This window comes from Actinomadura sp., assembly GCF_044508335.1.
GTDB lineage: Bacteria > Actinomycetota > Actinomycetes > Streptosporangiales > Streptosporangiaceae > Spirillospora.
Map to the genome: position 1 here is coordinate 74,871 of NZ_JBIQHY010000006.1, position 48,362 is coordinate 123,232.

The 48,362-nt window shown below is 73.1% G+C and carries 48 protein-coding genes and 2 riboswitches; of the genes, 16 read left to right on the forward strand and 32 right to left on the reverse strand.

Annotated features, from left to right (window positions below):
• The 11 genes from ACIWVC_RS04220 to ACIWVC_RS04270 all read right to left on the reverse strand — a co-directional run.
• A partial coding sequence (locus ACIWVC_RS04220; protein ID WP_396453820.1) for a hypothetical protein occupies positions 1-243 on the reverse strand: 243 nt, incomplete at its 3' end.
• 36 nt (positions 244-279) lie between these two features.
• Entirely contained in the window at positions 280-912 is a 633-nt protein-coding gene (locus ACIWVC_RS04225; protein WP_396447197.1) for a DUF4142 domain-containing protein, read from the reverse strand.
• A gap of 128 nt (positions 913-1,040) precedes the next feature.
• On the reverse strand, positions 1,041-2,552 hold the full coding sequence (locus ACIWVC_RS04230; protein ID WP_396447198.1) for a ferredoxin: 1,512 nt from the start codon (positions 2,550-2,552) through the stop codon (positions 1,041-1,043).
• Complete coding sequence (locus ACIWVC_RS04235; RefSeq protein WP_396447199.1) at positions 2,549-3,409, reverse strand: hypothetical protein; 861 nt, start codon at positions 3,407-3,409, stop codon at positions 2,549-2,551. Before ACIWVC_RS04235 ends, ACIWVC_RS04230 begins: the two co-directional genes overlap by 4 nt.
• 47 nt (positions 3,410-3,456) lie before the next feature.
• Positions 3,457-5,568, reverse strand: a complete 2,112-nt coding sequence (locus ACIWVC_RS04240) for a hypothetical protein (protein WP_396453821.1) — start codon at positions 5,566-5,568, stop codon at positions 3,457-3,459.
• A gap of 852 nt (positions 5,569-6,420) precedes the next feature.
• Positions 6,421-7,197, reverse strand: a complete 777-nt coding sequence (locus ACIWVC_RS04245) for a hypothetical protein (RefSeq protein WP_396447201.1) — start codon at positions 7,195-7,197, stop codon at positions 6,421-6,423.
• A gap of 17 nt (positions 7,198-7,214) precedes the next feature.
• The gene (locus ACIWVC_RS04250; protein WP_396447202.1) at positions 7,215-8,342 is read right to left on the reverse strand and encodes a glycosyltransferase family 4 protein; all 1,128 of its coding nucleotides are present in this window, start codon (positions 8,340-8,342) and stop codon (positions 7,215-7,217) included.
• An 81-nt stretch (positions 8,343-8,423) separates the two neighbouring features.
• On the reverse strand, positions 8,424-10,058 hold the full coding sequence (locus ACIWVC_RS04255) for a cytochrome bc complex cytochrome b subunit (RefSeq protein ID WP_396447203.1): 1,635 nt from the start codon (positions 10,056-10,058) through the stop codon (positions 8,424-8,426).
• Positions 10,055-11,170 carry a Rieske 2Fe-2S domain-containing protein gene (locus ACIWVC_RS04260; protein WP_396447205.1) on the reverse strand — a complete coding sequence of 372 codons (1,116 nt, stop codon included), beginning with the start codon at positions 11,168-11,170 and terminating at the stop codon, positions 10,055-10,057. Before ACIWVC_RS04260 ends, ACIWVC_RS04255 begins: the two co-directional genes overlap by 4 nt.
• Complete coding sequence (locus tag ACIWVC_RS04265) at positions 11,167-12,078, reverse strand: c-type cytochrome (protein ID WP_396447206.1); 912 nt, start codon at positions 12,076-12,078, stop codon at positions 11,167-11,169. Before ACIWVC_RS04265 ends, ACIWVC_RS04260 begins: the two co-directional genes overlap by 4 nt.
• A 37-nt stretch (positions 12,079-12,115) precedes the next feature.
• Positions 12,116-12,772: a heme-copper oxidase subunit III gene (locus ACIWVC_RS04270; RefSeq protein ID WP_396447207.1), complete on the reverse strand. Its 657-nt coding sequence runs from the start codon at positions 12,770-12,772 to the stop codon at positions 12,116-12,118.
• Positions 12,773-12,865: 93 nt separating this feature from the next.
• On the opposite strand from ACIWVC_RS04270, the gene ACIWVC_RS04275 reads away from it, so the two are divergent.
• Both ACIWVC_RS04275 and trpD read left to right on the forward strand, forming a co-directional pair.
• The gene (locus ACIWVC_RS04275) at positions 12,866-13,288 is read left to right on the forward strand and encodes a hypothetical protein (RefSeq protein WP_396447208.1); all 423 of its coding nucleotides are present in this window, start codon (positions 12,866-12,868) and stop codon (positions 13,286-13,288) included.
• Between the two features lie 108 nt (positions 13,289-13,396).
• Positions 13,397-14,446, forward strand: a complete 1,050-nt coding sequence (trpD, locus tag ACIWVC_RS04280) for an anthranilate phosphoribosyltransferase (protein ID WP_396447209.1) — start codon at positions 13,397-13,399, stop codon at positions 14,444-14,446.
• A 48-nt stretch (positions 14,447-14,494) separates the two neighbouring features.
• On the opposite strand, the gene ACIWVC_RS04285 is transcribed toward trpD, so the two are convergent.
• Genes ACIWVC_RS04285 through ACIWVC_RS04300 form a run of 4 tightly spaced genes read right to left on the reverse strand, consistent with a single transcriptional unit; the run spans position 14,495 to position 18,507 of the window.
• Positions 14,495-15,304 (reverse strand): ABC transporter permease, encoded by an 810-nt coding sequence (locus ACIWVC_RS04285; RefSeq protein ID WP_396447210.1) that lies wholly within the window; start codon positions 15,302-15,304, stop codon positions 14,495-14,497.
• Positions 15,304-16,218: an ABC transporter permease gene (locus ACIWVC_RS04290; RefSeq protein ID WP_396447211.1), complete on the reverse strand. Its 915-nt coding sequence runs from the start codon at positions 16,216-16,218 to the stop codon at positions 15,304-15,306. Before ACIWVC_RS04290 ends, ACIWVC_RS04285 begins: the two co-directional genes overlap by 1 nt.
• Positions 16,215-17,426, reverse strand: a complete 1,212-nt coding sequence (locus ACIWVC_RS04295) for an ABC transporter substrate-binding protein (protein ID WP_396447213.1) — start codon at positions 17,424-17,426, stop codon at positions 16,215-16,217. Before ACIWVC_RS04295 ends, ACIWVC_RS04290 begins: the two co-directional genes overlap by 4 nt.
• Positions 17,427-17,460: 34 nt before the next feature.
• Complete coding sequence (locus ACIWVC_RS04300; RefSeq protein ID WP_396447214.1) at positions 17,461-18,507, reverse strand: ABC transporter ATP-binding protein; 1,047 nt, start codon at positions 18,505-18,507, stop codon at positions 17,461-17,463.
• A gap of 79 nt (positions 18,508-18,586) precedes the next feature.
• Between ACIWVC_RS04300 and ACIWVC_RS04305 the strand changes: the two genes are divergently transcribed.
• Positions 18,587-19,303, forward strand: a complete 717-nt coding sequence (locus ACIWVC_RS04305; RefSeq protein ID WP_396447215.1) for a FadR/GntR family transcriptional regulator — start codon at positions 18,587-18,589, stop codon at positions 19,301-19,303.
• A 10-nt stretch (positions 19,304-19,313) separates the two neighbouring features.
• On the forward strand, positions 19,314-20,009 hold the full coding sequence (locus ACIWVC_RS04310) for a hypothetical protein (protein WP_396447216.1): 696 nt from the start codon (positions 19,314-19,316) through the stop codon (positions 20,007-20,009).
• Between the two features lie 42 nt (positions 20,010-20,051).
• Here the strand turns inward: ACIWVC_RS04310 and ACIWVC_RS04315 are convergent, their stop codons facing one another.
• From ACIWVC_RS04315 to ACIWVC_RS04325, 3 genes are read right to left on the reverse strand one after another with little or no spacing between them, the layout of a single operon-like run.
• Positions 20,052-20,339, reverse strand: a complete 288-nt coding sequence (locus ACIWVC_RS04315; protein ID WP_396447217.1) for an Lrp/AsnC family transcriptional regulator — start codon at positions 20,337-20,339, stop codon at positions 20,052-20,054.
• A 49-nt stretch (positions 20,340-20,388) separates the two neighbouring features.
• The gene (locus ACIWVC_RS04320; RefSeq protein WP_396447218.1) at positions 20,389-21,138 is read right to left on the reverse strand and encodes a rhomboid family intramembrane serine protease; all 750 of its coding nucleotides are present in this window, start codon (positions 21,136-21,138) and stop codon (positions 20,389-20,391) included.
• Positions 21,139-21,142: 4 nt separating this feature from the next.
• On the reverse strand, positions 21,143-22,948 hold the full coding sequence (locus ACIWVC_RS04325; protein WP_396453822.1) for a DEDD exonuclease domain-containing protein: 1,806 nt from the start codon (positions 22,946-22,948) through the stop codon (positions 21,143-21,145).
• 339 nt (positions 22,949-23,287) lie between these two features.
• Between ACIWVC_RS04325 and ACIWVC_RS04330 the strand changes: the two genes are divergently transcribed.
• The 5 genes from ACIWVC_RS04330 to ACIWVC_RS04350 all read left to right on the forward strand — a co-directional run bounded on the left by ACIWVC_RS04330 (position 23,288) and on the right by ACIWVC_RS04350 (position 30,410).
• A complete protein-coding gene (locus ACIWVC_RS04330; protein ID WP_396447220.1) occupies positions 23,288-24,550 on the forward strand; it encodes an NYN domain-containing protein in 1,263 nt (420 codons plus the stop codon).
• A 267-nt stretch (positions 24,551-24,817) separates the two neighbouring features.
• On the forward strand, positions 24,818-25,783 hold the full coding sequence (locus tag ACIWVC_RS04335; RefSeq protein WP_396447221.1) for an NlpC/P60 family protein: 966 nt from the start codon (positions 24,818-24,820) through the stop codon (positions 25,781-25,783).
• A gap of 497 nt (positions 25,784-26,280) precedes the next feature.
• Positions 26,281-26,480, forward strand: a riboswitch (cyclic di-AMP (ydaO/yuaA leader).
• 152 nt (positions 26,481-26,632) lie between these two features.
• Positions 26,633-26,776, forward strand: a riboswitch (cyclic di-AMP (ydaO/yuaA leader).
• An 11-nt stretch (positions 26,777-26,787) separates the two neighbouring features.
• A complete protein-coding gene (locus tag ACIWVC_RS04340) occupies positions 26,788-27,636 on the forward strand; it encodes a CHAP domain-containing protein (protein WP_396447222.1) in 849 nt (282 codons plus the stop codon).
• A 39-nt stretch (positions 27,637-27,675) separates the two neighbouring features.
• On the forward strand, positions 27,676-28,956 hold the full coding sequence (locus ACIWVC_RS04345) for a hypothetical protein (RefSeq protein WP_396447223.1): 1,281 nt from the start codon (positions 27,676-27,678) through the stop codon (positions 28,954-28,956).
• Positions 28,953-30,410, forward strand: coding sequence for a M48 family metallopeptidase (locus ACIWVC_RS04350; protein WP_396447224.1), 1,458 nt, complete (start codon positions 28,953-28,955; stop codon positions 30,408-30,410). The genes ACIWVC_RS04345 and ACIWVC_RS04350 overlap by 4 nt, the downstream gene beginning before the upstream one ends.
• A gap of 28 nt (positions 30,411-30,438) precedes the next feature.
• On the opposite strand, the gene ACIWVC_RS04355 is transcribed toward ACIWVC_RS04350, so the two are convergent.
• The 4 genes from ACIWVC_RS04355 to coxB all read right to left on the reverse strand — a co-directional run bounded on the left by ACIWVC_RS04355 (position 30,439) and on the right by coxB (position 34,587).
• Positions 30,439-31,647 carry an Ig-like domain-containing protein gene (locus tag ACIWVC_RS04355; protein ID WP_396447225.1) on the reverse strand — a complete coding sequence of 403 codons (1,209 nt, stop codon included), beginning with the start codon at positions 31,645-31,647 and terminating at the stop codon, positions 30,439-30,441.
• Between the two features lie 205 nt (positions 31,648-31,852).
• Positions 31,853-32,263, reverse strand: coding sequence for a cytochrome c oxidase subunit 4 (locus tag ACIWVC_RS04360; RefSeq protein ID WP_396447226.1), 411 nt, complete (start codon positions 32,261-32,263; stop codon positions 31,853-31,855).
• Positions 32,264-32,266: 3 nt separating this feature from the next.
• A complete protein-coding gene (gene ctaD / locus ACIWVC_RS04365; RefSeq protein WP_396447227.1) occupies positions 32,267-33,934 on the reverse strand; it encodes a cytochrome c oxidase subunit I in 1,668 nt (555 codons plus the stop codon).
• Positions 33,931-34,587 carry a cytochrome c oxidase subunit II gene (coxB, locus tag ACIWVC_RS04370; RefSeq protein ID WP_396447228.1) on the reverse strand — a complete coding sequence of 219 codons (657 nt, stop codon included), beginning with the start codon at positions 34,585-34,587 and terminating at the stop codon, positions 33,931-33,933. Before coxB ends, ctaD begins: the two co-directional genes overlap by 4 nt.
• A gap of 282 nt (positions 34,588-34,869) precedes the next feature.
• On the opposite strand from coxB, the gene ACIWVC_RS04375 reads away from it, so the two are divergent.
• Together ACIWVC_RS04375 and ACIWVC_RS04380 are read left to right on the forward strand one after the other, a co-directional pair.
• The gene (locus ACIWVC_RS04375; RefSeq protein ID WP_396447229.1) at positions 34,870-36,057 is read left to right on the forward strand and encodes a cysteine desulfurase family protein; all 1,188 of its coding nucleotides are present in this window, start codon (positions 34,870-34,872) and stop codon (positions 36,055-36,057) included.
• 31 nt (positions 36,058-36,088) lie between these two features.
• The gene (locus tag ACIWVC_RS04380; protein ID WP_396453823.1) at positions 36,089-36,403 is read left to right on the forward strand and encodes a sulfurtransferase TusA family protein; all 315 of its coding nucleotides are present in this window, start codon (positions 36,089-36,091) and stop codon (positions 36,401-36,403) included.
• A gap of 47 nt (positions 36,404-36,450) precedes the next feature.
• Here ACIWVC_RS04380 and ACIWVC_RS04385 read toward each other — a convergent pair whose 3' ends face one another.
• Together ACIWVC_RS04385 and ACIWVC_RS04390 are read right to left on the reverse strand one after the other, a co-directional pair.
• Positions 36,451-37,437 (reverse strand): carbohydrate kinase family protein, encoded by a 987-nt coding sequence (locus ACIWVC_RS04385; RefSeq protein WP_396447231.1) that lies wholly within the window; start codon positions 37,435-37,437, stop codon positions 36,451-36,453.
• 181 nt (positions 37,438-37,618) lie between these two features.
• A complete protein-coding gene (locus ACIWVC_RS04390) occupies positions 37,619-37,981 on the reverse strand; it encodes a HesB/IscA family protein (RefSeq protein WP_396447232.1) in 363 nt (120 codons plus the stop codon).
• Between the two features lie 234 nt (positions 37,982-38,215).
• Between ACIWVC_RS04390 and nadA the strand changes: the two genes are divergently transcribed.
• Entirely contained in the window at positions 38,216-39,370 is a 1,155-nt protein-coding gene (gene nadA / locus ACIWVC_RS04395; RefSeq protein WP_396447233.1) for a quinolinate synthase NadA, read from the forward strand.
• Between the two features lie 25 nt (positions 39,371-39,395).
• On the opposite strand, the gene ACIWVC_RS04400 is transcribed toward nadA, so the two are convergent.
• The 6 genes from ACIWVC_RS04400 to ACIWVC_RS04425 all read right to left on the reverse strand — a co-directional run bounded on the left by ACIWVC_RS04400 (position 39,396) and on the right by ACIWVC_RS04425 (position 43,740).
• A complete protein-coding gene (locus ACIWVC_RS04400) occupies positions 39,396-39,995 on the reverse strand; it encodes a hypothetical protein (protein WP_396453824.1) in 600 nt (199 codons plus the stop codon).
• 2 nt (positions 39,996-39,997) lie between these two features.
• Entirely contained in the window at positions 39,998-40,915 is a 918-nt protein-coding gene (locus ACIWVC_RS04405) for a M48 family metalloprotease (protein ID WP_396453825.1), read from the reverse strand.
• A gap of 99 nt (positions 40,916-41,014) precedes the next feature.
• Positions 41,015-41,584: a hypothetical protein gene (locus ACIWVC_RS04410; protein ID WP_396447237.1), complete on the reverse strand. Its 570-nt coding sequence runs from the start codon at positions 41,582-41,584 to the stop codon at positions 41,015-41,017.
• 4 nt (positions 41,585-41,588) lie between these two features.
• A complete protein-coding gene (gene htpX, locus ACIWVC_RS04415; RefSeq protein WP_396447238.1) occupies positions 41,589-42,506 on the reverse strand; it encodes a zinc metalloprotease HtpX in 918 nt (305 codons plus the stop codon).
• Between the two features lie 149 nt (positions 42,507-42,655).
• Positions 42,656-42,934, reverse strand: coding sequence for a hypothetical protein (locus ACIWVC_RS04420; RefSeq protein WP_396447239.1), 279 nt, complete (start codon positions 42,932-42,934; stop codon positions 42,656-42,658).
• Positions 42,931-43,740 (reverse strand): PspA/IM30 family protein, encoded by an 810-nt coding sequence (locus ACIWVC_RS04425; protein ID WP_396447240.1) that lies wholly within the window; start codon positions 43,738-43,740, stop codon positions 42,931-42,933. Before ACIWVC_RS04425 ends, ACIWVC_RS04420 begins: the two co-directional genes overlap by 4 nt.
• Before the next feature lie 132 nt (positions 43,741-43,872).
• Between ACIWVC_RS04425 and ACIWVC_RS04430 the strand changes: the two genes are divergently transcribed.
• Positions 43,873-44,448, forward strand: a complete 576-nt coding sequence (locus ACIWVC_RS04430) for a DUF3043 domain-containing protein (protein WP_396447241.1) — start codon at positions 43,873-43,875, stop codon at positions 44,446-44,448.
• A gap of 114 nt (positions 44,449-44,562) precedes the next feature.
• Positions 44,563-45,564, forward strand: coding sequence for an aldo/keto reductase family protein (locus ACIWVC_RS04435; protein WP_396447242.1), 1,002 nt, complete (start codon positions 44,563-44,565; stop codon positions 45,562-45,564).
• 73 nt (positions 45,565-45,637) lie between these two features.
• Here the strand turns inward: ACIWVC_RS04435 and ACIWVC_RS04440 are convergent, their stop codons facing one another.
• Together ACIWVC_RS04440 and ACIWVC_RS04445 are read right to left on the reverse strand one after the other, a co-directional pair.
• The gene (locus ACIWVC_RS04440; protein WP_396447243.1) at positions 45,638-45,835 is read right to left on the reverse strand and encodes a hypothetical protein; all 198 of its coding nucleotides are present in this window, start codon (positions 45,833-45,835) and stop codon (positions 45,638-45,640) included.
• A gap of 48 nt (positions 45,836-45,883) precedes the next feature.
• Positions 45,884-46,585 (reverse strand): DsbA family protein, encoded by a 702-nt coding sequence (locus tag ACIWVC_RS04445; protein ID WP_396447244.1) that lies wholly within the window; start codon positions 46,583-46,585, stop codon positions 45,884-45,886.
• Between the two features lie 242 nt (positions 46,586-46,827).
• On the opposite strand from ACIWVC_RS04445, the gene ACIWVC_RS04450 reads away from it, so the two are divergent.
• On the forward strand, positions 46,828-47,772 hold the full coding sequence (locus ACIWVC_RS04450) for a bifunctional adenosylcobinamide kinase/adenosylcobinamide-phosphate guanylyltransferase (protein WP_396453826.1): 945 nt from the start codon (positions 46,828-46,830) through the stop codon (positions 47,770-47,772).
• Positions 47,769-48,362, forward strand: a 594-nt coding sequence (locus ACIWVC_RS04455; protein WP_396453827.1) for an adenosylcobinamide-GDP ribazoletransferase, incomplete at its 3' end; no start/stop codon positions are given. The genes ACIWVC_RS04450 and ACIWVC_RS04455, both read left to right, overlap by 4 nt.

The following is a 48,362-nucleotide window of genomic DNA, read 5'->3' on the forward strand; positions in this document are numbered from 1 at the left end:
GCCGCCGTTCTGCTGGCCGCCGTTCTGCTGGCCGCCGTTCTGCTGGCCGCCGCCCTGCAGGTTCGGGATGCCGGAGCCGTCATTGCCCCCGGCGGGTTGTTCGGGGTAGGCGGCCGGATTCGCCGCCTTACTCGTCTGCGGGCCGTTCGGCTGGGCCACGGCGCCGGGGGTCTCCTGGCAGGCCGTCGCGACCAGGGCGAGCGCCGGGATCATCACGGCGATGGCCTTCTTCTTTCGTCCCATGGAAAAGGTCTCCCTTTGCGGGGTGGGATGTGTACGTCAGTGCAGGGCGCGCCGGGGAACCAGCCCGGTACTCTCCAGCAGCGAAATATGCGTGTTCACGAATTTCATTCCGCTTTCGATGAACTGCCGCATCACGGTGTTCTCGGTCTGCGCGCGAGCCTTCGCGAGGAGCTGGAAGACCTGCCCGTGCGCGGCGCGCAGCCGCAGCACGAAGGTCTTGTCGTAATCGGCGCCGAACTTGCCCGACAGTTCTCTGAGCCAGCTCTTCTGCGCCCCGTTGGGCTCGACGGGGAGGAGTACGCCCAACTGCTCCGCGGTGGAGCGGGTGGCGGCGTCCAGTTGCATGTGCTGCGCCGAGATGATCCCGGCGACCTCCCGCACCCTGGGGGACGCGGCACGCTGCTGGGCCTGCTGGCCTGCGGGAGTCTCCCACAGGTTGGCTTGCCTGACCTTGACGAGCACCGTTCTGTCGAGGGCGCTCAGCCGTCCCCACTTGGTGTTCACGGTGCCGCCGAGCTGAGCCGCGCCGCTGGCGGGGACGCCGACCGGATTCATGACGACCACGTAGGCGGCCACCGCGGCGGCGACCACCGCCAGTATCAGCAGCGGACGCCCTCCGCGAAGGCGCGGGAGCCTGCGCATCTCTGCCATTCCGTACGCCTTCCCCATGATCACTCTCCTCCTCTCCGGATCGCTTCTGCGGACACGACGCGGGTCTCACCATGAATACGCACCGCACTAGCGGGATGGTTCAACGATGTCCACTTTTCGTCGTCTTTTTTTTCTGCACCCGGATTTCATCGCCTGGACGGCGCTCCCGGCACGCCGTCGACGACGCGCAGCGCCAATGCCGGGCACATCGCGACCGCTTTCTGCACGTCCTTCTCCAGCCATGCGGGAATGTCCGTGCCGAGCACCACGGGGAAGCCGTACCGGTCGAGCTGGATCAGCTCGGGGACGAGGTAGGCGCACAGGCCGTGCCCGTCGCACCGGCTCCAGTCGATCGCCACCCTCCCCTCCGAGCCGTCCGGCACCGGCAGCGGCAGCACGCCGTAGGTCGACAGGCCGCAGCCGCCGCCCCAGCGGTGCGCGTCGATGTCGGCGGTGAACGCCTCCATCGCCGACAGCACGAACTTGGCGGTCCCGTCCGGGTGGGTGCAGGCGCCGCGCCCGCGGCCCACGCCGGCGGCGCGGCGGACGTCCTCCACCGTCCCGGCGCCCTCGGTGAGCGCGTTCAGCGACCGGACGACGTCGGGCAGCCCGAGCCGGCACGGCCCGCACTGCCCGGCGGACTGCGCCGCGAGGTAGGAGGCGATCCGGGTGACCTCGCCGAGCGGGCAGGTGCCCTGGGTGAGCGGCAGGATGATGCCGGCGCCGACCGTCCCGCCGACGCGCCGCATCCCGGCGCGCGACAGCACGGCCCGCGACACCCCGGCCGGGTCGAGCCACATGCCGTGGTACCCGCCGACGAGCACGCCCGGCGACGGCGGCACCTGGCAGTGGTCGAGGACGGTCTGCAGCGGCGTCCCGTAGGGCGCCTCCACGACCTGCAGGCCGCCGATCGTGAGCAGCGTGGTGCCCGGTTCGTCCTCCGTCCCGGCCGAGGCGTACAGGTCGGGGCCGAGCGACACCAGCACCGCGAGCTGCGCGAACGTCTCGGTGTTGGACAGCAGCGTCGGGAACCCGTCCACCCCGGAGTCGGACGCGCGGACCTTGACGCCCGGCGGGATCGGCACCTCCCCGTTGATGGCGCGGATCACCGCGCCGCTCTCCCCGGAGATGAACCGCTCGGTCAGCCGGACGACGCGGGCCGGCATCCGCCGCTCGCTGATCGCGGCGCGCACGGAGCGGGCGGCCTCGTCGTCCTCGACGGCCACCACGATCCGCTGCGTGCCGAGCGCGGACGCGGCGATCTGCGCGCCGTCCAGGACGAGGTGCGGGGCCCGGCAGAGCAGCACCTTGTCCTTGGCGCTGCCGGGCTCGCCCTCGGCGCCGTTCACCACCACGACGACGTTCTCGCTGGAGCCGCGCTCGTCCGCGCGCTCGCCGGGCAGCAGCGCCGTCTGGTCGGCGGTCGGGTGCTTGATCCGCGCCGCGACGGCCATCAGCTTGCGTGCGAACGGGAAGCCGGCGCCGCCCCGCCCCCGCATGTCGACCTGCTCGGCCATGCGGACGAGCTCGTCCAGCCCCGGCGCGCGGAGCTTGCCGTGCACGGCCAGGTGCCGGTCGATGTCCAGCCGGTCGAACCGGTCGAACCCGAGCGTCAGGCGGGGGCCGCCGATGCCCGAGACGGTGACCGTCGAGGTCATCGCATGACCTCGGTGTCACGGCCCGGCCCGGTCACCGGTATGCCGCGCGTGTCGGAGACGGTCCGGCGCGGGTCGTCGGCGAAGTCCCGGTCGGGGAAGTCGCGGTCGGGAAAGTCGCGGTCGGCGAGGTCGCGGGCCGCCGCGCGGGCGCGTCCCTCGGCGTGCTCGCGCGCGGCCATCTCGCGCCGGTACCGGGCGCGCCCGGCGCCGTCCGGCAGCGAGAACGAGTCGATCTCGTCCCCGGCGCGGGGCAGCTCGCGCGGCTTGATCACCACGATCATGCGGGTGACCAGGGCGAGCACGACGAGCACGACGCTCATCACGTAGCTGAGCACCACCCAGTTCGCCGCGGACCGGCCGGTGATGAGGCCGTGCACGATCGCCGTCGGCCAGGCGATGTAGGCGAGCACGTGCATCGACCGCCACACCCAGGTCTTGCCGCGGATCGCGAACTTCGCCCGCACCATCCCGGTGATCAGCACGAGGAACATCAGCTCGGCCGCGATGGTGCCGAGCCCGATGGCGCCGCCGTCCGGGATGATGATGTTGCTCGGCAGGGCGAGCCCGTTCATCACCTTCACCGAGATGTGCGCGACCAGCATCGCCGTGGCGACGACGGCCGCGGCGCGGTGCACGGCCTGCGCGAGCACCCGGTGCCGGATCTTCAGGATCAGCCGCTCGGTGGCGAGCAGCCCGAACATCACGGCCGTGGTGTAGGAGACGAGGGCGAAGACGCCCGCGTAGAAGTTGAGGAAGTACTGCACGTTCGCGACCGCGACCGCTCCCGGCGGGGTCGCCGCGCCGACGAGCACCAGCACCGCGCCGGCGAGTACGACGCGCAGTACCCAGGTGGGCACCGCGGGATCATCACTGCTGCGAGTTCGCACCGTTCGGACTCCTCTTCCTAGGTGGCGGCCGGCGCCGGAGCGGCGGCCGATCCTGTGCCGTCCTCCGGCTCGGGGCTGGGGGACGGTGATGACGGCGGCTCCTCGTCCGCCGCGGGGACCGGGCCGAGGTTGGCCATCAGGCCCCCGGGAAGCACTTGCAGGGCGCCGCGCTCGGCGAACCCGAGGAGCGGCTTGGCCCGCTCCCGGAACGTCCAGCCGCCGATCTCGGCGCCGTCCAGCGGGACCGCGCCCGCGCCGGCGCGCAGGGCGAACCCGACCTCGGGGCGCGGCGCGGCCGCGCCGCCGCAGGGCCGGGCGGTGCCGGTGCGGCCGAGCGCGGCGCCCTGCTCGACGACGCTGCCGTCGCGCAGCTTCGGCACCCCGCTCAGCCCGTAGTAGGTGGTGGCGAGGCCGCTCGCGTGCACGAGCATCACCAGCGCGTTGCCGGACGAGTTGCCGCAGAAGCGGTAGAGGCGGCCGTCGCCTGCGGCGACGACGCGGCCGTCGCCGCCGGAGAACGCCAGCGAGGCCAGCGGGCGCGGGGACGTGGAGCCGTCCGAGGTCGTCATCGCCCAGACCTGGCCGATCTTCCACGGCAGCATGAGCCGGTCGCCGGCCCGGGTCCCGTTGACGAGGGCGGCGGCCTGCGCGGCGGAGACCGCCCCGTACTTGCTCAGCAGCCGCACCTCGGACGCCGATATGACGGCCGCGGGCACGTCGCCGAGCAGGGCGGCGAACGCCTTCCCGCCGGACAGCCCGACCTGCCACTCCTTGCCCGTCCAGTGGGCGGCGTAGAACGCGACCTCCGGGTTGGCGGTGCTGGACTCGGGGACGGGGATCGCGGTCGTGCCGAACACCCAGGTGCGGTCGGCGCTCGTCCGGGTCGCGCCCACGATCGGCGCCTGCGTCGGCGCGGCGCCGTAGGCCTGCCGGGCGGCGGCGCCGCGCTCGTCCAGGGTCAGCTTCCGCACCTGCGCGGCGAGCGCCCGCAGGCTGGGGCCGTTCGGCTCGGCGCCCGGGGCGCCGCCGGCGGGCTGCTGCGCCCCCGGCTGCCGCGGCTGCGCGGGCGTGTCCGTGCCCGGCTTCGGCGGCTGGATCGCGCGCTCGGAGCCGACGGGGCCGGACGCTCCGCCGAGGGGGCCGCCGTCCAGCAGCGCCCGCTCGGCGATGCCGAGCAGCGACAGGCCGACGGCGGTGGACAGCACGATCGCGCCGATGCTCATCTTGTCGGTGGGGCGGCGGCCGCGGCGCGGCTTGGCCTTCGGGCCGGGGCGCGGCGGGGCCAGGTTCCGGGACGCGGCGCGGGCCGGCCGCCGGTTCTCCGGCCGCCGCTCGGGCCGCGGCCGCTCCGGGCGGCGCGGCGGCGGCGTGAACTCGCGGGACCGGTCGCGCTCCCGGCCGAGCCCCTCGCCGCGCGCGTCGAACGACGCGGTCCGCGCGTCGGGCCGGGCCGTGCGGGCGTCGGTCCGGGCGCCGGTGAGGGATTCGAACGACGCGGTCCGCGCGTCGAACGGGGCGGTCCGGGCGTCGGTCCGGGCGCCGATGAGAGATTCGAAGGATGCGGTCCGCGCGTCGGTGCGCGCCGCCGGCGGCGTCGTCGGCAGGTCTTTCCGCGTGGCGCGGGAGTCCGACTGCGCGGCGCGCATGTCGGGGCGGCGCGGCTCCGGCCGCTCCGCGCGCACGTCGCGCTCCGGGCGCGCCTGACGCTCGGGGCGCGCCTCGCGCTCCGAGCGCGGGTCGCGCTCCGCGCGCGGGTCGAGGCGCGCGGCGGGCCGCCGGTTCCTGGCCTCGAAGGGGTCCTCCCGGCCGGAACCGCGGTTGCGCACGTCGAACGGGTCGCCGCGCTGCTTGCGCCGCTTGGCGGGCGGCTCCTGCCGCTCCCGCGGCGCGCGGGAACCGCTCTCGCGCCGCTTCACCTCGCGCCGGCTCGGCTCCCGCCGGGACGACTTGCGCCCGCGCTCGGACCAGTCCGGCTGCTCCGACCACCAGGACCCTTCGGGCCACTGGGGCTCCTCGGACCAGCGGCCCTGCCCGGTCGCCGGTCTCGATGAGGGGCGCGCGGGCGTCTCCGCCCACGATGAAACATGCGTGTTGCTCCGGGACGCATGCCCGTTATCGCGTCGCGCCATGCCCTCTCCTGTGGAGGAGGCGGAGGGCTCGGCGAACGCCGGTGGTTCCGTGCCGCCGGGCTCATCGCCCGGCGGCGGTTCCGCTGAGACATCACGGGACCGCGGTGTCGGAGCCCGCTCGCTCCCACCGCGTTCCCCGAACGGATTCTCGGCGAACCCGCCCGATCACTCCGGGAGCATACGCCCCAGGAGCCACTCTGGCGCAATCGCCGCCGAAAAGTCCGTGAGCCCCTGTCCCGCAGGCGTTTGCGCTCTCCGGACGAGTACGCACGAACAGCGCACCGGGTTCAGTACCTCCGGCGGCCACCGCGGAAATTTTCGCGCCGGCGGCGCGGCCACCGCGCGGCGCGCCCCTACCGGCCGGACGGCGCGGTTCGCGGCCGAAGCTGGAAGGGGGCTTAGCGACGACTGATCCGCCCCTTAAGCGCGCTTTAACGGTGCTGCCGCCGGCCGCGGGCCGCCCTAGCTTCGGGAACGTCAGCGGCCGCGGACGCGAGCGAGGCAGGAGGTGGCCCCAATGAAACGATCACCGCGACACGGGATCGGCCCGAAGGCCGCCGCCCCGCCTCCCGTGCGCCCGCGGCCGGGCACCGACGCGGGACCGAGCCCCGCGGTGCCGGATGCCGGGGCCGCGCCCCGTGCTCCCGTTCACGCGGACCCGATCCCGCCCCGCGGACCGGCCCACCCGGCGCGCCCCACCTCCAGGTTCTCCCCACGAGGGCGCCGGGCCGGCCGCGGCGGATCACACCCACCCCACCTCGGCAGGGGCGGTCCGCGGGAATCGGTCTCCGGAGCACGGGGCGCGATCCCTAACGCTCGGCCCGGCGCTCGGCCCGGCGCTCAACTCGGCGCTCAACTCGTCCAGGGGAGGCGGACCGCCTCCAGGGACGGGTCCGTCAGCACCGCCTCGACGAGCGGCGCCGGGCCCACGATCTTCGTGCCCCACAGGTCCCAGTCGCAGTAGACGACCCAGGACCGGTCCTCGGGCCACAGATTGGACGGGCAGCTGCTCAGGCCGGGATGGTCGTACAGGGCGGCCGCGTCGCCCAGCCGGCCGGCGAGGACGGTGTCGTCGTCCCAGTCGGCGGTGACCAGCGGGCAGTAGTACGCCAGGCAGCGGGTGCCCGCGCCGGACGGGCTGTACCGCAGCAGGATCCCCATCAGCCGGTACCAGCTCTCCCGGTCCAGGCAGCCCTCCGCGGGCGGCCGGACCGCGGCGGACCAGCTCCCCGCCGGATGGCCCTGGCGCAGGCAGCGGCTGCCCGGCAGCGCCCCCTCCGGGACGACCGGCTCACCGAAGCCCCGCGCCAGCTCCCGCCAGCGCAGCCGCCGCCACCCCGCGCCCGGGTCGCCGCTGCGGCCGAGGTCGACGCCGGTGACGATGGCGCCCTCCAGCAGGTCGCCCATGTCGGACGGCCCGGTCAGCCCCGCCGCCGCCACCGTCTGGTGGACATCGTCGTGGGTCGTGGTGACCAGGCCCTCCTCCCACACGTACATCGCGTGCAGGAGCCAGGCGGCGTCGGGGCGGCGCGGCGGCTCGAACCCCGAGTGGCCGTGGCCCGGATCCAGCTCGCGCAGCCACCGGGCGGCCTCCCCCGGAACGCGGGCCCATGCGTCCTCGATGTCCATAGCCGCATCCTGCCATCTCAGGGGGCCAGCAGGGCGCCCAGCCGGGCGGCCTGGACCTCCCACCGCCATTCGCGCTCCACCCAGGCGCGGCCCCGCTCCCCCATCGCGCGGGCGCGGGACGGATCCGACAGCAGGGCGGTGAGCGCGGCGGCGATCTCCGGGACGGACCGGCCCGGCACGACGAGGCCCGTCTCGCCGTCCAGGACGGCGTCCGGGGCGCCGCCGGAGTCGCCGGCGACCACCGGCAGGCCGGTCGCGGACGCCTCCAGGTAGACGATGCCGAGGCCCTCCACGTCCAGGCCGCGGCGGCGGGTCCGGCACGGCATCGCGAACACGTCGCCGGCGTCGTAGTGGGCGGGCAGCTCCTCCCAGGCCACGCCGCCGGTGAACACCACGGAGCCCCGCACGCCGAGGGACGCGGCGAGGCGCTCCAGGTCGCCCCGGTAGGGGCCGCCGCCGACGAGCAGGAGCGCGGCGTCCGGCTCGCTCCGCAGGACGCGCGGCCACGCGCGGATCAGCGCGTCCTGGCCCTTGCGCGGCACCAGCCGGGACACGCAGACCGCGACCGGGCGGTCCGCCAGGCCGTACCGGGCGCGGATCTCCTCGCCGCCGGTGTTCCGGTGGAAGACCTTCTCGTCGACGCCGGGCGCGAGCCGGGACATCCGCGCGGCGGCCCCCGGCGCCAGCGCCCGCGCCAGCCGGGCGCGGGTGTACTCGCCCAGGTAGGTCAGCACGTCCACGTCGTCCCCGATGCGGCGGAGCAGGCGCCGCGCCACCGGCAGCGCCGCCCAGCCGGCCTCGTGCCCGTGCGTGATCCCGACGAGCCGGGCGGCGCCGCGCCGGCGCAGCGCCGGGGCCAGCAGGCCGAGCGGCGCCGCCGCGCCGAACACCACCGAGTCGCAGCCCTCCGCGCGCAGCACGTCCGCGGCCCGGCGCAGCACCCCCGGCTCCGGCAGCATCAGCGAACCCGGATGCCGCACGACCGGGAACGGCTGCCGCGCGTCGAACTCGGCGGCGCCCTTCCACGCCGGCGCGTACACCACCACCGAGCCGGCCGGGCGGCGGGCCGCGAGGCCGTGCACGAACGCCTGGATGCCGCCGGGGCGGGGCGGGAAGTCGTTGGTGACGAACAGGGTCTTGGTCATCGCCCGGTCAGGATACGGACCGCCGGGAACGCGGCGAGGCCCGCCGCCGCGGAACGCGGCGGCGGGCCCCTGCGCGTGCGATCAGTGGCTGATCTCCTCCGACTTGCGGCCGCCCTCGATCTGCTCCTGCTCGTGCTCGCCGTGCGCGTGCTCCTCGACGGGGATGTCGTCGTAGGTCCACGCGCGGTTGAGCCGCGAGCGCAGGTGGCCGAGCGGGCCCTTGGCGCCGGGCGCCGGGATGCCGCGGGCGTCCCGGTCCGGCGGCTGCAGCCGCGCGTTCTCCTTGGACAGCAGGACGTGCCGCTCCTCGTCGCGGGCCGGCTCGTGCCGCTCGGAGAACTTGCCGTCCGGCGACATCATGACCACGCCGCTCTCCACGCCGTGCGCCACCACGTCGGCGTCCTTGCGCTGGAGGCCCAGGCAGATCCGCTTGGTGGCGATGAACGCGATGATCGGACCGAGGAAGAACGTGACCCGGAAGAACCACGTCGTGGCGAACAGCGACAGGTGGAACTTGTCCGCCAGGACGTCGTTCGCGCCGGCGAGCCACAGCAGCCCGTAGAAGGTGACGGCGGCGACGCCGGTCGCGGTGCGGACCGGGGCGTTGCGCGGCCGGGTGTTGACGTGGTGGTGCCGCTTGTCGCCGGTCACCCACGCCTCGACCCACGGCCAGACCGCCGCGCCGCCGAACACGATGCCGAGCGGCAGCGCCGCCGGGATGAGCACGCTCAGAGTGAGCGTGTGCCCGAGGAAGTCGTACTCCCAGCCCGGCATGATGCGCAGCGAGCCCTCCAGGACGCCCATGTACCAGTCGGGCTGGGAGCCCGAGGAGATGGCGCCCGGATCGTACGGGCCGAACAGCCAGATCGGGTTGATCTGCGCGAACGCCCCGAGCAGCGCCAGGACGCCGAAGGTGAACAGGAAGTAGGCGCCCGTCTTGGCCATGAACACCGGGTAGAACGGGTAGCCGTACACCTGCTTCTCGGTCTGGTGCTTGACCGGCATCGCGGTGTGCTTCTGCACCCACATGATCATCATGTGCGCGGTGACCAGGCCGAGCAGCAGCGCCGGGATGAGCAGGATGTGGATCATGTACAGCCGGGGCACGATGTCCTGGCCGGGGAACTCGCCGCCGAACAGGAACATGTACGCGTACGTGCCGACGATCGGGATGCCCTCGGCCACGCCCTGGGTGATGCGCAGGCCGGTGCCGGACAGCAGGTCGTCCGGCAGCGAGTAGCCGGCGAGGCCCTCCAGCATGCCGAGCGTGAACATGCCGATGCCGATCAGCCAGTTCAGCTCGCGCGGCTTGCGGTAGGCGCCGGTGAAGAACACCCGCAGCATGTGCGCCAGGATCGACGCCATGAACAGCAGCGCCGCCCAGTGGTGGACCTGCCGCATCAGCAGGCCGCCGCGGATGTCGAAGCTGATGTGCAGCGTCGACGCGTACGCCTCGGACATCCTCACGCCGTTCAGCGGCGCGTACGAGCCGTCGTACACCACCTCGCCCATGCTGGGCTTGAACCAGAACGTCAGGAACACTCCGGTCAGCAGCAGGATGACGAAGGAGTACAGGGCGATCTCGCCCAGCATGAAGGACCAGTGGTCCGGAAAGACCTTCTTCATGTTGCGCTTGAAGAAGGTGGTGGAGCCGAGGCGGTCGTCGAGGAACGTCAGCGGGGCCTCGACCGCCTTCGGTGCTGTCGCCTCGCTCATCCGCGCTCCCAGAAGCTCGGGCCGACGGGTTCTTGGTAGTCGCTCGTCGCGATGATGTAGCCGTCCTCGACCGACAGCGGCAGCTGCGGAAGCGGCCGCGCCGCCGGGCCGAAGATGACCTTCGCCGCGTCGGTGGCGTCGAAGGTGGACTGGTGGCACGGGCACAGGATGTGGTGCGTGGTCTGCTCGTACAGGGCCGCCGGGCAGCCGACGTGCGTGCAGACCTTGGAGTACGCGACGATCCCGTTGACGTGCCAGTTCTCGCGTCCCTTGGCGGGCTTGAACTCGTCCGCGGGGACGTTGATGAGGATCGTGACGGCCTTCGCGACCTGCGTGAGGGCCTGGTCCTCGGGGACGTGCTCCTCCAGCCCCTCCGGCAGGACGGTGATCATCGAGCCGGGGGTGGCGAAGTCGCTGACCCGCAGCGGCTTGTTGGTGCCGTCCACCACCAGGCGGACGCCCTTCTTGCCCTCGGCCTGCGCCCGCTTGACCGCCTCGCCCCAGAAGGTGTGCCGGAGCTTCTTCTCCGGCAGCGGGCCGAGGTCGCGCAGCAGCACCAGCGGCGCGAGGCCGAGCGGCGCGGCGGCCAGCAGCAGCGTGCGGCGCAGCAGCGGGCGCTTGGTGACGCCGCTGTCCTCCGCGCCCTCCAGGAAGTCCCGGGTGAAGGCCGCCCGGGTCTCCTCGTCGGCCGCCAGCTCGTGCCGCTCCTGGACGATCGGCTTGCTGGTCATCAGCCGGCGCACCCAGATCGTGACGCCGATCGCCATCGACAGGAACGCGACGGCCATCGTCCCGCCGAGCCAGAAGTTGACCTCGCGGGCGTCCCAGATGCCGTGCATGCCGCCGTCGCGGCCGCTCCAGCCGATGAAGTAGGCGATGAACGTCACGCTCGACAGGAACGCGAGCAGGAAGAACGCCGCCACGATCCGCTCGGCGCGCTTGGCCGACCGCTCGTCCAGCTGCTCCCCGACGCCCGCGGGCGCCGAGATGTCGTCCTCGGCGAGGAGGGCCTTCTCCCTCGCCGGGGACGGCGTGCCGATCACGCGCTCGCGGCGGCCGCCGTCCTCGCGCGGGCCGGTCGAGCCCGCGGTCTCCTTGTTGTCGTCGCTCATGACTTCTTCAGCTTCTTCGGCTTCTTCGCGGTGATCCACATGGCCGCCATCACCATCAGGCCGACGCCGACCAGCCAGGCGACCAGGCCCTCGCTCACCGGGCCGATGCGGCCGAGGCCGTTACCGCCCGGGTTGGGCTCCTCGCGCGTCTGCACGAGGTAGGAGATGATCGCCCGCTTGTCCTCGGGCGTGAGCGTGGTGTCGTTGAACACCGGCATCGCCTGCGGGCCGGTCAGCATGGCCTCGTACATCTGCGTGGGCGTGACGTCGCTCTTGGAGAGCGGGGGCGCGTACTTGCCGCCGGTCAGCGCGCCGCCCTGGCCGGTGAAGTTGTGGCACTGCGCGCAGTTGGTGCGGAACAGCTTCCCGCCGAGCGCGACGTCGCCCTTGGCCGGGTCGACGGCCGCGGCGGACGGAACCTCGGGGCCGCCGCCGAGGGAGGCGATGTAGGCGCGCAGGTCGGCCAGGTTCTTCTCGGCCTGGGCCTTCTGCTTCTCGGCGGCCTCGCGCTTCTCCTTCTCCTCGTAGTCCGTCTTGATCTGCGTGTTGAAGGCGGGGATCGGCTTCTTGCGCGGCACCTGCGCGTCCGGGTTCATCGCGGGCATGCGGCCCGTGCTGACCTGGAAGTCGACGGAGGCGGCGCCCACCCCGATGAGGCTGGGCGCGATCCAGTTGCCCTTGGCGTCCTTCGTGCCCTCGGCGTTCAGCCCGTGGCAGCTCGCGCAGTTCTGGTTGAAGAGCGCCTGCCCGTGCTTCAAGTCCTCCGCGGCCTGCGCGGTGCTCTGCGCCTCGGCGCGGTCGGTCTGCGGCGAGAAGCCGGCGTAGATCACGCCGATCGCCGCCAGGGCCGCCAGCACGACGGCGTAGCCCGCCCACGGGCGCCGTCGCCATGCGGTGATCCTTTTCACGGAAATCCCCGTTCGGGTCATGTCGTCGGGATGGGGGTCAGAGGTCGAGCAGGTAAACGACCGAGAACAGGCCGATCCACACCACGTCGACGAAGTGCCAGTAGTAGGACACGACGATCGCGCTCGTCGCCTGCTCGTGCGTCCACCGCTTGGCGGCGTAGGTGCGCCCGAGCAGGAACAGGAACGCGACGAGGCCGCCGATCACGTGCAGCCCGTGGAAACCGGTCGCCAGGTAGAACACCGAGCCGTAGGCCGAGGACGCGAAGGTCAGCCCGTCGTGGGTGACGAGGTTGAAGTACTCGTAGCCCTGGCCGGCGACGAAGTAGGCGCCCATCAGGAAGGAGAGGACGTACCACTCGCGCAGCCCCCAGCTCGCCGGGTTCCACACGCTGCCGTCGCGCCCGACCTTGCCCGCCTCCGCCTTGAACACGCCCATCTGGCACGTCACCGAGGACAGCACCAGGATGGTCGTGTTGACCGCCGACAGCGGCAGGTCCAGCGGGGCGCCCGGCCACGCGTCTTCACCGGACTGGCCGATCGTCACGGAGCGGATCGTGAAGAACATCGCGAACAGCGCCGCGAAGAACATCAGCTCGGACGACAGCCAAACGATCGTCCCCACGCTGACCAGATTGGGACGGTTCGCCCGTGCGTGAGGTGTTGTCTCTATCGCGGATGCTGTCACGGGCAGCATTATTGCGCCCCCATCCCGTGAGTGGCGCATGACCCCCCTCCTACCGTTCCCCGAGCGTGTTGCGGGGGTCGGCGACCCGGTACCCTCACGTGCATGAGCACCGCCCCGGAGAGCCCGATGAAGGTCCTCGTCTACAGCGACGACGCGAACGTCCGCGCCCAGATCCGCATGGCCGTCGGGCGCCGTCCCGCCGCCGACCTGCCGAAGGTCGAGTTCGTGGAGGTCGCGACCCAGCCCGCCGCCGTGGCGCGGCTGGACCAGGGCGACATCGACGCCGCGATCGTCGACGGCGAGGCGCAGCCCGCCGGCGGGCTGGGCGTGTGCCGGCAGGCCAAGGACGAGGTGTACGACTGCCCGCCGTTCCTCGCGCTCATCGGCCGCCGCGACGACGGCTGGCTCGCCACCTGGTCGCGCGCCGACGCCGTCGCGAGCCTGCCGATCGACCCGATGGCGCTGGCCGACGCGCTCGCCGGGCTGCTGCGGCAGCGCCGCGAGAGCCGCCTCCCGGCCCTGTAGCACCTCCCGGGCCCGTAGCATCTCCCGGCCCGGGAAGCACCGGCCCGGCCCTTGGAAGCAGCCCTGTAGAAGCAGCCCTGTAGAAGCGGCAGAGACCCGGTAGGGGACATGGACGCGCGCACCAGCTGGCCCGCACTGCTCAACGCCCTGCTCTCGGGCGACTCGCTGTCCAGCGAGGAGACCGCCTGGGCCATGAACAGCATCATGGCCGGGGAGGCCACGGACGTGCAGATCGCGGGCTTCGCGGTCGCGCTGCGCGCCAAGGGCGAGACGGTCGAGGAGGTCACCGGCCTCGCCGAAGGGATGATGGACAACGCCACCCGCATCGAGGTGCCGGGGCCCATCGCCGACCTCGTCGGGACGGGCGGCGACCGCGCCCACACCGTCAACGTCTCCACGATGGCCGCGGTGGTCGCCGCCGCGTCCGGCGTCCGGGTCGTCAAGCACGGCAACCGGGCCGCGTCGTCCTCGTGCGGCGCCGCCGACCTGCTGGAGCACCTCGGCGTCGCCATCGACCTGCCGCCGGAGGCCACCGCGCGGATCGCCGGGGAGCTCGGCATCACGTTCTGCTTCGCGCCGCTCTACCACCCGGCGCTGCGGCACGCGTCCCGGACGCGCAGCGAGCTCGGCACGCCGACGGTGTTCAACTTCCTCGGCCCGCTGACCAACCCGGCGCGTCCCGCCGCCCAGGCGGTCGGCGTGTTCCACCCGCGGATGGCGGGCGTCATCGCGGGCGTGTTCGCCGGGCGGGGCTGCTCCTCGCTGGTGTTCCGCGGCGACGACGGGCTGGACGAGCTGACCACCACCGGCACCTCCACGGTGTGGGTGGTCCGCGAGGGGACGGCGACGGAGACGACGTTCGACCCGTCCGACCTCGGCATCCCGCCCGCGCGGCCGGAGGACCTGCGCGGCGCCGACGCGGCGTTCAACGGCCGGGTGGCGCGCGAGACGTTCGCGGGCGCGAAGGGGCCGGTCCGCGACATGGTGCTGCTGAACGCGGCCGCGCTCATCACCGCCTACGAGGGCGCGCCGCCCGCCGCCGAGCTGACCGCCGCGCTGGGCGACGCCTACGGCCGCGCCGCGCGGGCCGTCGACTCGGGCGCGGCGAGCGACCTGCTCGACCGCTGGATCGAGACCTCCCAGGCGCTGCGCGGCTGACCTAGCGGCCGCCCCGCGGCCGGCCTCGGCCGCCCCGCGGCAGCGCCCTCAGGCCACGCTCCGGGCGCCGCTGGAGATGCGCTGGGCGATGTAGATCGGGACGACCGACAGCACGATCAGCGCCGCGGCGAGGACGTTCACCACCGGTGCCTGGTTGGGGCGGAACAGGTTGTTGAAGATCCAGATCGGCAGCGTTGTGGCGCCCGGGCCGGCGGTGAACGTGGTGACGATGATCTCGTCGAAGGACAGCGCGAACGACAGCAGGCCGCCCGCGAGGAACGCCGAGCGCAGCGCGGGCAGCGTCACGAGGCGGAACGTCTGGAAGGTGTCGGCGCCGAGGTCGGCGGACGCCTCCTCCAGGCTCGTGCCGGTGCGGCGGAGCCGGGCCAGCACGTTGTTGTAGATGGTGACGACGCAGAACGTCGCGTGCCCGACGATGACGGTGAACAGGCCGAGCCCGATCCCGAGCGGCTTCAGCACCACCTGGAAGGCGTTGCTGAGCGCGATGCCGGTGACGATGCCGGGCAGCGCGATCGGCAGGATGACGACGAGCGACACCGTCTCGCGTCCGAAGAACCTGTACCGCGACACGGCGAACGCGGCCATCGTGCCGAGGACGAGCGCGATGGCCGTCGCGCCGAGCCCCGCCTTGACGCTGGTGAGGACGGCCTGCCGGGCGCCCTCGTTGTCCAGCGCCTGCGACCACCAGCGGCCGGTGAAGCCGGGCGGCGGCCAGCCGAACGTCTTGTCGGCGTTCACCGAGTTGACCAGCACGACGAGCAGCGGCACGTAGATGACCGCGAGGCCGAGGACCATGAGGACGCGCAGCGCGATCCGCGCGGCGGGCGGGAAGGTCATCACAGCTCCCTGAGCGCGCCGGTGCGGCGGGCGGCGGCGAGGTACCCGAGCATCACCACGACCGGGATCGTGGCGACGGCCGCGGCGAACGGCAGATTGTTGGCGGCGCCGATGTTGTCGTAGACGACGTTGCCGAGCAGCTGCTGCGAGCCGCCGACGATCTTCACGGTGATGTAGTCGCCGAGCGACAGCGAGAACGTGAAGATGGACCCGGCCACCAGGGACGGGAACACCAGCGGCAGCATCACCGTGCGGAACGTGCGCAGCGGCCGGGCGCCGAGGTCGCCGGCCGCGTCCAGCAGCGAGTCCGGGAGCCGCTCCAGCCCGGTGTAGACGGGCAGGATCATGTACGGCAGCCACAGGTAGGACAGGACCAGCACGGTCGCGGTGAGGCCGTAGCCGGGGCTGCCGAGCCCGAGCGGCTTCAGCGCCTCGTCGAGCAGGCCGCCCTGCTGCAGCATCACCCGCCACGCGTACGCCTTGACGAGGTAGGCGGCCCACAGCGGCGCCAGGATCGCGATCATCAGGTAGGGCCGGTGCCGCGGCCTGGCGACCTTGGCCATGTACAGCGCCATGGGGAAGCCGATGGCGGTGTCGATCAGGGTGACGGCGACCGCGACGCCGAGGCTGCGCAGCGCGACCGTGCGGTAGACGGGCTCGTCCAGCAGCGTGCGGAAGTTGGCGAGGGTGAACCGCCGGACGACCTCGCCGGTGAAGACGTCGGTCGACCAGAACGCGGTGAGGAAGATGGCGGCGAGTGCGCCGAGGTAGACGACGACCAGCCAGGCGAGCGGCGCCGAGAGCAGCAGCGACAGCCGCAGCCGGGGGCGGCGGTGCAGCAGGGCCGCCGCCCGGCGCCGGACCCCCGGCGCCGGGCGGGCGCCCTCACCGCCGGTGAGGGCGGGGGCGGTCATCCCTTGATCGTGGTCCACGCCTGGGTCCACTTGGAGTAGTCGACGCACTTGACGTCGGTGCGCCCGTCGAGGCACTGCGCGATCGGCGTCGTCCAGAAGTGCACCTTGGAGAAGTAGTTCTCGTCGGTGGCGTGGAAGGTGTCGCAGAAGTGCTCGTCCGCGGTCTCCCCGCACGCCTTGGCGTTGGCCGGCGCCTCACCGAACCATTCGGCGACCTGCGCGTTCACCTTGGGCGACACGATCCAGTCGAGCCACTTGTAGGCGCAGTTCGGGTGCTTCGCCTTCGCCGCGACCATCCAGGTGTCCGACCAGCCGGTCGAGCCCTCCTTGGGCAGGGTCACCTTCACCGGCGCCTTCTCCGCCTCGGCGAGGTTCGCGATGACCTGCCACGTCGTCCCGAGGACGGAGTCGCCGCTCTTGAACGCCTGGACCTCCTTGGTGTAGTCGGACCAGTACTCGCCGATCAGCCCGCGCTGCGTCTTCAGCAGCTCGACGGCAGCGTCGAACTGCTTCTGGTCGAGCGCGTACGGGTCCTTGATGCCGAGCTCGGGCTTGGCCGACATGAGGTAGAGGGCGGCGTCGGCGATGTAGATCGGCGAGTCGTAGGCGGTGATCGCGCCCTTGTAGGGCGAGTTCGCGTCGAACACCGCGCCCCACGAGTCGGGGGCGGGCTTCACCTTGTCGCTGCGCCACATGAGCAGGTTGGCGCCGCGGCCGTGCGGGATGCCGTAGGAGACGCCGTTCACCGAGTTCCAGGGCTTCATCTTCAGCCCGGCGAAGACGTCGGCGTAGTTCGGGACGAGCCCGGTGTTGACCGGCGCGACCGTCCCGGAGGCGATGAGCCGCAGCGACGCGTCGCCGGAGGCGGAGACCGCGTCGTACTCGCCGGTCTTCATCAGCGTGACCATCTCGTCGGACGTCCCGGCGACCTTGGTGTTGACCTTGCAGCCGGTCTGCTTCTCGAACGGGGTGACCCAGTCGACCTTCGGGTCGTTGGAGCCGTCCTCGGCGTAGCCCGCCCACGCGACCAGGTCGACCTCGCCCTCGCCCGCGCCGAGCGACTGCTGCATCGGGATCTTCGGGACGGTGAAGCCGCCCTGCCCGGCGCCGGACGCCCGGCCGCCCGAGCCGCCGTCGCCGCAGGCCGCTGCCGTCAGCCCGATCGCCAGCGTCGCCGCGGCGGCGAGCGCCATGCGCGTGGACCACATGGGGAACTCCTTGTTTTCGGGGGTTGGGGGTGAATCAGGAGGCGGGCGCCGGCGCCGGGTCGGTGCCCGTGCCGGCGTCCGAGACGTGGAACTCGTGCGATTCGTGCCAGCTGATCCGGACGCGCGCGCCGCGGCGGCCCAGCACGTCCATGGAGGTGGTCCGCAGGTTCTGCTGCAGCGCGACGACCCGGTCCCCCGACTCCAGGTCGATGACGAAGCGGGTCACCGCGCCCGCGTAGACGACTTCGGCGACCGTGCCGGACGCGCGCCGCTCCCCCGCGCCGGGCGCGTCCCCGTCCGGCTCGCCGCCCTCCGCGGCGACGTGGATCTTCTCCGGCCGGACGCAGACGCCGCCGATCCGGTTGGACGTCCCCACGAACCCCGCGACGAACTCGGTCGCGGGCCGCTCGTACACCTCGGCGGGCGTGCCGACCTGCTCGATCCGGCCCCCGTTGAGGACGGCGACCCGGTCGCTCAGGGTCAGCGCCTCCTCCTGGTCGTGCGTGACGAACACGAAGGTGATGCCGGCCCGCCGCTGCAGGCTCTTCAGCTCGACCTGCATCTCCTCGCGCAGCTTCAGGTCGAGCGCGCCGAGCGGCTCGTCGAGCAGCAGCACCTTCGGCTCGTTGACCAGGGCGCGGGCGAGCGCCACCCGCTGCCGCTGGCCGCCGGACAGCTCGGCGGGGCGGCGCGCCTCCAGCCCGTCCAGCCGGACGCCGCGCAGCGCCTCCAGCGCCCGCTCGCGGCGCTCGGCGCGCGGCACCCGCCGCACCTTGAGCCCGTACTCGACGTTGCGGAGCACGTCCATGTGCGGGAAGAGCGCGTAGTCCTGGAAGACGGTGTTGACGTCGCGGTCGAACGGCGGGAGGCCGGTCACGTCCCTGCCGCCGAGCTCGACGGTCCCGGACGTGGGGCGCTCGAAGCCCGCGATGAGCCGCAGCACCGTCGTCTTCCCGGATCCGGACGGGCCGAGCATCGAGAAGAACTCGCCGTCCCCGATGTCGAGGTCGACGCCCGCCACCGCCTCGACCGAGCCGAAAGCCTTGCGCAGATCGCGGAGCCTCACCGCTGTCACCGGCATGACCGAAAACATATGGATTCATAGGTTTCAGTTCAAGTGATGTTCCGGTATCACTGTGTGCGACACCGGGAGGGGGGCCATGAACAGCGCGCACCTGGTCGTGTTCGCTCCCGTCGACAACACCGCGCGGGTGCACGCGGTCGTGCGGCGGCTCACCGACGCGATCGCGCTCGGCCTCCTCGGCGACGGCGAGCAGCTGCCGAGCGAGACCGACCTCGCCGCGCATCTCGGGGTCTCGACCGTCACACTACGCGAAGCGCTGATGGCCTTGCGTCAGCAAGGGCTCATCGAGACCCGGCGCGGGCGCGGCGGCGGGAGCTTCGTCCGGGCGCCGGCCAGGCCGTTCGACCTCGACGAGCGGCTCGGTTCGCTCAGCGCGGAAGAGCTCCGCGATCTCGGCGACCACTACGCCGCCATCGCCGGCGCCGCCGCCCGCCTGGCCGCGCTGCGCTCGCTGCCCGGCGACGTCCGGCGGCTGCGCCGCTCGCTCGCGGAGATGGCGGCCACCGAGGCCGGCGCGGGGATGTGCCGGCTGGACGGCCGGCTGCACCTGGAGGTCGCCGCCGCGTCCCAGTCGGGCCGGCTCACCCGCGAGGAGATCCGGCTGCAGGCCGAGATCGGGCCGCTGGTGTGGGCCGTGCACGACCTGCCGGACCGGCGCGGCCGGGTCGACGCCGAGCACGCCGGGATCGTCGACGCCATCGAGGCCGCGGACGATGCCCGCGCCCGCGATGTAGCTGAAAGTCACGTCTTGAATGCGGTAGAACGTCTCATTGAACGACGGCTCGCACTCTGAGAGGGGTCCCATGCCCGCCGAGCCACCGGCCGTCGGCGCGGCGGCGGCCCACGTCCGCGCGACCCTGGACGGCGTGTTCGCGGCCGTCGACCGGGTCCGCGACGCGACCGCCCGGTGCCTGGCGGACGCCGGACGCGCCGGCCGCGCCCCCGTCCGCGCCGACCTGGCCGCGCTGCGCCCGCTGCTGCTCGCCCGGCTCGGCCCGCTGATCTGCGGCCTCGGGTTCATCGCCGCGCCGCAGCTGCTCGCCGACGCCGCCTGGTACATGGAGTGGTGGCAGACCGGCCCCGGCGGCCGCCCGTCCCAGCTGCTGCGCGACCTGGACCCCGAGCGCAGCGCCCTCTACGACTACACGCGCTGGGAGTGGTTCACCGGGCCGGAGAGCGGCGCGGAGCGGACCGTCTGCGGCCCCTACGTCGACTACCTGTGCAGCGACGAGTACGTCCTGACGCTGTCGGTGCCCGTGCACGTCGCCGGGGCCTTCGCGGGCGTCGCCGCGGCGGACGTCTTCGCCCGGACGTTCGAGAACGAGATCGTCCCCGCGCTGCGCGAGATCCCGGCGCCCGCGTTCGTCGTCAACGCCCCCGGCCGGGTCATGGCGTCCAACACCGCGAGCTGGCCGCCGGGGGCCGCCTACCGCGCGAACCCCGCCCACTCGGCGCACCGGTGCGGCGACCTGTCCCTGTCCCTCGTCACCGCGGGCTGAGAGCCCCCCGTCACCGAGCCCCCCGTCACCGCGGGCGGGGCCTCAGTCGGCGTCGGGGAGGCCCAGCGCGAACGCCTGCTCCAGGTCGTGCTGGGAGTAGGTGCGGAAGGCGATGTGGGTCTCGGTGCCGACGACGCCGTCGACCTTGTTGAGCCGGCCCGGGATGACGTCGTTCAGCTCCTCGTGCCGGCGCACCCGGACCATCGCCATGAGGTCGTGGCCGCCGGTGATGGAGTAGACCTCGCTGACGCCGTCCAGCGCGGCGATCGTCTCGGCCACCTCGTGGATGCGCGCGACGTCGGCCTTGACGAACACGATCGCAGTGACCACTTCACCCTCCCGTACAGTCGGCTGCCACGACCCTATCGGCGGGCCCGGATCAGCCGCGGCTCAGGGCGGCCAGCCGCCCGGCCGGGCCGGCGCGGCGGGCGAGGAGGGCGAACGCCACCCCCGCCACGAAGCCGTAGATGTGCGCGGTGTAGGCGACGTTGCTCTTCTCGTCGCCGAGCGACAGCCACTGCAGGACGAACCAGTACCCCAGCACCACCCACACCGGCAGCCGGACCACGATGACCGGCGGCACCCAGCTGACGATGCGGCCGCGCGGGTTGAGGATCACGTAGGCGCCCATCACCCCGGCGATGGCCCCGGACGCGCCGATCAGCGGGACGGTCGAGTCGGGCGACGTCCACGCGAACCCGTAGACGGCGACGAGCCCGAACGCCAGGTAGGCGAGGAGGTAGCGCCACCGGCCGAGCCGGTCCTCGACGCCCATGCCGACGACGAACAGCGCGACCAGGTTGCCCAGCAGGTGCAGCGCGCCCGAGTGCAGGAACATCGAGGTGAACGCCGACGTCCAGGGCGCCTTGCGGAACCCGGCCGGCCCGCACTCGTGCACGATCTCGGTCGGCAGCGGCTGCTGGTCGCCGGTGGTCAGCTCCTTGGGCACCGCGCCGTACTCGTAGGTGAAGTGCGCCGCCTTGCACTGGCGGACCGCGTCCTCGCCGTACCAGGCGGCGAAGTTCGACATGGGGGTGAGCAGGAAGACCACCACGTTGGCCGCGACCAGCAGGTACGTCACCCACGGGACGCGGCGCGCCGGCTGGCTGTCGTAGAGGGGCAGTGCCACAGGGTCACCTTAGTGGGCGCCCGGCCCTCGTCCGGGACGGCTCGGGCGGCTCGTACGCCCGGTCGTAGGCGCGGTCGATCCACTCGCGCAGCCCCTCGGCGCCGTGCGCCGGGCACGTCCACGCGCCGTCGACCTCGACGAGCCGGACGCCGGGCAGGTCGAGCCAGCGCAGCACGCACTCCATCTCCTCGGCGGTGGCGCCCGCGGACGGGGGCTCGCCGAGCGCGACGCCGCCGGGCGCCTCGCCGGACGGAGGGAACACCGTCTCGGCGGTGGCGATGAGCGCGTCCACGTACGGGCGGGGCTGGGCGTGCGGCGGGACGGTCCCGGCGGCGGCGAGCCGCCCGTACCGCACGACCGACAGCTCCCAGCCGCCGTCGAACGCGGGCCGCGCCGCGACCAGCTGCGGGAGCCGGGCCAGCGCGGCGAGCCGCTGCCCGCGCGCCGCGGCGCGGACGAACGCGGCGAGCCGGTCGCGCTGGGCGGCGGCCTCCTCGTAGCGCAGCTCCGCCGCGAGCCGGTCGATGCGCACCCGCGCGGCGGCCACCACGGGCCGCACGTCGCCCTCCATGACCGAGCGCGCGGTCTCGGCGTGCACGGCGTAGGCGTCGGCGGACTCGCGGCCGTCGCAGGGCGCGCCGCAGCGCCCGATCTCGGCGAGCGCGCACGCGCGGGCCTTGCCGCGCTCGATGAGCCGGAGCGTCAGCCGCTGGGTGCACTGGCGCAGCGGGACGGCCTCGTGCAGCGCCGCGCGCGCCTCCTCGGCCTGCCGCCGGGACGGGATCGGCCCGAGGTAGCGGGCGCCGTCGGCGCGGCATTCCCGGACGATCGACAGCCGCGGGAACGGCTCCACGGTCAGCTTCAGCCAGATGGCCCGCTCGGGGAACTTCGAGCGGCGGTTGTAGCGCGGCTTGTGCTCGGCGATCAGCCGCAGCTCGCGGACCTCGGCCTCCAGGCCGGTGGCGCACACGATCGTGCGGACGTTCTCGGCGAGCCCGACCATCTCGCGGACCCGCCAGCGCGTCTCCGAGCCGGTGAAGTAGCTGCGCACGCGCGAGCGCAGGTCGCCGCTCTTGCCGACGTAGAGGACCTCGCCGGCGTGGTCCTCGAAGAGGTAGACGCCGGGGGTGCTCGGCACGTCGTCGGCGAGGTGGCGCTTGCGGCGCTGCTCGGGGGTGGGCGCCTTGGCGAAGCTCCGCATCTCCTCCAGCGAGGTGACGCCGAACGAGCCGAGCCGCTCGATGAGGCCGTGCAGGACCTCCACGGTGGCGCGGGCGTCGGCGAGGGCGCGGTGCGTCGGCTCGTTGGACGTGCGGAAGAAGCGGGCCAGGGTGCCGAGCTTGCAGTTGGGCACCTCGTCCCGGGACAGGACGCGGCGCGCCAGGTCGACGGTGTCGACCACGGGGAACGCGGGCCAGGCGTAGCCGTTCGCGGCGCAGGCGCTCTTGAGGAAGCCGATGTCGAACGGGGCGTTGTGCGCGACGAGCACGCAGCCGCGCGCGAACTCCAGGAAGGCGGGCAGCACCGACTCGATGCGCGGCGCGGCCGTCACCATCGCGGTGGTGATGCCGGTGAGCGCCGTGATGAACGGCGGTACCGGCCCGCCGGGGTCGACCAGCGTGGCCAGCTCGCCGAGCTCCTCTCCCCCGCGCACCTTCACCGCGCCGATCTCGGTGATGGCCGAGTCGGCGGCCGAGCCGCCCGTCGTCTCCAGGTCGACCACCACGAAGGTGACCTCGGAGAGCGGAGTGCCGAGGTCGTCCAGCGTCCCCTGTATCCCAGGCCCCCGGACACCGTGCGCAGCCGTCATGTGCGCGACCGTAGAGGACGCCACCGACAGAAGCCCGGGCCGCTAGGGTTGGGGGGCGCCCGCGCGTCCCGGCGCGCCGGGGGGCCGCGGGGCCGGTCCGGGGGAGCCCGGCGCGATCCGCCCGGCGCACGTCCGCCCTGGTCGCTCGCCGATTAGGACGAGGGGCGGCAGGGAAGACACAGCCCACCGGCGGCGTAGCCCGGAAGGAGCGGGATCATCGACAGCGGCCCCGAAGCGACCCCCGGCTGCGCGGAGTCCGGCGGGCAGGCCCCCCGTCCCGCGGGGGCGGCCCCTGAGCCCCCTCGGGAGGAGCGGCTGAACCGGCCCCTCCCCGAGCCGGTGCGGCAGTCCGTGGTGGAGGCGGCCGCCGAGCTGATCGGGGCGCTGGCCCCCGACGAGGTCCCCGCGCCGCTGCGCCGGTTCGCGCGCTTCGAGCGGCGCAAGCGCGCCAAGCTCGCCGGGCAGCACATCGCGGCGGTGCTGGAGAAGGACCCCGGCTTCCGGGCGCGGGTCGCCGAGCCGCTGCGCGAGGCGCAGGCCGACCTGGTGGAGGCCGTCGAGGGCGGCAGCGTGCCGCCCGCCGCCGACCCGGTGCGCGTCGCGGTGCTGGCCTACCTGCTGCGGCCCCCGGGCTGGACGGGGCTCGTCGAGTCCGCGCGCGCCGAGCTGGAACGCTCCGCGACCGCGTCGGAGGAGGAGGCCGCCGAGCGGCGCGTCGCCGCGCTGCGGGAGGAGCTGGCCACCGCGCGTGCGGCGCGCTCCGCCGAGCTGGACAAGGTGCGCGCCGAGCTGCGCGAGACCAAGGCCGAGGTGGCCGAGCTGCGCCGCAAGCTGCACGAGGCCCGCACCCGGTTCCGGGCGGCGGAGGAGCGCGCGGACGCGCTCGCGGCCGAGAGCGAGCGGGAGCTGGCCGCCGCGCGCGAGTCGACCGCCGCGTCCGAGAAGGAGCTGCGGAGGCTGCGGGCCCGCGCCGCGCGGGCGGAGGCCGCCGCGGAGGCCGCCAAGCGGGCCGCGCGCGAGGGCCGCAACGTCGACGACGTGCGGCTGCGGATGCTGCTCGACACGCTCGTGGACGCGGCGCAGGGCGTCCGCCGCGAGCTGGCGCTGCCGTCCACGATCGGGCGCCCCGCCGACCTGGTCGGCGGGCAGGCGCACCGGGCGCTGCCCGGCCGGGCGCTGTCCGACGGCGACCCGCAGCTGCTCGACCGGCTGCTGACCCTGCCGCAGGTGCACCTGGTGGTGGACGGCTACAACGTCACGAAGACCGGGTACGGCGAGCTGCCGCTGGCGGACCAGCGCAACCGGCTGGTGTCCGGGCTCGGCGGGCTCGCGGCGCAGACCCGCGCGGAGGTGACGTGCGTGTTCGACGGCGCCGAGCTGGACGCGCCGGTGGCGATCGCGGCGCCGCGCGGCGTGCGGGTGAAGTTCAGCGCCCCGGGGCAGACGGCGGACGAGCTGATCGCCGAGCTGGTGCGGGCCGAGCCGCCGGGCCGCCCCGTGGTCGTGGTGTCCTCGGACCGCGAGGTCGCCGACGCGGCCCGCCGCGCCGACGCCCGGCCCTGCCCGTCCACGCTCCTGCTGCGCCGGCTGGGCCGGTCCTAGGCCGCACCGGCATAAGGAAGCCATAAGGCTGCGATAAGGGACGGGTCGCACTCCGTGATCATTTCGTCACGAAAACGAGACAATGATCGTCGATGTCAATTAAAGAGTGACGAACCGGTTGTGACGGGTGTTGCCCGTCGCTAATGTCGTCCGCTGACGTCGTGGACGAGAGGGGCGAAACCGACCGTGGCCAAAGATCTCATCGGGGCACCAGCGAAGGGGCGTGACCGGAGAGGCGGCTCGGCGAGAAGAGGCGCTTCGCGCCGCATGGCGGCCGTCGCCTGCCTCACCCTGACGGCCTCCCTCGCGTCTCCCCCGATGGCGGCGCACGCCGACCCCAAGCCGACCAGGGCGCAGGTCCAGAAGAAGCTCACCAAGCTCGCCGAGCAGACGGACCAGTTGGTCGAGCAGTACAACCAGCTCCGGGAGAAGCTCAAGGTCGCCAAGAAGAAGTTCGACAACGCGGCGGACGCGGCCAAGCGGGAGCAGGCGGCCTTCGAGGAGCAGCGCTCCAAGATCGCCCAGATGGCGGCCGCCGCCTACAAGAACGGCGACTCCGCGGACGTGACGGGCTTCGTCGGCAGCAAGGACCCGCAGGCGATCCTCGACCAGGCGGCCGTGTTCTCCCACCTGTCGCACGAGCGCAGCTCCCAGCTCACCCAGTTCCTCGCGACCGCCCAGCGGCTCCGCCGCGAGGAGTCGCAGGCCAAGACCGCCCTCGACGAGGTCAAGGCCAAGACCAAGGAGCTGCAGGCGAAGAAGAACAAGCTCGACAAGGAGGTCGCCAAGCAGAAGAAGCTGCTGCGCAGCCTCGGCGGCGGCACCTCCTCCGGCGGGTCCTCGGGCGGCACCGGCGGCACCTACAACGGCCCGGCCAGCGGCCCGGCCCGCAAGGCGCTCGACTTCGCCTACGCGCAGCTCGGCAAGCCGTACCAGTACGGCGCCGAGGGCCCGAACTCCTACGACTGCTCCGGCCTCACGATGAAGGCGTGGGCGGCCGCGGGGGTCAACATCACCCGCACGACCAACTCGCAGTACGCCGCGACCAAGCGGGTGGCGAAGAGCGACCTGCAGCCCGGCGACCTGGTCTTCTTCAGCGGCCTCGGCCACGTCGGCATGTACGTGGGCGGCGGCAAGATGATCCACGCCCCGCGCACCGGCAAGACCGTCGAGGTGGTCAGCATCACCTCGGGCTACTACCTGAGCAACTACTACGGCGCCGGGCGCCCCTGACGCCCCGCCCCGCACGCCCCTCGCGGGTGTGACGGAGCTCTCCCCGACGACGGACCAGGTCTGACCTGGTCCGTTGTTGATTTTGGGGGGGTTTGCCTTCTGTTGGGGCTTTGGTACCTTGTCACCACCCCGGCGCCCTCCAGACGCCGTGGCCCCGCGGCGCCCACCAGGCGCCTCGGTCCCACGCGGCGCATCCAGCCGCCGCGTACCGGCGGCGCGAGCCACGCGCCGTCCTCCCTCCCCGGGCGACACGATCCACGTGCCGTCCAGCGGCACCGGACGGTGCCGCGGCGGTCCGCCCCCGGACCGCGGCCGGCCCGGCCACCGTGCGCACGCTCACGGCGTGCATGGCGCTGAGAGCGCAGCCACGGCGGTCCTCGCGGGTCAGGCCCCCAGGACGCCCCGGCAACGGCCGGCGTCCGCGCACAACATCAGGAGCCGCTCGTTCGCACGCGGGAGACAGGTCCCGCGCCGGGCCCCATCTCGCCCCCAGGAACGCAGCGGCAGCGCCGAGTCCGCGTCAACGCGGAACCGGGGACCCACACCGCCGGAGTCCGGGAGACCTCCCGGACGGGCATTCCGGCACCCGGGGTGAATCGGTGCGTCTCTCCCGGCCCCGTTCCGGTAGAGCCCGCCGTAGGGCCACTTCCACGCCCGAACCCGTCAGCTAACCCGGTAGGCGTCTGGAAGAACGAAGGAGTGAGTTCCGCAGCGTTGCCTGGGCGTGGCCGCCCGACGCGCGGCCACGCCCGAGCACACTGCACTCCGCGGACGCCCCCGTCCCGCGGAGCCCCCATCCGAACCGGCGTGCCCTCCGGCACGCCACCGCCGAGTCCGCGGTCCGCCGCGCGCACACGCGCGCCCGGACGCGGAGCCGGGGACCCATCGTGTCCTTTTTCGGGGTGAATCGGCATGCCCGCCATGGGCGGCCGTAGGGCGGCTTCCACGCCCGAACCCGTCAGCTAACCCGGTAGGCGGCATGGAAGTCGAGGAGATGTCCCCCCGTGCCAGGCGCACATCGCAAGAAGACAGCGGGCAAGCACCGCAAGCCCTCCACCCTGTCCGTCACCTGGCGGACGACCGGCGGCGTGCTCGTCGGCGCCGCCGTGCTCGGCACCGCCGCGGCCACCGCGCAGGCGTCCGTCCTGCCGTTCGCCTCCGCGCCGGCGGCCGCCGCGGCGGCCGGCGTCACCACGGCGAAGAAGGCCGCCGGCGGCTCGTCCAAGGGCGCGTCCAAGGACAGATCGGCCCGGACGGCGGAGAAGGCCCCCGGGAAGCCCGGGAAGAGCCCGGACGGCCAGCGCCCGCGGGGCGGGCCGGTGAAGAAGCCGAAGGCGGCCGCCCCCGGGAAGTCCGGGGACGCGCGGCCCACCGCCGAGGAGGCCATCGAGATCGCCAAGTCGCAGGTGGGCGTCACCGAGGACGGCGGCGGCGAGACCAAGTTCCAGAAGTGGTACATGGGCACCGCCCGCGCCAAGGAGACCGTCGCCCGCGACGGCGGCTCCATCAGCGGCTACAGCGACGCGCAGTGGTGCGACATGTTCGTCTCCTGGGTCGGCGAGCAGCTCGGCTTCACCGACCAGATCGGCATCGACGCCTGGACGGTCGCCCACGCCCGCTGGTTCCGGCAGCACGGCCGCTGGGGCACCGAGCCGCGGCCCGGCGCGATCGTCTTCTACGCGTGGAGCGGCGGCAAGGCCGTCAAGGACATCCGGCACGTCGGCATCGTGGTCAAGAAGATCGACGGCGACACCATCGAGGCCGTCGAAGGCAACACCGGCAACGCCGTCAAGATCAAGAAGCGCTCGGCCGACGACGTCGTCGGCTACGGATACCCCGACTACCGGTCATGACGGCGCTCCGGGCGGCGCGGGCTGCATAGGATCGCGGCCATGGAGGACGGTCCGGAGCGCGGGGGCTCCCTGTCGCGGCGCAGGGTCCTCGCCCTCGGCGCGGGCGGCGCCGCCGCGCTGCTGGCGGGCGGCGCCGGCCTCCTCGGCGCCCGGCCGGGCGGCGGCGCGCCGCCGCGGGACCGCGCCTCCCGCGGCGATCCGTCCGGCGCGGCCGGGGCGTTCGCGCCCGAGGCCGCCGCCCCCCTCTTCGCCAACCGCGCGCGAGCCGTGCGGGACGGCGACCGCGCCGCCTTCCTCGCCACGGTCGGCAGTGCGCCCCGGGCGTTCCAGGACGTCCAGTCCCGCATGTTCGACAACCTCCGCAGGCTTCCCCTGGAGGGCTGGCAGGAGCGCGTCGTCGCCACCCAGGCGGCGGACGGGAGGGGCGCCGTCGTCCGCACGGAGATGCGCTACAGGCTGCGCGGCTACGACAGGGGCTACGCGGCCCGCACCCGCTACCTCGCCCTGGCGCCGCGCTCGGGCTCCTGGACGGTCGTCGGGGACGGAGCGTCCCACGGGCTCACCGACGACGCCTGCATCTGGGACGGCGGCCCCCTGAGCGTGGTGAAGGGCCGCGCCGGCCTCGTCATAGGCGACGCGGGCGGCCTCGAAGGCATCGCCGAGCGCCTGGACGCCGCCGTGCCCGTCGTCACGAGCGTCGTCGGCCGCGGGTGGGCGCAGCGGGTCGTCGCCCTCGTCCCCGCGGACACGGCCCTCGCGTCGGCGCTCGCGGGCCCCGGCCAGAGCCTCGACGAGATCGCCGCGCTCGCGACCGTCGTGCCGGCGGCGGGCGCCGGCCGGGGCGAGGACCGCGTCATCGTCTCCCCCGGCACCTTCGGCCGCCTCAACGGCCTCGGCCGCGACGTCGTCCTCACCCACGAGCTGACCCACGTCGCCATGGGCGGCGCCCGCGACCGGCGGACCCCGCTGTGGCTCATCGAGGGCTTCGCCGACTACGTCGGGTACCGGCGCGTCAAGATCAGCGTGCGGTCGGCGGCGGGCGAGCTGCGCCGCGAGGTCGCCGCGGGGCGGGTCCCGGCCGCGCTGCCTGCGGCGGCCGCGTTCGCGGGCGGCTCCCCGCGCCTGTCCCAGGCGTACCAGGAGTCCTGGCTCGCCTGCCGGATGGTCGCCGACCGGTACGGTGAGGCGGCGCTCGTCCGGCTCTACCGGACGGCCGGGCGCGTCTCGGAGGCCGCCGCGCTGCGCGACGTGCTCGGTCTCACCCGGGACCGCTTCACCGCCCTCTGGCGCGACTACGTGAAGAAGGAGCTGCTCAGATGAGCGAGCGAAGCGATCCGGAGGACGCCGGGGGCCGTCCCCCCATGAAGGACCTGGCGGACGAACGGGCGGACGAGCGGGCGGGCGAGGCGCGGGGCGAGAGCGCGGAGGGCGGAGCGTCCGGTGCCGCGCGGGCGCGGCGGCCCCGCGTCGCCGCGGCCGTCGCCGCCGCCGTGCTGTTCGCCGCCGTCGCGGCCGTCCTCGCGCTGACCACCCCGTGGAACCCGCTGCCGGGGCATGTGCCCGGCGGCCGCGTGCGGGCCGATCCCGCGCTCGACTTCACGCCGGCCGAGATCGCCCGCTCCAGGGCGTTCGACTCGGCCGTCAACCCGCCCGCGTACGCGGGGCTCCTGGCCGGCGTCGCGGTGATCCTCGTCCTCGGTTTCACGCCGCTCGGCGCCCGCTTCATCGGCCTGGTCACCGCCCGCACCCGGCGCCGCCCCCTCAAGGTCATGGTCGCGGCGGCGGCGCTGACGGCGCTGCTGCGCGTCGCCGGGCTGCCGTTCGACGTGTGGCGCGAGTCGGTGCTGCGCCGGTACGGGCTGTCCACGCAGAGCCGGCCCGCGTGGCTCGTCGACCAGCTGAAGTCGCTCGGCGTCACGTGGGTCATCTGCACGATCGCGCTGCTGCTCCTGTACGCCCTCGTCCGCCGGTTCCCCCGCTACTGGTGGACGGGCGCCGCCGCCGGGGGATTCCTCCTCGTGGTGCTGGTGTCGTTCATCTACCCGGTGGTCGTCGAGCCGGTGTTCAACGACTTCCACTCGCTGCGGCAGGGGCGGCTGCGCACCGAGCTCCTCGCGATGGCGGAGCGGGACGGAGTGCCCGTGAAGGACGTCCTGGTCGCGGACGCCTCCCGCCGGACGACGTCGCTGAACGCCTACGTGTCCGGGTTCGGCTCCACGCGCCGCATCGTCCTCTACGACACGCTGCTGAGGTCCCCGCGCCCGCGGATCGAGTCGATCGTGGGGCACGAGCTGGGCCACGCCAAACGCGACGACGTCCTGTGGGGCACGCTCGTGGGCGCGCTGGGCATCGCGGGGGCCCTGTGCCTCCTCTACCTCCTGATGACCTCTCCGCGGCTCCTGCGGCGCGCGGGGGTCGATCCCGGCGGCGCGCCGGACGAGCCGGACGGCCGGCGCGGCGCGGCGGACCCGCGCACCATCGCGCTGCTGCTCGCGCTCGTCACCGCCGGGACGCAGCTCGCCGCGCCCGTGCAGAACCTGGTCAGCCGGCGCATCGAGGCCCGCGCGGACGCGCACGCGCTGAACCTCACCCGCGACCCGTCGACGTTCGTGTCCATGCAGCACGAGCTGTCGGTGCGCAACATCTCCGACCTGAGCCCCGACGCCCTGGAGTACGTCCTCTGGATGACGCACCCGTCCGGGCCCGACCGGATCGCGATGGCCCGCGACTGGGCGCGCATGAACGGGGTCGGGGTCCCGCCGCCGCTCCGCTGAACGGGCACGGCGGCGGGACGCGCGGCGGTCAGTTCCCCTCGGCGCCCTGCTTCGCCGGCGCCTCGGGGTTCCGGCCCTGCTGCGAGGACAGCGTCGCCGCGTCCGCGTGCGGCGCGGTCGTCACCGGCCGCTTCAGCGCGCTGCCCTTCACCCAGTCGTTCCAGCCGAGCTGCCAGTAGCCCCAGCCGTTGTCGGGCTCCAGCTCCCGCTTGCTGCCGGTCACCTTCACCACGTCGCCGCGTTGGCTGAGCTTGTAGAACCACTTGGCGTTGGACGGGCTGATGTTGATGCACCCGTGGCTGACGTTCTCGTGCCCCTGGGAGCCGACGGACCACGGCGCGCTGTGCACGTACTCGCCGCTGTTGGAGATCCGCACGGCCTTGTACACGGTCAGGCTGTAGCCGCCGGGGCTTCCGGGACTGATGCCCATCCACTCCGACGTCATGGTGGTGGGGTCCTCCTTCGCCATCGTCAGGTGGACCCCGTTGGTGGTCGTGTACATGCGCGCGCCGCCCTTGCCCATGCTGGTCGGGATGGTGCGGGCCTTCTTGCCGTTGACCATCACGACCATCTTGTGGGTGTCCTCGCCCGCCGTCGACACGTGCGAGTCGCCGATCTTGAAGTCGACGGAGTAGTTGCGGCCGCCGTACACGTTCCCGCCGGTGCGCACGCCGCTGAGGTGCGCCGTGAACTTCACGTTCGTGTGGGCGGGCCAGTACTGCCTGGTGCGGAACACGACCTGCTGGTCGCCGAACCAGTGCCAGGCGCCCTCCACGGTCCTGTCCGCGGTGACCTCCAGCGCCCGCTCGACCGCCGCCCGGTCCTTCACCGGGCGCTCGAAGTTCATGACGATCGGTATGCCGACGCCCACCGTCTCCTTGTCGTAGGGCGCCTCGATCGTCACGTCGTTGGTCTTCTCGACCTCGGCGGTGGTGAAGCGGCTGGAGACCGTCCTGGTCTTGCCGTCCTCACCGAGCGCCGTCGCGGCGACGGTGTACGTCCTGCCCGGCTCCAGCGACCAGCGCGACCGCCACTGCGTCCGGTCGGCGCTGAGGTCGCCCTCGACCACGCCGTCCTTCGTCGACACCGTGACGTTCTCGATCGTCCCGCGCTGCGCACGGACGTCGATCCGGCTGTCCGGCTTGAGCTTCCCGCCGCCGCTCGCGGGCGACACCGCGAGCCGCACGGTCTCCACGGCGTCCGGTTCGCGCCCCGAGCACGCCGCGGCCCCCGCCACGACGGTCGCGCCTACGAGCACGGCGGCGGCGCGCCGCCCCCCGCATCCCGGTCCCGAGCCCCCCACCCGCATGTGGTCCCCCCGGTCGTCCTCCTGGGCGATCGGTCCGCCTGCCCAGCCCGGTCGCTGGAACGGCGCCCAGTATGTGAAAGGGCCGGTACCCGCTAAATGCGGACACCGGCCCTTGATGGGGTTCTTTTACCGACTAGTGGGCGAAATGACCCCGGTAGTACTCGAAGACCAGACCGAGCGTGGTCAGGATCGCGCAGCAGACGCCGAAGATGACGAGCCACCAGCCGAACACGATGCCGAGCGCGACGGCCGCGGCCGACAGCGCCACGAACAGCGGCCACCAGCTGTGCGGGCTGAAGAAGCCCACCTCGCCGGCGGCGTCCGCGATCTCGCCCTCGGGGTCGTCCTCGTACAGCGGGCCCGCGTTCGCGCGCTCGAGGCGGCGCACCGTGAAGTGGATGTAGAACCCGATGAGCCCGGCGAGGCCGACGGCCAGCCCGAGCACCGAGGTGCCCGTCCAGTCGTTCGACCACAGCCAGTACACGACGTCGGTGGCGAGGAAGAAGACCGCCGTGCCGTAGAACATGAACGCTTGGACGCGCATCGGCTACTCCCCCTTCGTCCCGGCGAGCTCGCCCTTCGCACCCACGTAGGGGTGGTGCAGGTCGAACGCCGGCCGCTCGGAACGGATCTTCGGGATCGAGTTGAAGTTGTGCCGGGGCGGCGGGCACGACGTCGCCCACTCCAGCGAGTTGCCGTAGCCCCACGGGTCGTCCACGTCGACCTTCTTGCCCTTCTTCCACGTGATGTAGACGTTGTAGAAGAACGGCAGCATGGAGGCGCCGAGCAGGAACGAGAAGATGGTCGAGACCTCGTTCAGCCCGTGGAACTCGGCCGCGTAGTCGGCGTACCGGCGCGGCATGCCCGAGGCGCCCAGCCAGTGCTGGACGAGGAACGTGCCGTGGAAGCCGATGAACAGCATCCAGAAGTGCACGTGGCCGAGCCGGTCGTTCAGCATCTTGCCGGTGAACTTGGGCCACCAGAAGTAGAAGCCCGAGAACATCGCGAACACGACGGTGCCGAAGACGACGTAGTGGAAGTGCGCCACCACGAAGTAGGTGTCCGACAGCTGGAAGTCCATCGGCGGGGACGCCAGGATGACGCCGGTCAGCCCGCCGAAGAGGAACGTCACGAGGAAGCCGAGCGAGAACACCATCGGCGCCTCGAACGTGAGCTGTCCTCGCCATATCGTTCCCACCCAGTTGAAGAACTTGATGCCGGTCGGCACCGCGATGAGGAACGACATGAAGGAGAAGAACGGCAGCAGCACCTGGCCGGTGACGAACATGTGGTGGGCCCACACGGTGATGGACAGGCCCGCGATGCTGATGGTCGCGAAGACCAGGCCGATGTAGCCGAAGACCGGTTTGCGGCTGAACACCGGGAGGACTTCCGTCACGATGCCGAAGAAGGGCAAGGCGATGATGTAGACCTCCGGATGCCCGAAGAACCAGAACAGGTGCTGCCACAGCAGCGCGCCGCCGTGCGAGGCGTCGAAGATGTGCGCGCCGAGCTTGCGGTCGGCCTCAAGGGCCAGCAGCGCCGCCGCCAGCGGCGGGAAGGCCAGCAGCACCAGGATGGAGGTCAGCAGGACGTTCCAGGTGAAGATCGGCATCCGGAACATCGTCATGCCGGGCGCCCGCATGCACAGGATCGTGGTGATGAAGTTGACACCGCCCATGATGGTGCCGAAGCCCGACATGGCCAGGCCCATCACCCAGAGGTCGCCGCCCACGCCTGGCGAGCGGACCGCGTCCGACAGCGGGGCGTAGGCGAACCAGCCGAAGCTGGCCGCGCCGCCGGGGGTCAGGAAGCCCGACAGCGCGATCAGGCTGCCGAACAGGAACAGCCAGTACGCCAGCATGTTCATCCGCGGGAACGCCACGTCCGGCGAGCCGATCTGCAGCGGCATGATGACGTTGGCGAAGCCGGCGAACAGCGGCGTCGCGAACATCAGCAGCATGATCGTGCCGTGCATCGTGAACAGCTGGTTGAACTGCTCGTTGCTGACGACCTGCAGCCCCGGATCGAACAGCTCCGTGCGGATGATAAGGGCCAGCACGCCGCCGAACAGGAACATGAAGAACGAGGTGATCAGGTAGAGGTAGCCGATCACCTTGTGGTCGGTGGACGACAGCCAGGAGGCGATGAGGCGCCCCTTGCTCGTCCGCGGCGCGGTGATCGGAGCGCTCGGGGCGTGACTCGTGGCGGTCACTTGCCACCTCCCGCGGCCAGTCGCTGCTTCGAATCAGCGATGAACTTGTCGTACTGCTCCGGCGTCACGACCTTCAGCTGGAACAGCATCCGGCTGTGGTCGACGCCGCAGAGCTCGGCGCAGCGGCCCTCGTAGGTGCCGAGCTTGGTCGCCGTGAACTCGAACTCGTTGGTGTACCCCGGCATGACGTCCTTCTTGTAGATCAGCGCGGGTACCCAGAACGAGTGGATGACGTCGTCGGAGTGCAGCCGCACCCGGACGGTCTTGCCGGCGGGGATCGTCAGGACGGGCTTGCCGTAGGCGGGCCCGTTGGGGGCCACCGGCACCCCGGTGACGGAGGCGACGGTCTCGTCGCCCTGCTTGTAGTCGAACCGCCAGCTCCACTGGAACCCGGTCACGTCGACGACCACCTGCGGGTTGTCGGTGGTCTTCTCGACGAAGTTCTCGTCGCGGGCGGTGAAGTAGAACAGGACCGCGATGATGACGAACGGGACCGCCGTGTAGAGGATCTCGATCGGCATGTTGTAGCGGACCTGCGGCGGCAGGTCGTCGGAGCGCTTCCGGTGGAACAGGATCGCCCAGATGATCAGGCCCCAGACGACGGCCCCGACCGCGAACGCCGCGATCCAGGAGCCCTGCCACAGGTGCAGCATGCGCTCGCCTTGGACGCTGATCGGCTCGGGCAGGCCCAGCCGGGTACCACTGCAGCCGGTCGCGGACAGCGCAAGCAGCCCTAGCGCACCGGCGCTTCTCAATGCGCGGCGACTGCGCACAGGCGTACGCCGCTCCCCAGAGCGGGTCGGACTCACGGAATGCCTTCCCCACGGATGAAGCCCGGTCGGCCGGGCGGTGAGATCACTGTTTACACGTGTGGTGGACACCCTAGCGCGAGGGTCGCGCACACCCCCGATCGGGTGCCCGGTTAGTGTTTCAGCGTGGCAGATCCGAGCACGGCGGGCGGCCCCTCCGGCGCCTCCCGCGCAGACGCCGCCTACTTCGACGCGGCGTCCACCGAGCCGCCGCACCCCGCGGCGCGCGCGGCGCTGCTCGAGGCGCTGGACGCGGCGTGGGCCGATCCCGCCCGGCTGTACGGCAGGGCGCGCGCCACCCGGCTGGTGCTGGACCGGGCCCGCGCGCGCGTCGCCGGCGTCCTCGGCGCGCGCCCCGACGAGGTGTCGTTCACCTCGTCGGGCACCCAGGCGGTGCACCTGGCGGTCCTCGGGGGGCTCCAGGCGCGCCGGCGGGTCGGCCGGCACCTGGTGGTGAGCGCCGTGGAGCACTCCAGCGTGCTGCACGCCGCCGAGCGGCACGAGCGCGACGGCGGCGAGGTCACCGTCGTCGGCGTCGACCGCGCGGGCCGCGTCGACCCGGCGGAGTTCGCCGCGGCGCTGCGCGCGGACACCGCGCTCGCGTGCCTGCAGTCGGCCAACCACGAGGTCGGCACCGTCCAGCCCGTCGCCGAGGCGGCGGAGGCGTGCCGCGCCGCCCGGGTCCCGCTGTTCGTGGACGCCGCCCAGTCGCTCGGGCGGGCGGACGTCCCCGGCGGCTGGTCGTTCCTCGCGGGCAGCGCGCACAAGTGGGGCGGCCCGGCCGGCGTCGGGGTGCTCGCCGTCCGCAAGGGCGTCCGGTGGCGCTCGCCGCTGCCGGACGACGAGCGGGAGGGGCGCCGCGTCCCCGGATTCGAGAACGTTCCGGCCATCGCGGCGGCGGCGGCCGCGCTGGAGGCGTACCGTGCCGACATGGCGGCGGACGCGCCGCGCGTCTCGGCGCTGGTGGACCGCATCCGCGCGGAGGTGCCGCGGCGGGTCCCCGACGTGGAGGTGGTGGGCGACCCGGTCCGGCGGCTGCCGCACCTGGTGACGTTCTCGTGCCTGTACGTCGAGGGCGAGGCGCTGCTGACCGAACTGGACCGGCTGGGTTTCGCGGTTTCGTCCGGCAGCTCGTGCACGGCGGATACGCTTCGTCCCAGTCACGTGCTGGAGGCGATGGGAGTGGTTACCCATGGGAACGTGCGGGTATCGCTGCCGCGTGGCGTCGACGCGGCGCACGTCGACCGGTTCCTCACCGTGCTCCCCGGCGCCGTCGCCCGCCTGCGCGAGACGATGAGGACGGCCGGACGATGAACACCTTCGAGACGGGGAGGCGGTCGCGCCCATGAGGTTCCGAGGCCGCGCCAGGAACGGGACGCCGCCGCCCGACGGCGCGCCGCCGCCCGGCCAGGCGCCCCCCGCCGGCCCGCCGCCCGTGCTCGTCATCGACGCGCTCGGCCGCAAGTGCCCGATCCCGATCATCATGCTCGCCGAGCGGATCCGCGAGGTGCCGGTCGGCCAGGTGGTCGCCGTCCTCGCCGACGACGACGCCGCGCGCACCGACGTGCCCGCCTGGTGCCGCATGAAGTCCCAGGACTTCGTCGGCGAGGAGACGCTCGAGCAGGGCGGCTGGGGCTTCCACATACGCCGGACGTACTGACCGCGTTCGGAGGGCCGCGCCGCGCGCGGCCCTCCGAACGCGTCGGGTCACGGGTGCGGGCAGCTGACGTGCGGGGCGATCTCGTCGGCCGCGTCCTGGCCGTAGGCCGCGGCGAACCGGTCGAGGAAGTCGCCGCGGGCGAGCGCGTACTCCTGCGGCCCCGCGGCCTCCAGCGCGTACGCGGCGATGGCGCAGCCGACCTGCGCGGCGCGCTCCAGCGGCAGGCTCCACGCGGTCGCGGACAGGAATCCGGCGCGGAACGCGTCGCCGACGCCGGTCGGGTCGGCGATGTTCTCGACGGGGACGCAGGGGACGTGCACGCCCTCCTCCCCCGCGCGGTCGATGACGACGCCCTTGGCGCCGAGGGTGGTCACGCGGACGCCGACGCGGGACAGGATCTCCTCGCCGCTCCAGCCGGTCTTCTCCTCGGCGAGCGCCTTCTCGTAGTCGTTGCTGAACAGGTACGCGGCGCCGTCGATGAGGCGGCGGACGTCGGCGCCGTCCATGCGCGCGAGCTGCTGGGACGGGTCGGCGGCGAACGGGATGCCGCGGGTGCGGCACTCGTCGGTGTGCCGGAGCATGGCGTCGGGGTCGTTGGGGCTGACGACGACGAGGTCGAGGCCGCCGACGCGGTCGGCGACGGGCTTCAGCTCGATGGACCGGGCCTCGCTCATCGCGCCGGCGTAGAAGGTGGCGATCTGGTTCTGGTCCTGGTCGGTGGTGCACAGGAACCGGGCGGTGTGGTGGATCTCCGACACGTGCACGGACTCGGTGTCGACCGCGTGCCGCTCGAGCCAGGACCGGTAGTCGGCGAAGTCGTCGCCGACCGAGCCGACGAGGATCGACTCCTTGCCGAGGCTGCCCATGCCGAAGCAGATGTTCGCGGCGATGCCGCCGCGGCGGATCTCCAGCTCGTCCACCAGGAAGGACAGCGACACCCGGTCCAGCTGGTCGGGCAGGAGCTGGTCGGTGAACCTTCCGGGGAAGGTCATCAGATGGTCGGTCGCAATGGAACCGGTCACGGCGATGCGCACGGCGTCGCTCTCCTCGTCGTGGTCGTCCGGCTGTTCACCGGCTGTTTCGAACCCGGCAAGACTAGTACTTCCCCATCGCACCACGGACCACCGCCGGAGCGCAGCGGGAAGACGCGAAAAGGGCGGCCCGGGCACCGGCCCGGACCGCCCTCCGCGGACGTCCCGCTCGCGTCGCGGACGCTCAGTTGAAGGAGTCGCCGCAGGCGCAGGAACCCGACGCGTTCGGGTTGTCGATCGTGAAGCCCTGCTTCTCGATCGAGTCGACGAAGTCGATGGTGGCGCCGGTGAGGTAGGGCGCGCTCATCCGGTCGACGCGCACGTTCAGGCCGCCGAAGTCCTGCACGAGGTCCCCGTCCATCTCCCGCTCGTCGAAGAAGAGCTGGTAGATCAGGCCGGAGCAGCCGCCCGGCTGCACGGCGACACGCAGCGCAAGGTCGTCGCGGCCCTCCTGCTCGAGCAGGCCCTTGGCCTTCTCGGCGGCGGCGTCGGTGAGGATGACGCCCTGCTGCGTGGTCTCCTGCGTGGTCTCGCCTGAAACCGTCATGTGTTCAGCTCCCGGGTCTCGCTGCGCCGCGGTGCGGCGGCCTGTCGCTTGTCCGAGGACGTCGTACGCCTCTTCCCGTAGGACAACGTACCTCCCCGGCAGCCCATTCCGCTTATCGGCCGGGTCTAACACCGGAACGCGGTGCGTTCTACGTCACAGTACCGCCGGCCCGAGGATGTGCCATCATTAGTCGTCAAAGCGACGATAAGCCTCCGTCGCGAAGGGAGACTCCCGATGACCACCCCGGTAAGCGACCTTCCGCTGCTGCTGCTCGGCCGCGGCGCCGACCCGGACAGCGAGCGCGGCGTCGACTGCCCTGGCGAGCTGCCGCCGGCCTCCGACCCCGCGCTGGTGGAACGCGCCCGCGCCGCCAAGGCGTCCCTCGGCGACCGGGTGTTCGTCCTCGGCCACCACTACCAGCGGGACGAGGTGATCCAGTTCGCCGACGTCACGGGCGACTCGTTCAAGCTGGCGCAGAAGGCGGCGGCCCGGCCCGAGGCGCCGTTCGTGGTGTTCTGCGGCGTGCACTTCATGGCCGAGTCGGCCGACATCCTGACCGCCGCGCACCAGCGGGTGATCCTGCCCGACCTCGCCGCCGGCTGCTCGATGGCGGACATGGCGACGTTCGACCAGGTCGAGGACTGCTGGGACGTGCTGGAGGACGCCGGCGTCGCCGACGACGTCGTCCCCGTCACGTACATGAACTCCTCCGCCGACATCAAGGCGTTCGTCGGGCGGCACGGCGGCACGGTGTGCACCTCGTCCAACGCCAAGCGCGCCCTGGAGTGGGCCTACGCCAAGGGCAAGAAGGTCCTGTTCCTGCCCGACCAGCACCTCGGCCGCAACACCGCCGTGCTGGACATGGGCTTCTCGCTGGACGACTGCGTGGTCTACAGCCCGCACCGGCGCGAGGGCGGGCTGACCGCGCAGCAGCTGCGGGACGCCAAGATGATCCTCTGGCGCGGGCACTGCTCGGTGCACGGCCGGTTCACCAGGGAGTCGGTGGACGAGGTCCGCGAGCGCGTCCCCGGCGTGAACGTCCTGGTGCACCCCGAGTGCCGGCACGAGGTCGTCACGGCCGCCGACCAGATCGGCTCGACCGAGTACATCATCCGGACGATCGAGGCCGCCGAGCCCGGCTCGTCCTGGGCGGTCGGCACGGAGCTGAACCTCGTCCGGCGGCTGGCGAACGCCCACCCGGACAAGAACGTCATGTTCCTCGACAAGACGGTCTGCTACTGCTCCACGATGAACCGCATCGACCTGCCGCACCTGGTGCTGTCGCTGGAGTCGCTCGCCGCCGGGGACGTCCAGAACGTCATCGAGGTGGACGAGGAGACCGCGCACTACGCCCGCGCCGCCCTCGACCAGATGCTCGCCCTGCCCTAGCCGTTCTCGCGGGACGCCCCCGGCCTCACAGCCCGGGGGCGTCCCACACCGGGAACCAGCGGGCCGTGTCGGGCTCCATGGGCAGGTGCTCCGCGAGCGCGTCCCGGGCGCGGGTCTCGACCAGGTTGTTGCGGCGGCGCGAGTCCTGCGGGCCGTCCGGCGGGCGCGGCGCGAACGGGTAGAACGCTCCCCGGACGGGCGCGTGCACGAGCAGGAGCCGCTGCAGCCCCTCGCCCCTGCGGAAGCGGGCGACCGAGCACAGCAGGTACCGCCCGTACCCGGCGGCGGCCAGGGTCGCCTCGACGAGGTGCAGGTCCGCGACCAGCCCGCCGAAGTCGCCCGGCGGGCGGGTGACGCGCGTCCAGCCCCACCCGTGCGGGTCGTCGGCCGTCTCCGTCCGGCGGGTCCCGCCGGCGGGCAGCAGCCGGGCGACCTCCCGCCGCGCGCGCCCGAACGCGCCGAAGGCCCCGCCCTCCACGAGCCGGTGGCAGACGCCGCCCTCACCGGTCGGGACGAACCCGGTCGCCGCCTCCAGCGCCGGCGCGGCGGCGGGCAGGGCGAGCAGCAGCCCGGCGCCGGGCGGGGCGGGCGCGGGCCGGCCGAGCAGGGCGTCGACGATGCCCACCGTCAGCCCCCGCCCGCGAGCCGCCAGGACAGGGCGGCCAGCCGCTCGCGGCGCCGCCGCAGCGGCGGATGGGTGGACAGCAGGCCGGACGCGCCGGAGCCGCGGGCGGCGACCACGGAGCGGTGGCCCGCCGGGCGCAGCGCCCGCAGGTCCTCCCGGGACGACCTGCGCAGCTCCTCGGTGATCTTTTCGAGGGCGGACGCGAGGTCGGCGGGCCGCCCGGTCAGCAGCGCCCCGGTGGAGTCCGCGCACAGCTCCCGGTGCCGCGAGAAGGCGAGGAGCACCAGCGTGCCGGCGGCGTACAGCACCGCCGCCGCCGCGGCGAGGGGCAGCAGGACGACCCCGGCGAGCATGCCCGCGGACCTCTTCGCCGCGCCTCTGCCGCGGGCGGTGAACAGGTCCGCCCACCAGCCGAGGAAGAGGTCGGCGACGGCGCTCGGGAACTCGGCGACCGAGCCGGCGAGCACGTCCCGGTTGGCGACGTGCGCGGTCTCGTGCGCGAGGACGGCGGCGAGCTCGGCCGGGCCGAGCAGGGCGCGCAGCCCCTCGGTGACGCACACCTCGGCCGAGCCGGGGCCGGAGCCGGCGGCGAACGCGTTGGGCGCGTGCACGGCGCAGACGGCGAGCCGCGGCCTGGGCAGGCCGGACGACATGCACAGCCGGTCCAGGACGGCGTGCAGTTCCGGCTCCTCGGCGGCGGTCACCCGGCGGGCGCCCATCGCGCGCAGGACCAGCCCGTCCGCCGCGCGCGCCGAGAAGACCGCGACGGTCACGGCGGCCGCCACCGCCGCCGCGCCCCAGACCGGGCCGGCCAGGAACGCGGGCAGCGCGGCGGCCGCGTAGACGAGCGCGACCAGGACCATCGCGGCGAGCATCCGCCACGTCAGGCTCCGCTCGCCGGTGTCGCGGGAGGGCGTCATGCCCCGACGTTAGACCGCGATGGACCGCCGCACAGCGTCCGATGACGCAGAAACGGATCAGAGGCGGCGGATCACCGGGAACGGGTCACCGGGAACGAGTCACAGGCCGGGGGCGCCCCAGACGGGGAACCAGCGGCCGAGGTCCTGCTCGAAGGGGAGGTCGGCGCCGATCGCGCCGCGCACCTGGAGCTCGAGCGCGTTGTCGCGCTTGTCCCCGGGCAGCGGCGCGAACGGGTAGAAGGTGCCGCGCTTGTACAGGTAGACGAGGGCGAGGCGCTGCCCCTCCGGGCCGCGGAACCCCGCCAGCGAGCACAGCAGGTGCGGGCCGAACCCGCCGGACTCCAGGGTCGAGTTCACCGCGTGCAGGTCGGTGACCAGGGCGGGCAGCTCCTCAGGAGGGTGCGTGGCGAGCAGCCACGTGTAGCCGTAGGAGTCGTTGCTGATCTCTACCTTGGGGCCCTGGTCGGCGTCCAGCAGCTCCTGGACGTCGGCCTGCAGCCGGGCGAACGCGCCGCCCTCCGCCGCGCGGAAGCAGACCGAGCCGCGCCCCGTCGGGCGGAACCCCGTCGCCGCCTCCAGCGTGATCGCCGCCGACGACAGCCCGAAGATCTGGTCGAGGTCGGGCTTGACCGGCTTGGAGCGGCCGAGCAGCGTGTCGAGGAAACCCACGGGATCAGACTCCCCTGCTGAGCTGGTCGGAGATCTTCGAGAGCTGCGCGAGGCGCTTGTCCAGCGGCGGGTGGGTGGAGAACAGCGTGGAGACGCTGAAGCCCTTGCCGAACGCCGGGGTGAAGAAGAACGCGTTGAACGCCTGCGCCGACCGCAGGTCGTTGGTCGGGATCCGCGCGATCTCGCCGCTGACCTTCGTCAGCGCGCTGGCCAGGGCCGACGGGCGGCCGGTCAGCAGCGCGGCGGCGCGGTCGGCGGACAGCTCGCGGTACCGCGACAGGGCGCGGGTGAGCAGGAAGCTGACCGCGTAGGCGAGCGCGCTGGCCGCGACCACGGCGAGCAGGATCAGGCCGGTGTTCTGGTCGTTGCTGCGGCGGCCGAACCCGCCCCACAGGCCCCACTGGAGCCCGAAGCGGGTGATGAGCCCGGCGCAGATGCCGAGGAACGAGGCGATCGTCATGACCGCGACGTCCCGGTGCGCGACGTGCGCCATCTCGTGCGCGAGGACGCCCTCCAGCTCCACCGGGTCGAGCCGGCGCAGCAGCCCGGTGGTGACGCAGACGACGGCCTTCTTCTGGTTGCGGCCGGTGGCGAACGCGTTCGGCACGTCGGTGTCGGCGATCGCGACCTTCGGCTTCGGGGCGTCCGACATCGCACAGATGCGGTCGATGACGCCGTGCAGCTCCGGCGCCTCCTCGGGCGAGACGACGCGGCCGTGCATGGCGAACAGCGTCATCCGGTCGGAGAAGAAGTACTGCGCGAACAGGAAGGCCACCGCGACGCCGAGCGCGACGAACGCCCACTCGGGCACGAAGACGAAGAATGCTCCGACGAAGACGACGTACACCAGCCCCAGCAGGAACATCGTCACGAGCATCCGCGATGTCAGCCCCCGGTCGGAGGCGTAGCGCGTCCTGGCCATGCGGCCACCCCCAGTTCCTTGCTCTTATTCATTTGTATCAACGCACGAGACCCGGGTTTTGTGCCTGAGTGTCCATAACGGACCGGCACTCCCCCGGGGCCCCGCGGCGTCGTTCTGGGGAACACCCCCAGATCCCCCGTTCGCGGGGGTCAATCCGGAATGAGCCCCTCGTCCCCGAGCATGGAGCGCACCTCGTCGATGTGCGCGTCGGCCGGGGGGAGGATCAGCTCGGACGGCTCCAGGCTGTCGGCCGGGAGCGGCTTGCCCACCTTCCGGACGTTCTCCAGCAGGGCGTGCAGCGCGGCGCGGAACGCCGTCTCGTCGCCCGACTCGATCGCCGACTCCAGTTCGGCGTCGAGGGCGTTGAGGGAGGACAGGTCCTCTTCGGCCACGTCCAGCTGGCCCTCGCCCATCAGGCGGACGATCACTGGGCACCCCCGGGGTTGTTCGGCCACGGGGCCTGCTGCGGGGTGTCCTGCTGCTGCTGCTGCGGCTGCGCGGTCGGCGTGCCCTGGTTCAGCTCCTTGGGCGCGGGGCCCTGGCCGAGTTCGGCCTTGAGGCGCTCCAGCTCCAGGTCGACGCCGGGCCCGGAGCCCATCCGGTCGAGCTCGGCCTGGATGTCGTCCTTGGGGCCGGAGAAGTCCTCCAGGGCGCCGGAGGCCAGCAGCTCGTCGATCGCGCCGGCGCGCGCCTTCATCGTGTCGGTCTTCTCCTCGGCGCGCTGGATCGCGAGGCCGACGTCGCCCATCTCCTCGGAGATGCCGGAGAACGCCTCGTTGATCTTCGTCTGCGCCTCGGCGGCCGTGTAGGTCGCCTTGATGGTCTCCTTGCGCGTGCGGAAGGAGTCGACCTTGGCCTGCAGCCGCTGGGAGGCGAGCGTGAGCTTCTCCTCCTCGCCCTGGAGCTGCTGGTACTGGCCGCGCAGGTCGTTCAGCTGGCTCTCCAGCCCGGCGCGGCGGGTCAGCGCCTCGCGGGCGAGGTCCTCCCGGCCCACCTGCAGCGCCTTCTTGCCCTGGTCGGTCAGCTTGCTCTGCTGCTGCTCGAGCTGGTTGATCTGCAGTTCGAGACGCTTGCGCGAGGTGGCGACGTCGGCGACCCCGCGACGAACCTTCTGCAGCATCTCCAGCTGGCGCTGGTAGGAGTAATCGAGGGTCTCCCGAGGATCTTCCATCCGGTCCAATGCCTTGTTCGCCTTGGACTTGAAGATCATCGACATTCGCTTCATCACGCTCATCGCGCGGCGCCGGTCCCTTCGTGCTGTCGCCTCAGTCGTGAACTGGGCTCAATGACCACTGCTGGGGTTCTTATCACCCTACGCGTTAACGCGCGAGGCAGCCATGATGTTCGCAGCCGGTAGGCTGATCCCGTGTTCAAGCGTCGTACCCCTGAGGCCCCGGCGAATCCTCCTCAGGTAGTAAAGCCGGGCGGCAAGGGCCGTCCCACGCCCAAGCGGAGGGACGCCGAGAAGCGCCGCCGCCAGCCCATCACCGCCCCGTCCACCGGCAAGGAGGCCCACAAGCGGCGCCGGGCGCAACTGGCGGAGGAGCGCGCCAAGGCCCGGGAGGGGATGGCCAAGGGCGACGAGAAGCACCTGCTCAAGCGGGACAAGGGCCCGGTGCGCCGGCTCGCCCGCAACTACGTCGACTCGCGCCGCACCGTGGGCTCGTACCTCATGTACGCCATGTTCGTGATCGTGCTGCTGAGCATGCTGCCGATCCCCGCGGCCCGGCTGCTCGTGCTGTTCGCGCCGCCGGTCCTGCTCCTCGTGGTGTTCGGCGAGGGGCTGCTGCTCAGCCGCGGCATCAAGAAGCTGGCCGCCGAGCGCTACCCCGGCGAGGACGCCAAGGGCGTCGGGATGTACGCCGCGATGCGCGCCATGCAGATCCGCCGGCTGCGGATCCCGAACCCGCAGGTGCGCATCGGCGAGACCGACAAGATCTGAGCGGCGGGGTCTGAGCGGCGGGGTCCGGGAGGCAGGGGCGGGCGCGGGGCCGGCGGCCTCCACCGGACGTTCCGGCGGCGTTTCGCCGATCATCTCCGGGCTAGGGTCGAGGGCATGGAGTTCCGAAACCTGGGCCGGAGCGGTCTGAAGATCAGCGAGATCGCGTACGGCAACTGGCTCACCCACGGCTCCCAGGTCGAGGAGGACGCGGCGCGCGCGTGCGTGCGGGCGGCCCTCGACGAGGGGATCACCACCTTCGACACCGCGGACGCCTACGCGGGCACGCGCGCCGAGGAGGTCCTCGGGCGCGCGCTCAAGGGGCAGCGCCGCGAGGGGCTGGAGATCTTCACCAAGGTCTACTGGCCCACCGGGCCCGGCATGAACGACCGGGGCCTGTCCCGCAAGCACGTCTTCGAGTCGATCCACGGCTCCCTGCGCCGTCTCGGCACCGACTACGTGGACCTGTACCAGGCCCACCGGTTCGACTACGAGACGCCGCTGGAGGAGACCCTGCGCGCCTTCGACGACCTCGTCCGGCAGGGCAAGGTCCTGTACGTCGGCGTCTCGGAGTGGCGGGCGGAGGAGATCGAGCGCGCCCTCAAGATCGCCGATGAGATGGGCTTCGACCGGATCGTGTCCAACCAGCCGCAGTACTCGATGCTGTGGCGGGTCATCGAGGCGGAGGTCGTCCCGCTGTGCGAGCGCGAGGGCATCGGGCAGATCGTCTGGTCGCCGATCGCGCAGGGCGTGCTGACCGGCAAGTACAAGCCGGGGCAGCCGCTGCCGGAGGGGTCGCGCGCCACCGACGACAAGGGCGGCGCGGACATGATCAAGCGCTACCTGAACGACGACCTGCTGACCCGCGTGCAGAACCTGAAGCCGATCGCCGACGAGCTCGGGCTGTCGATGGCGCAGCTCGCCATCGCCTGGACGCTGCAGAACCCGAACGTGTCGGCGGCGATCGTGGGCGCGTCCCGCCCCGAGCAGGTGGTCGACAACGTGAAGGCCGCCGGGGTGAAGCTGGAGGCCGACGTGCTGAAGCGCGTCGACGACGTCCTCGGCGACGTCGTCATCCGCGACCCCGCCAAGACCGTCAGCCCGCGCAAGCGCCCCTGACGCGCGCCGCGGCCCGGCGCTGAACGGGGGCCGCGGAGCTCCGGCCCCGCGGCCCCCGTTCAGCGATCCCGGCTCACTCCGGGTCCAGCAGGCTCATCTCGTAGACGAGCGTCTCGCCGTCCAGCAGGACGACCTTGTCGACCTCGTCGGCGCGCAGTCCCCGCCAGTTCTCCCCCAGCCAGCTCTCCGCGTCCGCCTGGGTGGAGAAGGTCTCCTCCGACATGCCGACCGCGCGTCCGTCGGCCTTCTCCAAACGCCAGCTCCACGCCATCGCGTCGTCCTCCCTCGTCGCGGTGAGACTAGCGGCTCGCGGGCCGGTTCAGGACGCGGCCTCGATGGCGCGGCGGAGCGCCTCGGGGCTCTCGGTGTCGGACGAGGCCAGCGTCCGCCCGTTGACCCGCACGGTGGGCGTGCCCCGCAGGCCGGACGATATGTAGCCCTTGCTGACCTCCTGCACGCTCGCCGCGTGGCTCTGGTTCTTCACGCAGGACGTGAAGTCGTCGCCGGTCAGCCCGAGCGGCTCCGCCGCGGAGAGCAGCTCGCCGGTGGTGTAGCCGGTGGTGCTCTCGCTCTTGGGCTGGTGCTCGTAGAGGGCGTCCTGGTAGGAGAGCCAGTGCGCGCCGTCGCCGACGCAGCGCAGCGCGGCCGCCGCCCGCAGCGAGTTGTCGTGCGCCGGCTGGACGCTCTCGCCGAAGATCACCATCGGGCGGAACACGACCTTGGCGCGTCCCGCGACCACCAGCTGCTTCAGCATGGGGTCGTGCCTGCGGTCGAACTCGCCGCAGGGCGGGCAGGCGAAGTCCTCGTAGATCTCGACGACGGGCGAGGCGACCCCCGGCCGGGACATGACGAGGCTCCCGTCCTCCTGCGGCGCGGCCTCCGCGCCTCCGGCGATCTTGCCGACCCGCAGCCCGGTGCCGCCGCCCCCGCCCCCGTCGTCGCCGCTCTGCAGGGCGAGCACGACCACCGCGGCGATGACCAGCACGAGGACGAGCCCGCCGCCGACCAGCGCGAGCGCCATTCCTCCGCCGCCGCCCTTGCGCGGGGGCGGCGGCGGGCCGGGCGGGGGGCCGAAACCGCCGGGCACGGCCGGCGCGGGTCCGCCCGGCGGGAGGGGAGGAGGGCCGTAGGGCGGCGGGCCGCCCGGGCCCTGCGGTCCCGGCTGGTGGGGCCATGGCGCGTTCGGGGGGTTGCCCACCGGTCTCCTCCTGCGGGGCATCGCGATCGTTCCAGGGCGAGCGTAACCGTAGAGTTCCGACCGTTATGGACATCGAACTCCGCGGCATCGCCGCGGCGCGGGGCTGGCCCGCGCCGGGGTGCCGGTGCGCGTCCTGCGGCCGGCTGCGCGCCGCCGGCGTCCGGCACGAACCGTTCGCGGCCCGCGTGGACGGTGTGCCGCTGGACGAACTGCCGCGGACGGACGTGCCCGGCGGGTATGAGGTGCGCGGCCCGGACGGCGGCCTCGTCCTGGTGGCCGCGGGGCCGGGGGCGCGGCCGGAGCCGGTTCCCGGGGCGGAGTACGCGGCCGTCCTGCTCGACCTCGCGGGCTCCCCGGAGCACCTCGGGTATCTGCGCCGCACCGGGGCCGTCGCGTCCACGACGCGGGTGTTCGCCGTGCACGTGGACCACCGGCTGCCGTCCGAGGCCGAACTGGAGCGCCGCATGGCCTTCTGGACCCGGCCTCGGCCCGGCCCGTTCCGCACCCTGCTGCTGGGCGGGAGCCGGTCGGGGAAGTCGGCCGAGGCCGAACTGCGCCTGGCCGCGTGCCCGGACGTCCTCTACGTCGCGACCGGCCCGGCGGGCGACGGCGACCCGGAGTGGGCGCGGCGCGTCGCCGCGCACCGGCTCCGCCGCCCGGCTTGGTGGCGCACGGTCGAGACGACCGGTCTGGCGGACGTGCTGGCGTCCGAGACCGGCGCGGTCCTGGTGGACGGCCTCGGCACGTGGCTCGCGGCCGCGATGGACGAGACCGGCGCCTGGGACGACCCGTCCCTGGTGCTCCCCCGCATCGACGGCCTCGTCGCCGCGTGGCGGGACACGGCGGCGCGGGTCGTCGCGGTCAGCGACGAGGTCGGCCTCTCCCTGGTGCCGTCGACCGCGTCGGGGCGGGCGTTCCGCGACATGCTCGGCCTGGTCAACCAGCGGCTCGCGGCCGAGTCGGAGGAGGCCGCGCTGGTCGTGGCCGGACGCGTCGCGGAGCTCCGGTGATCGAGGGGCTGCGGCTTGCGGTCACGCTGCTGACGGTCGTCCCGGCGGGCCGGGCGCGGGCCGACCGGGACACCGCGCGCGCCGCGATGCTGCTCGCCCCGGCCGCCGGCCTGATCACCGGCGGCGCCGCCGCGCTGGTGCTGCTCGCCGGCGGCCTGCTCGGCCTGTCCGCCCCGCTGGCGGCCGCGCTCGCGGTGGCCGCGACCGCCGCGGCGACGCGCGCCCTGCACCTGGACGGCCTGGCCGACCTCGCGGACGGCCTCGGCAGCGGCCGCCCGGCGGGCGAGGCCCTCGGCGTCATGAAGCGGTCCGACATCGGCCCGTTCGGCGTCGTCACGCTGCTGCTGACGCTGCTGATCCAGGTCGCCGCCCTCGCCTCGGCGCCGCATCCGGCCGCCGCGGCGCTCATCGCGGCCGCGGCCGGGCGGCTCGCGCTGCCCTGGGCGTGCCGGACCGGCGTCCCGTCCGCGCGTCCGGGCGGGCTGGGCGCCCTGGTCGCGGGCACCGTCCGCACCCGCGCCGCCCTGGCGGCCACGGCGGCCGTCCTGGCCGCCGCCATGTCCACCCTCTCCTCGTCGCTCAACAGCAGC

Coding starts and splice junctions, on each gene's coding strand:
- ACIWVC_RS04325 (WP_396453822.1), bottom strand. CDS start 22,948: ATGACGGCTGCGCACGGTGTCCGGGGGCCTGGGATACAGGGGACGCTG.
- ACIWVC_RS04245 (WP_396447201.1), bottom strand. CDS start 7,197: ATGGACATCGAGGACGCATGGGCCCGCGTTCCGGGGGAGGCCGCCCGG.
- ACIWVC_RS04250 (WP_396447202.1), bottom strand. CDS start 8,342: ATGACCAAGACCCTGTTCGTCACCAACGACTTCCCGCCCCGCCCCGGC.
- ACIWVC_RS04445 (WP_396447244.1), bottom strand. CDS start 46,585: ATGGCGCTCGCGCTGGTCGGCGGCGGGCTCGTCCTCGTGCTGGTCATC.
- ACIWVC_RS04290 (WP_396447211.1), bottom strand. CDS start 16,218: ATGACCGCCCCCGCCCTCACCGGCGGTGAGGGCGCCCGCCCGGCGCCG.
- ACIWVC_RS04440 (WP_396447243.1), bottom strand. CDS start 45,835: ATGGCGTGGAGCTGGCGTTTGGAGAAGGCCGACGGACGCGCGGTCGGC.
- ACIWVC_RS04380 (WP_396453823.1), top strand. CDS start 36,089: ATGAGGTTCCGAGGCCGCGCCAGGAACGGGACGCCGCCGCCCGACGGC.
- ACIWVC_RS04230 (WP_396447198.1), bottom strand. CDS start 2,552: ATGACCTCGACGGTCACCGTCTCGGGCATCGGCGGCCCCCGCCTGACG.
- ACIWVC_RS04335 (WP_396447221.1), top strand. CDS start 24,818: ATGGCGGCCGTCGCCTGCCTCACCCTGACGGCCTCCCTCGCGTCTCCC.
- ACIWVC_RS04435 (WP_396447242.1), top strand. CDS start 44,563: ATGGAGTTCCGAAACCTGGGCCGGAGCGGTCTGAAGATCAGCGAGATC.
- ACIWVC_RS04295 (WP_396447213.1), bottom strand. CDS start 17,426: ATGTGGTCCACGCGCATGGCGCTCGCCGCCGCGGCGACGCTGGCGATC.
- ACIWVC_RS04300 (WP_396447214.1), bottom strand. CDS start 18,507: ATGCCGGTGACAGCGGTGAGGCTCCGCGATCTGCGCAAGGCTTTCGGC.
- ACIWVC_RS04350 (WP_396447224.1), top strand. CDS start 28,953: ATGAGCGAGCGAAGCGATCCGGAGGACGCCGGGGGCCGTCCCCCCATG.
- ACIWVC_RS04255 (WP_396447203.1), bottom strand. CDS start 10,058: ATGAGCGAGGCGACAGCACCGAAGGCGGTCGAGGCCCCGCTGACGTTC.
- ACIWVC_RS04450 (WP_396453826.1), top strand. CDS start 46,828: ATGGACATCGAACTCCGCGGCATCGCCGCGGCGCGGGGCTGGCCCGCG.
- ACIWVC_RS04345 (WP_396447223.1), top strand. CDS start 27,676: ATGGAGGACGGTCCGGAGCGCGGGGGCTCCCTGTCGCGGCGCAGGGTC.
- ACIWVC_RS04405 (WP_396453825.1), bottom strand. CDS start 40,915: ATGACGCCCTCCCGCGACACCGGCGAGCGGAGCCTGACGTGGCGGATG.
- ACIWVC_RS04305 (WP_396447215.1), top strand. CDS start 18,587: ATGAACAGCGCGCACCTGGTCGTGTTCGCTCCCGTCGACAACACCGCG.
- ACIWVC_RS04270 (WP_396447207.1), bottom strand. CDS start 12,772: ATGCTGCCCGTGACAGCATCCGCGATAGAGACAACACCTCACGCACGG.
- ACIWVC_RS04275 (WP_396447208.1), top strand. CDS start 12,866: ATGAGCACCGCCCCGGAGAGCCCGATGAAGGTCCTCGTCTACAGCGAC.
- trpD (WP_396447209.1), top strand. CDS start 13,397: ATGGACGCGCGCACCAGCTGGCCCGCACTGCTCAACGCCCTGCTCTCG.
- ACIWVC_RS04260 (WP_396447205.1), bottom strand. CDS start 11,170: ATGAGCGACGACAACAAGGAGACCGCGGGCTCGACCGGCCCGCGCGAG.
- ACIWVC_RS04240 (WP_396453821.1), bottom strand. CDS start 5,568: ATGGCGCGACGCGATAACGGGCATGCGTCCCGGAGCAACACGCATGTT.
- ACIWVC_RS04225 (WP_396447197.1), bottom strand. CDS start 912: ATGGGGAAGGCGTACGGAATGGCAGAGATGCGCAGGCTCCCGCGCCTT.
- ACIWVC_RS04390 (WP_396447232.1), bottom strand. CDS start 37,981: ATGACGGTTTCAGGCGAGACCACGCAGGAGACCACGCAGCAGGGCGTC.
- coxB (WP_396447228.1), bottom strand. CDS start 34,587: ATGCTGCACCTGTGGCAGGGCTCCTGGATCGCGGCGTTCGCGGTCGGG.
- ACIWVC_RS04425 (WP_396447240.1), bottom strand. CDS start 43,740: ATGAGCGTGATGAAGCGAATGTCGATGATCTTCAAGTCCAAGGCGAAC.
- ACIWVC_RS04360 (WP_396447226.1), bottom strand. CDS start 32,263: ATGCGCGTCCAAGCGTTCATGTTCTACGGCACGGCGGTCTTCTTCCTC.
- htpX (WP_396447238.1), bottom strand. CDS start 42,506: ATGGCCAGGACGCGCTACGCCTCCGACCGGGGGCTGACATCGCGGATG.
- ACIWVC_RS04310 (WP_396447216.1), top strand. CDS start 19,314: ATGCCCGCCGAGCCACCGGCCGTCGGCGCGGCGGCGGCCCACGTCCGC.
- nadA (WP_396447233.1), top strand. CDS start 38,216: ATGACCACCCCGGTAAGCGACCTTCCGCTGCTGCTGCTCGGCCGCGGC.
- ACIWVC_RS04285 (WP_396447210.1), bottom strand. CDS start 15,304: ATGACCTTCCCGCCCGCCGCGCGGATCGCGCTGCGCGTCCTCATGGTC.